General features: G+C 43.1%; 53 protein-coding genes and 5 pseudogenes (1 of these 58 only partly in view). 34 read left to right on the top strand and 24 right to left on the bottom strand.

What is annotated here, in order from left to right:
* The 3 genes in view from RXX31_RS16515 to coxB are tightly spaced (at most 15 nt apart) and all read right to left on the bottom strand, a layout consistent with a single transcriptional unit that may run on beyond the window.
* A protein-coding gene (locus RXX31_RS16515; RefSeq protein WP_317590700.1) for a cytochrome c oxidase assembly protein crosses the window boundary here: on the bottom strand, positions 1–230 show its start. 313 nt of this gene lie to the left of the window's left edge; 230 of the gene's 543 nt are visible here — the first part of the coding sequence; it begins with the start codon at positions 228–230; the stop codon falls past the left edge of the window.
* Positions 231–245: 15 nt separating this feature from the next.
* On the bottom strand, positions 246–1,886 hold the full coding sequence (gene ctaD / locus RXX31_RS16510) for a cytochrome c oxidase subunit I (RefSeq protein ID WP_065298286.1): 1,641 nt from the start codon (positions 1,884–1,886) through the stop codon (positions 246–248).
* Positions 1,883–3,046 (bottom strand): cytochrome c oxidase subunit II, encoded by a 1,164-nt coding sequence (gene coxB, locus RXX31_RS16505; protein ID WP_317590699.1) that lies wholly within the window; start codon positions 3,044–3,046, stop codon positions 1,883–1,885. The genes ctaD and coxB overlap by 4 nt, the downstream gene beginning before the upstream one ends.
* Before the next feature lie 313 nt (positions 3,047–3,359).
* Between coxB and RXX31_RS16500 the strand changes: the two genes are divergently transcribed.
* The 3 genes and pseudogenes from RXX31_RS16500 to RXX31_RS16490 form a co-directional block, all read left to right on the top strand.
* Positions 3,360–5,054, top strand: a complete 1,695-nt coding sequence (locus tag RXX31_RS16500) for a phospho-sugar mutase (RefSeq protein ID WP_317590698.1) — start codon at positions 3,360–3,362, stop codon at positions 5,052–5,054.
* A gap of 273 nt (positions 5,055–5,327) precedes the next feature.
* On the top strand, positions 5,328–5,684 hold the full coding sequence (locus tag RXX31_RS16495) for an IS110 family transposase (protein ID WP_317590697.1): 357 nt from the start codon (positions 5,328–5,330) through the stop codon (positions 5,682–5,684).
* A pseudogene (locus tag RXX31_RS16490) lies at positions 5,663–5,779 on the top strand (site-specific integrase); the annotation flags it as partial. The gene RXX31_RS16495 and the pseudogene RXX31_RS16490, both read left to right, overlap by 22 nt.
* A 110-nt stretch (positions 5,780–5,889) precedes the next feature.
* Here the strand turns inward: RXX31_RS16490 and RXX31_RS16485 are convergent.
* Positions 5,890–6,144 (bottom strand): annotated as a pseudogene (locus RXX31_RS16485) (IMP dehydrogenase); the annotation flags it as partial.
* 401 nt (positions 6,145–6,545) lie between these two features.
* On the opposite strand from RXX31_RS16485, the pseudogene RXX31_RS16480 reads away from it, so the two are divergent.
* A pseudogene (locus tag RXX31_RS16480) lies at positions 6,546–6,668 on the top strand (integrase); the annotation flags it as partial.
* A gap of 250 nt (positions 6,669–6,918) precedes the next feature.
* Positions 6,919–7,284 (top strand): winged helix-turn-helix transcriptional regulator, encoded by a 366-nt coding sequence (locus RXX31_RS16475; protein WP_041155148.1) that lies wholly within the window; start codon positions 6,919–6,921, stop codon positions 7,282–7,284.
* Positions 7,285–7,386: 102 nt separating this feature from the next.
* Here the strand turns inward: RXX31_RS16475 and RXX31_RS16470 are convergent, their stop codons facing one another.
* From RXX31_RS16470 to RXX31_RS16455, 4 genes are all read right to left on the bottom strand, one after another.
* On the bottom strand, positions 7,387–7,926 hold the full coding sequence (locus RXX31_RS16470) for a peroxiredoxin family protein (RefSeq protein ID WP_317590696.1): 540 nt from the start codon (positions 7,924–7,926) through the stop codon (positions 7,387–7,389).
* Between the two features lie 86 nt (positions 7,927–8,012).
* The gene (locus tag RXX31_RS16465; RefSeq protein WP_069522893.1) at positions 8,013–8,669 is read right to left on the bottom strand and encodes a DsbA family oxidoreductase; all 657 of its coding nucleotides are present in this window, start codon (positions 8,667–8,669) and stop codon (positions 8,013–8,015) included.
* Between the two features lie 70 nt (positions 8,670–8,739).
* Positions 8,740–9,306: a carboxymuconolactone decarboxylase family protein gene (locus tag RXX31_RS16460; RefSeq protein ID WP_317590694.1), complete on the bottom strand. Its 567-nt coding sequence runs from the start codon at positions 9,304–9,306 to the stop codon at positions 8,740–8,742.
* A 10-nt stretch (positions 9,307–9,316) separates the two neighbouring features.
* Entirely contained in the window at positions 9,317–9,901 is a 585-nt protein-coding gene (locus RXX31_RS16455) for an NAD(P)H-dependent oxidoreductase (protein ID WP_317590693.1), read from the bottom strand.
* A gap of 1,000 nt (positions 9,902–10,901) precedes the next feature.
* Between RXX31_RS16455 and RXX31_RS16450 the strand changes: the two genes are divergently transcribed.
* The 16 genes and pseudogenes from RXX31_RS16450 to RXX31_RS16375 all read left to right on the top strand — a co-directional run bounded on the left by RXX31_RS16450 (position 10,902) and on the right by RXX31_RS16375 (position 23,395).
* The gene (locus tag RXX31_RS16450; protein ID WP_196769736.1) at positions 10,902–11,063 is read left to right on the top strand and encodes a hypothetical protein; all 162 of its coding nucleotides are present in this window, start codon (positions 10,902–10,904) and stop codon (positions 11,061–11,063) included.
* A gap of 5 nt (positions 11,064–11,068) precedes the next feature.
* Positions 11,069–11,251 (top strand): TraY domain-containing protein, encoded by a 183-nt coding sequence (locus tag RXX31_RS16445; protein WP_065300914.1) that lies wholly within the window; start codon positions 11,069–11,071, stop codon positions 11,249–11,251.
* Between the two features lie 53 nt (positions 11,252–11,304).
* On the top strand, positions 11,305–11,664 hold the full coding sequence (locus RXX31_RS16440) for a TraY domain-containing protein (protein WP_065300913.1): 360 nt from the start codon (positions 11,305–11,307) through the stop codon (positions 11,662–11,664).
* Positions 11,654–12,256: a lytic transglycosylase domain-containing protein gene (locus tag RXX31_RS16435; RefSeq protein ID WP_317590692.1), complete on the top strand. Its 603-nt coding sequence runs from the start codon at positions 11,654–11,656 to the stop codon at positions 12,254–12,256. The genes RXX31_RS16440 and RXX31_RS16435 overlap by 11 nt, the downstream gene beginning before the upstream one ends.
* A 13-nt stretch (positions 12,257–12,269) precedes the next feature.
* On the top strand, positions 12,270–12,587 hold the full coding sequence (locus tag RXX31_RS16430; protein ID WP_317590691.1) for a conjugal transfer protein: 318 nt from the start codon (positions 12,270–12,272) through the stop codon (positions 12,585–12,587).
* A 2-nt stretch (positions 12,588–12,589) separates the two neighbouring features.
* Positions 12,590–12,961 carry a conjugal transfer protein TraD gene (locus RXX31_RS16425; RefSeq protein WP_317590690.1) on the top strand — a complete coding sequence of 124 codons (372 nt, stop codon included), beginning with the start codon at positions 12,590–12,592 and terminating at the stop codon, positions 12,959–12,961.
* A pseudogene (locus tag RXX31_RS16420) lies at positions 12,924–15,256 on the top strand (conjugal transfer protein TraE). Before RXX31_RS16425 ends, RXX31_RS16420 begins: the two are co-directional and overlap by 38 nt.
* 2 nt (positions 15,257–15,258) lie before the next feature.
* A complete protein-coding gene (locus RXX31_RS16415; protein ID WP_317590689.1) occupies positions 15,259–15,927 on the top strand; it encodes a type IV secretion system protein in 669 nt (222 codons plus the stop codon).
* A 4-nt stretch (positions 15,928–15,931) separates the two neighbouring features.
* Positions 15,932–16,165, top strand: coding sequence for an EexN family lipoprotein (locus RXX31_RS16410; RefSeq protein ID WP_317590688.1), 234 nt, complete (start codon positions 15,932–15,934; stop codon positions 16,163–16,165).
* Between the two features lie 16 nt (positions 16,166–16,181).
* Positions 16,182–17,132 carry a type IV secretion system protein gene (locus RXX31_RS16405; RefSeq protein WP_317590687.1) on the top strand — a complete coding sequence of 317 codons (951 nt, stop codon included), beginning with the start codon at positions 16,182–16,184 and terminating at the stop codon, positions 17,130–17,132.
* A 223-nt stretch (positions 17,133–17,355) separates the two neighbouring features.
* Positions 17,356–18,111 carry a virB8 family protein gene (locus RXX31_RS16400; RefSeq protein WP_317590686.1) on the top strand — a complete coding sequence of 252 codons (756 nt, stop codon included), beginning with the start codon at positions 17,356–17,358 and terminating at the stop codon, positions 18,109–18,111.
* On the top strand, positions 18,108–18,872 hold the full coding sequence (locus tag RXX31_RS16395; protein WP_317590685.1) for a TrbG/VirB9 family P-type conjugative transfer protein: 765 nt from the start codon (positions 18,108–18,110) through the stop codon (positions 18,870–18,872). The genes RXX31_RS16400 and RXX31_RS16395 overlap by 4 nt, the downstream gene beginning before the upstream one ends.
* On the top strand, positions 18,869–20,062 hold the full coding sequence (virB10, locus tag RXX31_RS16390; RefSeq protein WP_317590684.1) for a type IV secretion system protein VirB10: 1,194 nt from the start codon (positions 18,869–18,871) through the stop codon (positions 20,060–20,062). Before RXX31_RS16395 ends, virB10 begins: the two co-directional genes overlap by 4 nt.
* A gap of 195 nt (positions 20,063–20,257) precedes the next feature.
* On the top strand, positions 20,258–21,274 hold the full coding sequence (gene virB11, locus RXX31_RS16385; protein WP_317590683.1) for a P-type DNA transfer ATPase VirB11: 1,017 nt from the start codon (positions 20,258–20,260) through the stop codon (positions 21,272–21,274).
* Positions 21,275–21,315: 41 nt separating this feature from the next.
* Positions 21,316–23,055 carry a type IV secretory system conjugative DNA transfer family protein gene (locus RXX31_RS16380; protein WP_317590682.1) on the top strand — a complete coding sequence of 580 codons (1,740 nt, stop codon included), beginning with the start codon at positions 21,316–21,318 and terminating at the stop codon, positions 23,053–23,055.
* Positions 23,056–23,065: 10 nt separating this feature from the next.
* Positions 23,066–23,395, top strand: a complete 330-nt coding sequence (locus tag RXX31_RS16375) for a hypothetical protein (RefSeq protein WP_317590681.1) — start codon at positions 23,066–23,068, stop codon at positions 23,393–23,395.
* 278 nt (positions 23,396–23,673) lie between these two features.
* Here the strand turns inward: RXX31_RS16375 and RXX31_RS16370 are convergent, their stop codons facing one another.
* Positions 23,674–24,453 carry a helix-turn-helix transcriptional regulator gene (locus tag RXX31_RS16370; RefSeq protein ID WP_317590679.1) on the bottom strand — a complete coding sequence of 260 codons (780 nt, stop codon included), beginning with the start codon at positions 24,451–24,453 and terminating at the stop codon, positions 23,674–23,676.
* Positions 24,454–24,562: 109 nt separating this feature from the next.
* Between RXX31_RS16370 and RXX31_RS16365 the strand changes: the two genes are divergently transcribed.
* The 7 genes from RXX31_RS16365 (at position 24,563) to aspA (ending at position 35,417) form a co-directional block, all read left to right on the top strand.
* The gene (locus RXX31_RS16365) at positions 24,563–25,489 is read left to right on the top strand and encodes a DMT family transporter (protein WP_317590678.1); all 927 of its coding nucleotides are present in this window, start codon (positions 24,563–24,565) and stop codon (positions 25,487–25,489) included.
* A 234-nt stretch (positions 25,490–25,723) separates the two neighbouring features.
* Positions 25,724–26,926 carry an MFS transporter gene (locus tag RXX31_RS16360; RefSeq protein ID WP_317590677.1) on the top strand — a complete coding sequence of 401 codons (1,203 nt, stop codon included), beginning with the start codon at positions 25,724–25,726 and terminating at the stop codon, positions 26,924–26,926.
* A 462-nt stretch (positions 26,927–27,388) separates the two neighbouring features.
* Positions 27,389–28,195: an AraC family transcriptional regulator gene (locus tag RXX31_RS16355; RefSeq protein WP_317590676.1), complete on the top strand. Its 807-nt coding sequence runs from the start codon at positions 27,389–27,391 to the stop codon at positions 28,193–28,195.
* A 187-nt stretch (positions 28,196–28,382) separates the two neighbouring features.
* On the top strand, positions 28,383–31,529 hold the full coding sequence (putA, locus tag RXX31_RS16350; RefSeq protein WP_317590675.1) for a bifunctional proline dehydrogenase/L-glutamate gamma-semialdehyde dehydrogenase PutA: 3,147 nt from the start codon (positions 28,383–28,385) through the stop codon (positions 31,527–31,529).
* A 2-nt stretch (positions 31,530–31,531) separates the two neighbouring features.
* Complete coding sequence (locus RXX31_RS16345; RefSeq protein WP_317590674.1) at positions 31,532–32,221, top strand: 1-pyrroline-5-carboxylate dehydrogenase; 690 nt, start codon at positions 31,532–31,534, stop codon at positions 32,219–32,221.
* Between the two features lie 66 nt (positions 32,222–32,287).
* On the top strand, positions 32,288–33,781 hold the full coding sequence (gene putP, locus RXX31_RS16340; RefSeq protein ID WP_317590673.1) for a sodium/proline symporter PutP: 1,494 nt from the start codon (positions 32,288–32,290) through the stop codon (positions 33,779–33,781).
* 202 nt (positions 33,782–33,983) lie between these two features.
* Positions 33,984–35,417 (top strand): aspartate ammonia-lyase, encoded by a 1,434-nt coding sequence (gene aspA / locus RXX31_RS16335; RefSeq protein WP_317590672.1) that lies wholly within the window; start codon positions 33,984–33,986, stop codon positions 35,415–35,417.
* 322 nt (positions 35,418–35,739) lie between these two features.
* On the opposite strand, the gene RXX31_RS16330 is transcribed toward aspA, so the two are convergent.
* Entirely contained in the window at positions 35,740–36,696 is a 957-nt protein-coding gene (locus tag RXX31_RS16330) for a DMT family transporter (RefSeq protein WP_317590671.1), read from the bottom strand.
* A gap of 98 nt (positions 36,697–36,794) precedes the next feature.
* On the opposite strand from RXX31_RS16330, the pseudogene RXX31_RS24845 reads away from it, so the two are divergent.
* The 3 genes and pseudogenes from RXX31_RS24845 to RXX31_RS16320 all read left to right on the top strand — a co-directional run.
* A pseudogene (locus RXX31_RS24845) lies at positions 36,795–36,965 on the top strand (LysR family transcriptional regulator); the annotation flags it as partial.
* 60 nt (positions 36,966–37,025) lie between these two features.
* On the top strand, positions 37,026–37,682 hold the full coding sequence (locus RXX31_RS16325; protein WP_317590670.1) for a LysR family transcriptional regulator substrate-binding protein: 657 nt from the start codon (positions 37,026–37,028) through the stop codon (positions 37,680–37,682).
* Positions 37,683–38,017: 335 nt separating this feature from the next.
* Positions 38,018–38,257, top strand: a complete 240-nt coding sequence (locus RXX31_RS16320; protein WP_317590669.1) for a hypothetical protein — start codon at positions 38,018–38,020, stop codon at positions 38,255–38,257.
* A 152-nt stretch (positions 38,258–38,409) separates the two neighbouring features.
* On the opposite strand, the gene RXX31_RS16315 is transcribed toward RXX31_RS16320, so the two are convergent.
* Both RXX31_RS16315 and RXX31_RS16310 read right to left on the bottom strand, forming a co-directional pair.
* Complete coding sequence (locus tag RXX31_RS16315; protein ID WP_317590668.1) at positions 38,410–39,108, bottom strand: LrgB family protein; 699 nt, start codon at positions 39,106–39,108, stop codon at positions 38,410–38,412.
* Positions 39,109–39,528: a CidA/LrgA family protein gene (locus tag RXX31_RS16310; RefSeq protein ID WP_317590667.1), complete on the bottom strand. Its 420-nt coding sequence runs from the start codon at positions 39,526–39,528 to the stop codon at positions 39,109–39,111.
* 136 nt (positions 39,529–39,664) lie between these two features.
* Between RXX31_RS16310 and RXX31_RS16305 the strand changes: the two genes are divergently transcribed.
* Complete coding sequence (locus tag RXX31_RS16305; protein ID WP_317590666.1) at positions 39,665–40,570, top strand: LysR family transcriptional regulator; 906 nt, start codon at positions 39,665–39,667, stop codon at positions 40,568–40,570.
* 922 nt (positions 40,571–41,492) lie between these two features.
* Positions 41,493–42,314 carry a sugar phosphate isomerase/epimerase family protein gene (locus tag RXX31_RS16300; RefSeq protein WP_317590664.1) on the top strand — a complete coding sequence of 274 codons (822 nt, stop codon included), beginning with the start codon at positions 41,493–41,495 and terminating at the stop codon, positions 42,312–42,314.
* A 95-nt stretch (positions 42,315–42,409) separates the two neighbouring features.
* On the opposite strand, the gene RXX31_RS16295 is transcribed toward RXX31_RS16300, so the two are convergent.
* From RXX31_RS16295 to RXX31_RS16270, 6 genes are all read right to left on the bottom strand, one after another.
* On the bottom strand, positions 42,410–43,450 hold the full coding sequence (locus RXX31_RS16295; RefSeq protein WP_317590662.1) for a LacI family DNA-binding transcriptional regulator: 1,041 nt from the start codon (positions 43,448–43,450) through the stop codon (positions 42,410–42,412).
* A gap of 219 nt (positions 43,451–43,669) precedes the next feature.
* Positions 43,670–45,124: a sugar porter family MFS transporter gene (locus RXX31_RS16290; protein WP_317590661.1), complete on the bottom strand. Its 1,455-nt coding sequence runs from the start codon at positions 45,122–45,124 to the stop codon at positions 43,670–43,672.
* Between the two features lie 1,063 nt (positions 45,125–46,187).
* The gene (locus RXX31_RS16285; protein ID WP_317590659.1) at positions 46,188–47,093 is read right to left on the bottom strand and encodes a sugar phosphate isomerase/epimerase; all 906 of its coding nucleotides are present in this window, start codon (positions 47,091–47,093) and stop codon (positions 46,188–46,190) included.
* A gap of 837 nt (positions 47,094–47,930) precedes the next feature.
* Positions 47,931–48,941 (bottom strand): Gfo/Idh/MocA family oxidoreductase, encoded by a 1,011-nt coding sequence (locus tag RXX31_RS16280; protein ID WP_317590658.1) that lies wholly within the window; start codon positions 48,939–48,941, stop codon positions 47,931–47,933.
* A gap of 209 nt (positions 48,942–49,150) precedes the next feature.
* Complete coding sequence (gene iolE / locus RXX31_RS16275) at positions 49,151–50,047, bottom strand: myo-inosose-2 dehydratase (RefSeq protein ID WP_317590657.1); 897 nt, start codon at positions 50,045–50,047, stop codon at positions 49,151–49,153.
* 47 nt (positions 50,048–50,094) lie between these two features.
* The gene (locus RXX31_RS16270) at positions 50,095–50,898 is read right to left on the bottom strand and encodes a TIM barrel protein (protein WP_317590656.1); all 804 of its coding nucleotides are present in this window, start codon (positions 50,896–50,898) and stop codon (positions 50,095–50,097) included.
* A 426-nt stretch (positions 50,899–51,324) separates the two neighbouring features.
* On the opposite strand from RXX31_RS16270, the gene RXX31_RS16265 reads away from it, so the two are divergent.
* Positions 51,325–52,335 (top strand): LacI family DNA-binding transcriptional regulator, encoded by a 1,011-nt coding sequence (locus RXX31_RS16265; protein ID WP_317590654.1) that lies wholly within the window; start codon positions 51,325–51,327, stop codon positions 52,333–52,335.
* Positions 52,336–52,578: 243 nt separating this feature from the next.
* On the opposite strand, the gene RXX31_RS16260 is transcribed toward RXX31_RS16265, so the two are convergent.
* The 6 genes from RXX31_RS16260 to RXX31_RS16235 form a co-directional block, all read right to left on the bottom strand.
* Entirely contained in the window at positions 52,579–54,093 is a 1,515-nt protein-coding gene (locus RXX31_RS16260) for a CoA-acylating methylmalonate-semialdehyde dehydrogenase (RefSeq protein WP_317590652.1), read from the bottom strand.
* Positions 54,094–54,963: 870 nt separating this feature from the next.
* Positions 54,964–55,182 carry a hypothetical protein gene (locus RXX31_RS16255; RefSeq protein WP_317590650.1) on the bottom strand — a complete coding sequence of 73 codons (219 nt, stop codon included), beginning with the start codon at positions 55,180–55,182 and terminating at the stop codon, positions 54,964–54,966.
* Between the two features lie 10 nt (positions 55,183–55,192).
* Positions 55,193–55,357, bottom strand: a complete 165-nt coding sequence (locus RXX31_RS16250) for a hypothetical protein (RefSeq protein ID WP_317590648.1) — start codon at positions 55,355–55,357, stop codon at positions 55,193–55,195.
* A 10-nt stretch (positions 55,358–55,367) separates the two neighbouring features.
* On the bottom strand, positions 55,368–55,529 hold the full coding sequence (locus RXX31_RS16245; RefSeq protein WP_317590647.1) for a hypothetical protein: 162 nt from the start codon (positions 55,527–55,529) through the stop codon (positions 55,368–55,370).
* An 11-nt stretch (positions 55,530–55,540) separates the two neighbouring features.
* A complete protein-coding gene (locus RXX31_RS16240; RefSeq protein ID WP_317590645.1) occupies positions 55,541–55,702 on the bottom strand; it encodes a hypothetical protein in 162 nt (53 codons plus the stop codon).
* A 564-nt stretch (positions 55,703–56,266) separates the two neighbouring features.
* The gene (locus RXX31_RS16235; RefSeq protein ID WP_317590644.1) at positions 56,267–57,436 is read right to left on the bottom strand and encodes an iron-containing alcohol dehydrogenase; all 1,170 of its coding nucleotides are present in this window, start codon (positions 57,434–57,436) and stop codon (positions 56,267–56,269) included.
* Positions 57,437–57,671 lie beyond the last annotated feature (235 nt).

Genomic DNA, 57,671 nt, shown 5'->3' with positions numbered 1-57,671 from the left:
ATATCCGGATTGACGTGCGCCATAAACTCCACTCGGATGGTACGGCTTATGTCTGGTTGCATACCTACAGGCTGAATCGCCGCCACTTCGCTGGTTTTACCGTTGATCCCCAATGCATCGCACATCACGTCATACAAAGGGACTAAGGCAAAGCCAAAACCGAACATCAACACCGTAGCAAGCAGTAGCTTGATGGTCAGTTTTCTGTTTGATGGATTAGATTGAGTCACGCTCGTCACCTACATCTAATCGACTTTAGGCGGAGTAGTGAAAGTATGATGTGGAGCTGGACTTGGCACTGTCCATTCCAACCCCTCCGCTCGCTCCCAAGGCTTCGCCGTCGCTTTCTCGCCACCACGAATGCATTTGATGACCACCCACAAGAAAATCAATTGAGACAGACCGAAGGCAAAACCACCGATAGATACAATTTGGTTGACGTCCGCAAACTGGATCGCGTAATCCGGAATTCTTCGTGGCATACCTGCCAACCCTAAAAAGTGCATTGGGAAGAAAAGCACGTTGACTGAAATCAGCGAACACCAGAAATGCCACAAACTCAGCTTGTGGTCATACATATTGCCGGTCCATTTCGGAAGCCAGTAATAAGCCGCCGCCATAATGGAGAATACCGCCCCGGAAACCAGTACGTAATGGAAGTGCGCAACCACAAAATAGGTATCGTGATACTGGAAATCGGCTGGCACGATAGCCAGCATCAGTCCGGAGAAACCACCAATGGTAAACAACACGATAAACGCGATGGCAAATAACATCGGCGTTTCGAACGTCAACGCACCACGCCACATGGTCGCGACCCAGTTAAACACTTTTACTCCGGTTGGTACTGCAATCAACATGGTGCAATACATAAAAAAGATTTCGGCAAATACGGGCATACCAGTGGTGAACATATGGTGTGCCCACACAAGGAAAGAAAGCAGCGCGATACTGCACGTCGCATACACCATAGAGTGATAACCAAAGAGCTTTTTACCACTGAAAGCAGGAATAATCGCTGAGACAATACCAAAGGATGGCAGGATCATAATGTAAACTTCTGGGTGACCAAAGAACCAGAAAATGTGTTGGAACATGACCGGGTCGCCCCCACCTGCCGCATCAAAGAAGCTGGTGCCAAAGTACTTATCGGTAAGAACCATGGTTACCGCGCCAGCCAAAACAGGCATAACGGCGATGAGCAAAAATGCAGTAATCAGCCAAGTCCAGACAAACATCGGCATCTTAAACCAAGTCATGCCCGGCGCGCGCATATTCACGATGGTCACAATGACATTGATCGCGCCCATGATCGAGCTTATACCCATGATGTGTACAGAGAATACAAACAACGCCGTACTGTCCGGGCCATACGTGGTTGAAAGCGGCGCATAGAATGTCCAGCCAAAGTTAGGCCCACCGCCAGGTAAAAACAGTGAGCTTAGTAGAATGAGAAATGCAAAAGGCAAGATCCAAAAACTCAAGTTATTCATGCGCGGTAATGCCATGTCTGGCGCACCAATCATCATGGGGATCATCCAGTTTGCCAAGCCAGTAAAGGCGGGCATCACCGCACCAAATACCATGACTAAGCCATGAACGGTCGTCATCTGGTTAAAGAATTCAGGATCGACCAATTGTAATCCCGGCTGAAACAGCTCGGCGCGAATGACCATCGCCATTGCCCCACCAGTGAGGAACATCGCAAAACTGAACCAGAGGTATAAGGTGCCTATGTCTTTATGGTTGGTCGAATACAACCAGCGAGCAAGACCTTTAGGCGCGTGATGAACATCATGGTCATCATCAAGAGCGATGGTTGAATTCGCCGAAGTTTGTGCTTCAATCGGTGCTGACTTTACGGCTTTTTCTGCTGGCTTGCTCATATTTCCTCCTTAGCACTCTTTTGTGCCTTAAAGGCATTAACATCAGATGCTTGAACGGTGTCGCCAGTATCATTCCCCCACGCATTTCGTTGGTAGGTAATGACGGCAGCGATTTCCTGGTCACTCAGTTGGTTGGCAAAAGCTTGCATGGCGGTTCCGGCACGACCATTGACTATCACATTGATGTGCTCAGTCACATCCCCCGTCGCCACAGGGCTGCCTTTGATTGCTGGAAATGCGCCTGGGATACCTTCGCCACTGGCTTGATGACAGACGGCACATCGAGCGGTGTAAATCGCTTCACCTTGAGCCATCAGCTCGTCCATGGATAAATCTTGTGTTAATGCTTCTTGAGCAGCCGCTTTCTGAAGCGCAATTTCTTCTTTCTTACCAGCCAGCCATTGATCAAACTCGTCTTCTGCCATCGCATGCACCACGACTGGCATGAACCCATGTGCGCGACCACAAAGCTCGGCACATTGGCCGCGATACACGCCAGGCTCATCAATTCGAGTCCACGCTTCATTGATAAACCCTGGTACGGTGTCTTTCTTCACAGCAAAATCAGGCACCCACCACGAGTGAATCACATCGTCTGACGTAAGAAGAAAACGGACTTTGCGATTAACAGGCAGGACAAGCGGGTTATCCACTTCAAGTAAGTAATGAGCACCTTTTGTTTCGATTCCATCAATCTGTTTTTGACTGGTGGCGAGAAGACTAAAAAACTCGACGTCTTGACCAAAGTAGTTGTAATGCCACTTCCACTGGGAGCCAGTGATTTTGATGGTGAGCTCCGATTGGCTGGTATCTTCCATTGCAACTAAAGTTTTTGTTGCGGGAATCGCCATCGCCACAAGAATGATAATAGGGATAACCGTCCAAATAATTTCCACTTTGGTGCTTTCATGGAAATGAGCGGCAACTGCTCCTTTTGACTTGCGATGACGAATGATGGAATAGAACATGACACCAAAGACCACAAGGGCAATCGCACAGCAAATATAGAAGATCAGCATATGCAATTCATACACTTGCTCACTGATCGCTGTGACCCCTTTGGTCATATTGTAGTCGTTGTCTTTTGACCATCCATAAGAAGAGAATGTGATTAAAGTCACATTCAGTGTTAAGGCAAGAGTAGTCGCTAATCTTTTCAAAAGATCTCTCCTCTGCTCAGCCGCTACGCTTACGCGAGCTTCCTTGCGTCCCGATGCAAATATCGAACAAATTTACGAAAAATCGCAAAAACTGCGATTTCAACACGGTTTGTTATATTTATGTTAAAAGGCTAGTTATAGTTCTAAAGTTCTTCAAGAAATAAAATGCGAATAAATTTTGTTCGATAATTAAAAAAATAAGTTCGGTTTATCGATTGCCCTGTTTGAATTGGAATTGAGAACCATTTACATTAATTGCAATCTATGACGAAGAGTCAAAACAGGTAGGCTCCCCACCTAAGGAAAGACAGACATGACAGCAATAATTGATCAATGGCTAGCACGAGACCCCGACCCAAAGACTCGTGAAGAGCTGCAACACCTCGTGGACACAAATGATCAGCAAGAGATCAACGACCGATTTGGTTCACGCCTTGCTTTTGGTACCGCAGGATTACGAGGAAAAGTCGGCGCGGGTCCAAACCGTATGAACCGCCTCGTTATTAAGGAAACCGCAACCGGACTTGGCCACTACTTAATTGACCAGGTTGAAGACGCAGCATCACGCGGCGTTGTTATTGGATACGATGGTCGACCAGACTCAAAGCAGTTTGCGCACGATACTGCGTCTGTACTGACCGCACTTGGCATAAAGGTTTATTTGACTCATAAAGTGGCTGCAACGCCAATCGTTGCCTTTGGTGTACGTACACTGAACGCTGCCGCAGCCGTTGTCGTAACAGCAAGTCACAACCCGCCGGAATATAATGGCTTTAAAGTCTACTGGGAGAATGGTGCGCAAATTATTCCACCGCATGACTCAGGGATTGCCGCTGAAATCGACCTGGCAACGACCAAACCTCTACCGCTGATGTCGTTAGACGATGCGAAACAACAGGGATTACTGGTTTGGCTGGAAGATGACTACTACCAGAGTTATCGCCAAACCATGAACGAAAATGCGTTGCTCACACCAGATTCCAACACCGATATTTCTATCGCTTACACAGCCATGCATGGTGTCGGTGCCGATATGGCAGAGACGCTTTTGGCAGATGCCGGATTTAAGAAAGTGGCGAGTGTAACAGAGCAGCGTGAGCCGGATGGTACCTTCCCAACGGTTAACTTCCCTAACCCCGAAGAAGCCGGGGCAATGGACATGGTGATGGCACTGGGTAAATCGGTAGACGCTGATATCGCGTGTGCCAACGATCCGGATGCAGACCGTTTTGCGGTCGCGGTAAAACGCGCTGATGGTGAATACCAAATGCTGACAGGAGACCAAGTCGGCTCGCTCTTCGGTGATTACTTGCTAGAACAGCAACCAAACGCTCTGGTTGGTAATACCATTGTATCTTCTCGTCTGCTGAGCAGCATTGCTAAAGCACATGGAGCCGAGTACTACCAAACGCTGACTGGCTTCAAATGGCTGACCAACATCGCCATGGAGAAAGAAACAGAGCAACACCCATTCTTATTCGCTTACGAAGAAGCTCTGGGTTACACAGTTGGTAATAAAGTCTGGGATAAAGATGGGCTCTCCGCGATCGTTGCCTTCGCTCAGCTGACAGGAAAGCTGAAAGCTCAAGGCCAAACGCTATGGGACAAACTGGAAGCGCTTTACCGTCAGCACGGATTTTACTTCAACGCACAACGCAGTATTGCTTTGGATCCAAAATCGCCACCTATCGGTGACAAGCTACGTGCAACGCCACCAAAAGATATCGCAGGGAAAAAAGTAGCAATAACAGAAGATTTAAAAACATCCGTGAAAACGTATGACGACGGCTCTGAAGAAGCGATCGATTTACCTTCCAGTGATGTATTGATCTACCACCTCGAAGACCAATCACGCGTGATCGTTCGTCCTTCAGGCACTGAGCCTAAATTGAAATGTTACTACGAAGTCATCTCTGATTTTCCGGACAACATGAGCTATGAACAAGCCCAGCAAGCGGCAGAAGCGAAGATGAACGAGCTTATCGACGCTCACCAGAAAAGCTTGTAGAGCGTTACACCCAAAACAAAGTAAAGCCAGCAATAACGGTTTAATGCGAGTCACTCAGCAACTCATATAGGGTCATTCCAGCGAGCCTTAGCGAGACTAGGAATCTAATATCTGAGTGCTTAGAAGATAGAGAAATACCTCTGATAGAAAAGTACTCGGATAGAAGATCCTGAATCACGCTCCTTCGTCGCTGTCCGATGTATGGACTCCCTCCCCTCTGGGGAGGAGCTAAAATTTTAGTGCAAACAAAAAATTTTAATTAGGGAGCCATACATGAAAAAGTCTACAACTATTGCCATTGATTTAGAAAAAAATTCATTCCAAATTTGTAAACTAGTTAAGAATCAAGCTGTTTCTGAAAAAGCGCTGACCCGTCAGAGCTTGAAATCATGGTTACAAAAACAACCTTCATCTCATGTTGTGATGGAAGCTTGTGGCTCCGCGCATCACTGGGGGCGTTTCTGCCAAAATTTAGGGCATGACGTCAGCATCATTGCACCCAAAAACGTTACTCCTTTTAGAGCAAACCAAAAAACAGACAAAAATGATGCCCTTGCAATCGCAATTGCGTCACAGCAACCCAATGTTCATTCTGTTGGTGCGGATCACTGGTTCTGCGCGACATATTAGGCCATGCTGATATCTCGATGACAATGCGCTACGCGCACTTCGCTCCCGATCATTTATCTGAAGCGATTACCCGTAACCCTCTTAGCAATTTATAGCCTGTCGCCACAAAATTTTTAGAGCTCTGTCGCCACTAGGCAAATTTAGGGCAAAAAAGAGCCGCTATTAGCGGCTCTTAATTATTCGATTTTTCCGATATTCAGTCGATTTACTCTTTACCGAATACGTTATTCTCTTGTTCTTGTACGCGGATGAACGTCGTGCGCTTCGTTAGCTCTTTAAGCTTTGCTGCACCTACGTATGTACAGGTTGAACGCACACCTCCAAGGATGTCCTGGATAGTGCCGTGAACACTCCCGCGGTAAGGCAATAGTACGGTTTTTCCTTCAGCTGCGCGGTACTTAGCCACACCACCTGAGTGCTTATTCATAGCAGACTGAGAAGACATGCCGTAGAATTTCACTCAAAAAATACAAAAACCTTAAAAATCAAAATATTAAATAAATTTCACTGTTTATATAAACAGTACAAATCGATGAAAATAACCGACTAAAACCGACCTAAAATGACAAGTGCTGCCACAAATGCTGCCACTTTATTTGAATGAAGTTTGCTTTGTTAAATATTGATGTGGGAGAGTGATTGAGTCTCATACCAAGTATAAAACTAAATACTAAAACGACAGCGATCTTATCGCTAAGCTTCCAGCCTGCGCCGCTCATGGCAAACACACCTTTGCCCCATTCCTTCTTAGAGTATTTGCCCCAAACAAAGTGACGGCCCCCATATCACATTAGGAAATGTTATCCAAAATTGTCATTTCCAAAATTATCTAGTTACTCAAACAACCTATGGAGGTGGAGCATGGTAACTACTAATAAACAGAGAAGACACTTAGGACAAAAGAAGCCATTTAAACTTGAAGATATCTGGCGTATCCGCACACGCCTTGAGCTTGAGATAGAAGGCAACTTGATCAGTGCCGCTTGTTAAGGCCAACTAAACTGATTAATGCAACCTTCTTTTGGCTGCTGTTATTTTTCGGGGGGGAATGGCAGGTTACTAGAAGCATACTGGTTGCATTCAATCTCTAGGTAACTAAAATATACCTCAAGACTCTCGCCATTAGGTGCTCACTCTTACACCTAATTCGCTGAGCGTATTCAATAACTCTGAGTGACGTTTTTATTGTCAGTGCTGATAAGTTACGTTACTTCTCAAAATGACGCGGGGCTGTATGAAAGCACAAGTTAAAGTTGACCCAAAAGGGCGTAAGAGCGTTGTTGATGCTTGTACCGAGCCTTGTGCGATCGAAAAAGGCATGAGGATTTTGGGCTCCAAATGGAAGGGCTCCATCATCTACCATCTGAAAGATGGCCCTGTGAGATTCAATGATCTTTCAAGAATGTTGGGTGGTGCAAGTAAGAAGATGGTCGACCAGCGTCTAAAAGAACTAGAAAGTGAGAACATGGTAATACGTCGTGTGCTCAATGAAAAACCGCTGGCAGTCAGTTACGAACTCACCGAGTTTGGGCGCAGTGCGTTAACGATTCTCGATGCATTGAGAAAATGGTCAGAAAGCAACAATGTGCAACTCAAATAATGAATGTTCCGCTTAAATAGCGTGAGTGACCTTCATCACTTCCCTTTTATAACGTAGCAAGGCAACCTAAACGGTTGCCTTGTCGTATTTCAAACTGGAGGTTCAGTAGTCTAGTGTGCCACGGATAGGGTAGTGGTTTTCTGGGTTACGAATCCATGCCAAACCTCGGGTCAGTGCACCGAGCTCTGGTCTTACAAACGGGTTATTAGATAGGTCAACCACGTGTAGGTTGCCGTGCTCATTGACCACAAACAACCCCGGCTCTGCAAAGTTATGGTCGGTTTCAGCTTCGGAGCGTGGTAGCGATATGTAGAGCCCTAAAATCTTCATTTGTTGCTCAGTAAGACCATAGGCGATTGGAAAACTGATATCGAGCTTTTCTAGGTGTTGCTCCAATTGTTGCTTCGAGTCACCAGAGACAGCCAGAATATCAACGCCCGCCTCAATAAAGGCCTGTTTATAGGTCTCAATTTCATTGAGGTACTTGGTGCAAAGTGGACAGTGTTTACCACGATAGACAAAAACTGCTTGCCATGTTGCATTACCTTGAGGCTGGCCTAGCTTGACTTTGGTTCCATCCAGCTTTGTTGCCTCTAATGTAGGAAAAGCGTCACCCGCTTTGAGTTTTTGTGAGTATGTCATCTCGGCTCCTGGGGTTGAAGTCATCACTAACTAGAAAAACGATAAGATACTAAGAGACCAGTTGCAACCAGTATACTTTTAGTAACCTAGCTTTGATTCGTCTGAGCCATTAACTCAGTTAAGATCTGTTTGTAACCTTCCACTGGATGCGCACCAGAAACAGCATGTTCTCTGTTGAAAATCACTGTTGGCACACTCGATATGCCCATATTTTGCCATTGTTTCTCTGTACTACGGACTGAGCTTCGTCGCTGCACATCATCTAGCCAGCGCATTCCTTCTTCAGGGTCTAGGCCTACAGAGATGAGCTCTTGCTTTAGAATCTCACGGTCAGAGACGTCTTTCTGTTCACTGAAAAATGCGGTAAATAAACGTATCTTTAGCTCAGTCTGCTTGCCCAAGCTCTTGGCGTAATCGAGCAAAAGGTGTGCGTCAAACGTATTCACCATCTTCATGTCATCAAAGTAGTTAAACTTGAAGCCATGTTCAGTGCCAATGCTGGCGATACGAATGCGCGCGTTTTTACTTTCCTCTGCGGTACTGCCATATTTACGAGCAACGTGATCTCGAAGGTTTTCACCTTCAGCAGGCATATCCGGATTCAATTCAAAAGGCTGCCACTCGATCTCGACCCGATCTTCAATGCCAAGCTGTTTGATTGCTGCATTTAAATGGTTATATCCAATGATGCACCACGGGCAGACAACATCACTAATAATGTCGAGCTTAATTGTATTATTCATATGAGTTTCCTACTCAAAGCACTGTGCTCACGCGTCAAACAGTGCTTTGCTTTGCTATCTTTGACTAAGTTTAACGTTCGCTAGGATGCGTCCACGCAAACTTCTGGAATGGTGCATCGGGTTCAGTATGTGCCAATGCATTAGTGAAGTTTGAGATAAGCTTAGCAGCCAGACCAGTCAGCACTTCCAGCGCTTGACGTTTAGTAAATCCAGCGTCGAAGAATGCTTGCAGTTTTTCATCACCGATATGACCACGGTTATCAAGCAGTGCCTTGGTAAAATCATGCAGTACTTGTAGCTTGGCATCAGGAATGACGGTGCCTTCACGCAATGCTTCAATCACGTCATCTGGCATTTTGCCCGCCTTCATCATCCATGTATGACCAGGAACACAGTAGTGACAGTTATTTTCAAAGTTTGCGGTCATAAAGACCACCTGCTGCTCCAATGGACTGAACGTTGTGTTTTTCATAAACAGGTCGAAGGCTGTGTTGTATGCCTCGTAGGTTGCCGGCGCTTCGGCGAGAACGGCGTGCAGGTTTGGCAGCATACCGAAGCCTTTTATTGACTGAGCGACCAGTTCTTTAGACTCGTCATGGGCCGTTTCTGCATTGTAGTAAGTAAATTCAGTGCTCATGACTACCTCCTTAGAAGTGTGCGTCTAGATGGGCTTCAAAGCGAGCAAAGTCGTTCTCAATGTCTGCGTTTTTCATCACGTCGTAGCAAGCAAAGGTTGGCAGTGCCGTCATGCCAAAGAAGCGGAAGTTTGCGTGCATGTGGAACATCAAGTCATCCACACTGCGACCTTGGAATAAGTATTCGCTATCATTATTAAATGACTCTTCTGGCGCATTGAATGTGAAAGAAAGCATGTATTTGATATTGGTACAAGTGCCGCCTGTTCCATAATTTTTCTTTGGTTCTTCTGGCGTTCTGCCATCAAAGGCACAGAGCGCACCTCCCATCCCCGCAGTGAATACTTCATCCATGTATTTCTTAAAAGACCATGGGATGGTCATCCAATTGACAGGTGACTGTAGGATCACTCGATCTGCCCATTTAAAGTTCGCCAGTTGCTCGTCAACGACGATGTCATCTTGCATTGTGACAACGCGAACTTCGTGACCCTTTGATTCCAACTGGGTACGAGCTTTTTCAACTAAAGCCGCATTGAGTTTGCCTTCAGAAAATGGAGATGGTTCGTGTGCGTTAATGATTAGGACGTTACTCATGATATTAACCCTTCAATATTTGGATGTTTACAAAGCGAATAATGATTTCGCTGTCTTGCGGTTTATTATGGTTACCTGCATCTCTAGTGCAATTAGTTAACTTTTAGTAACCACCATGAAGGTCGATTAAAACAACATTAAGTCATTGTTTAATATCAGGCATTTAAAATGGAAGTAGTTCAGACATTGTGGCCGTCAGTACCTCGTTCATTGCCTTATGCCCGATGAAGTTCTGCCATATTCACCGAAACTGTAAGATCTGATATGAGCTACTACAAACACAACCAAACGGATGTTACTAAGGACCGACTGGACTAGTTTTTGGGGAGCAGGTCATTTATCTGAAGTTATCCGAACAGTGTTGTCTGAAACGCAATCCCGAACTCGAAATTGTCCAAATGTTACTTACGAATGTGATCACCGGTGTTGTGATCACCAAGCGATTCTGTCGTAACTGGTATGAAACTTTATTCCTTCACTACACTTTACCGCCATTTATCTTAAATGAATTTCATTGTGTTAAATATTGGTCTCATCTAAAGATTGGACATATAAATAGCAGCGCCAAAAAACACCACTACTCCCCTTCATAGTCATACAGACGACAGCAACCGATAAAGACCGATCCTAAACAAGAATATAAAAATACTCATTAAATACAATTACTTAGAACAATTCATTTAGTTTTTAGAGAATGCCAAAACTGTGGATTACCGCGCATAAAATTCGGTCCCCTAACTTTGACAGAGACCCTAAGACATATGTATATATATACATATGAACATCGCTCTTTATCAATTTGTGCCTAGGCAGATAAGACGCCGCAACAGAACGTTGGAAACGTGCTCCACTGCATCAGTTTTATCGACGGGGAAGCCCCACTAAAACTTAGTGGAGTGAAATATTCCCCAAACACACCCGACGTCTTGCAAACGGGCAGGGTTCGGTTTTGCTCTGAGCCGATGAAAGTGAAAGAGCAATCACGCAAGGAGAAATAACTATGACCAACAAACTCAAACGGTTTCGTTCTTATCGCTATTTGAGAACTCAATCAAAGGTAGATAAGGCAACAAAAGAACGAACACCACAAGGCATCGAACTAGAGCGAACTCGCAATCACTTCCGACGATTTCATGCACGCGAGTTCTTAACGCTGAGGTAATCGAAATGCCAGAAAACACAAATAAAGACCCAACTGGAATTTGGTTCGAAATGGACGCGGAAACCAACCGACTTCTTGAAGAATCAGCCGAAATGAACGACAGGTCGAAACGCAAAGAAGCTCGATTCCGTCTTAAAGATCACTTATCTAAGTTCGACAAACATATGAAACCTCGCGCTAAACCTTAGCGCTTTTTTTATCCAAAAAGATCCAACCTTGGGACAATAAAAGGAGAATCAACATGGATAAAGAAGATCTCATTGAGGGACAATTGACCCTCGACCAACAAACTTACGACCTTCTGAGCCAAGCGTCCAAGCGCTCTTTTCGCTCCTTAAAAAAAGAGGCTTGCCTTCGCTTAATTGACCACGTACAGCGTTTTCATCACAGCCCTCAAGATAGGCTTGATGAGGTAGTTTTCAGAACGTCCATTAAGCTCCCCATTAGGGTAAGAAAAAGCGTTGTACCGTGTCTGTATCGAGGCAGGTATAAGGTAAAAACCTTAGTTGATGAATACTCGATTCGACTAAAAGACCACTTACAGCGATATCCAACCATCTCAGCGGTTGGTGTCGTACAGGAGGAAGACCATGCTCCTTGAGTTGAGCGCGTTAATCCCTCTACTCAATACCTGCCAAAGCCAAGTTGACGCAAGCATCCTCAAACGCCTCATCGATAACGAAAGCTCTCGAAATCCCTACGCTATCGCCGTAGTCGGAGCCAAATCGGTTAACCAACCCAAAACCAAACTTGAAGCTATCCAAATCGCAACTGATTTGAAAGAAAACGGCTTTAAGTACAGTTTGGGCCTGATGCAAATCTTTAAAGAGAACTTTCCTGCCTATGGCATGACTATCGAAACCGCATTTGACGCGTGCAAAAACATTGAGGTTGGAGCGGATGTTTACGCCAAATGTTACCACCGAGCAAAAGCGCGAGCACCAAACAGGGCACACCAACAACTACTTGATGATGCCGCCTCTTGTTACTACTCCAATAACTTCCTACGAGGCTATCAGAGAGACGGAGAAAAAGGACTGAGCTACGTTGAAAAATTCAACCGAGCTAAGAAACTCCCCTCCACCATCATTTCTGAATCTTACGACTCAGCCTCTGGGTCTTCTCAACCTTCAAAACCGAACCCACTAAAGCAAGCCCATACCTGGGATGTGTTTGGTGACTTCTCTTATTAATAAGGAAACTTTAATGAAAACTCTTAATTCAAACTCGCACGTACACAGCAACCTAAAAGCAGTATTCATCGCAATGATGCTGGTTCTTTTCTGTTATCCGGCACTCGCCGCAGGTGGACTGGATGAAGCCACTAACTGGGTCGATGAAATTGCATCATGGGCATACAAACTTCTTGGTTCAGCAGTGGTGCTATACAGCATCGTCATGGTGATATTGGCTCTGATGGATAAAAAAACATGGGGCGATGTTGGCATCAGTATCACCAAAGCTGCAGGCGCTGGCGGTATCGTTGCCGCTGTCACTTACGCCTGGTCTATTTGGGGAAGCTAATCATGTATAGCGAAGAACGAGAACAATATGCCAGTTATAACTCACTGGCTCGTAAGCCCTTAATGCTTGGCATTCCTATTATCCCCCTAATAATGGGCGCTTTGCTCATGCTGATTATCGGTTGGGTTGGTCTGAGTTTCTTCGGCGTAAAAGGGCTGGTATTTCCAGCCTTTATTGCTTTAGGGCTGCTTTACATCCGCATTCGCAGCATGGAAGACAGCCGAGCCATTGATGATATGAAATGGGAGGCAAAAGGTTTCTTAACTCGCCTTCGTTGTCAATCCAACACCATTTCATTCACTTCTATCGATAACCACCCATTCAGGAGAAAACAACATGTCAGTGAATGGTTTAAAAACAATACCCATGACTGATCGACTTCCTGCTTATGGTTACCCTATCAATCGTTCAATGATCTCTTTGGACGAGTCAAAAATCATGACAACCATAAGCCTTAATGGCATTCCCTTCGAGTCAGAGTCATACAACACGCTCAAATCCTCTTTTGAGCTAGTAAAAAACATCCTCAGTACCCTTGCCAGGAAGTACGGCAGTCAGCTTGCAACGTGGACACACATCATTAAGTGCAAAGAACACTTTGAAGCAAACTACCGCTTCGAAAGTGACTTTATGCAGCGCTTTTCTGATCGCTACCTGCAAAACTTTTCCGGTGAGGATTTTTTCAGTGTTCGTTACTACATCACCTTTGTACTTAATTACAAAGGCACCTTAGCGGAAGGAGAATATGAGATCAGTGATATTATCAAGACCGTCTCAGCAGCATTGAAGCGCTTTGATTGTAAGGTGCTAGAAGTGAGTAATAACCACCGTTGTGAACATATGAGTTCCTTTCTTACTTACTCAACTACAACGACCAACCAAAACCCCTAACCTCGGAGAAAGTACGAGACTATATCGGTCATAGTGACTGGCATTTCGGTCACGATCTTCTCGAAGTTCGCAACGCCAATAACGAGGCAACGAAGTTCGCCACCTTCTTCGAGCTCGATGCGCTCCCTACAGCAACTGAAATGGGCATGTGGGACTTCATCTTGAGCCAACCAACAGAGTTTGTTCTGACTCAATCGATGATTTTCATGCAATCACTCAAAGCTCAGAAAATGATTGATAAGCAAACCAACCTTATCGAATCCAGTGACAATGCTGAACATGAGTTAGAGGAACTGAAAACAGCGCGAGATTATGTTGCCTCTGGCGTAGTCAGTTTTGGTGACTATCACGCCTCACTGGCTGTCATTGGTGATTCACCAGATAAAGTGTTAATGGATAGCGCTGACTTAAATGGTCAGTTCTTAGCAAAAGGAACGGTACTTAAACGCTCAAATCTCAAGTCGCAGTTTTCGTTTCTTAGCGCCCTTCCAGCATCGAAAGAGCGAATTAAACCCTCGCCTCGTACTATCGCTAACCTTGCTTCTACGTGGTCACTACACAACTACTCTACAGGCAAAGCATCTGGCAATCCGGTTGGTGATGGTAGTGCCATCATTCCCTTAAAAACCTTATCGAACTCCTTGTTCTATTTTAACTGTCATGCCTCTGAGGTGGGCAAGGACAATACAGGAGAGAAAAGCGCAGGACACACCTTGATCCTTGGTGCGTCTGGTTCAGGGAAAACTACGCTGGAAGCCACCCTTACTGGCTTTTTTACTCGCTTTAATCAGCAAATATTTTGTATCGATTATAAGCGCTCAACCGAGCTGTTTATCCGTGCGTTTAATGATGAATACTTCTCGATTAAGGAAGGAGAAGATACAGGTATCAACCCTTTCCAATTGGAGCATACGCCGAAACTGGTTAGCTTTTTGAACCGTCTTGTATGCCGGCTGGCACAAGATTCACAAGGTCATATCAGCGCCCATGATGAAAAAGAAATCAAAGACGCGATAGACAGCGTAATGCACTTTGACGCGCCAATGCGCGGCCTCAGTATGATGCTGCAATCCATTCAAGATCCGGACTTGCGCATGAGACTCAGTAAATGGTGTCGCAGCGAAAACGGCAAGCTCGCCTGGTGCTTAGACTCACCTCACAATCAGTTCAATCCGAAAGCAATGGAGCGCATTGGCTTTGATTCAACCTTGCTACTGGAGAAAGATTCCAGCGGCAATGTCCACCCAGCTAGTGAGCCAGTTCTTGCCTGTTTGTTCTTTTTAAAAGAGCTGATGCAAGAGTCTGGCAAGCTATTGCAAACCATCGTTGAAGAGTTCTGGATGCCAGCGAACTTCCCTCTCACCCAGGCGGTGATGAAACGGACGTTAAAAACAGGGCGTTTGATGAATGAGTTTATGGTGCTGTCGTCACAGTCACCAGAAGATGCCATTCAGTGTGAAATTTTTCCGGCCATCATCCAACAAACCGCAACCAAAGTGTATTTGCCTAACCCTGATGCAGAGTATGACGCTTACAAGCAATGTAACCTGACAAAAGGCGAGTTCACTAAACTCAAAGCGCTCGATAAACAAAGCCGAATCATGCTCATTAAGCAATCTAACACCAGTTGTTTTGCGAAACTGGATTTAGGTGGCTTTGATGAGTTTCTACCGATTATTTCAGGCTCTACCGATGACATTGTGTTGTGCGAGACCATTCGTGCAGAGGTGGGTAATGAACCTGATTTGTGGATACCTGAACTGCTAAAAAGGAGATAGCTATGCTCAAACGAACCTCGCTCGCCCTATGTATTGCACTGACACTGAACGCGTCAACACAAGCATCGGGTATCCCTGTAGTTGATGTTGCGGGTATCACTCAGATGGTGGTTGATAGTGCGCAGCGAGCACAAGAGTTTACGCAGTCGATAAACGAAGCTCGCAACCGTCTTAATCAACTTAAAAACCAGGCAGATCACTATAAGTCGATGGTGGAAGGTCACTATGGATTTGAAGAAATTCTCAGTGACCCTAACTTAAACGATGTGATCGACCTCAGCACCTACAACAATTTGTATGACGCGATTGACGATATATCCGACCTACGTTCTGAATTAGAACTTTATTCAGACGATCCAGTAATACAAAGACGCTACGATATGCAACTGAAACAATTTCGTTTTCAGGAGATGCTGTATAAACGCAGCACTGAACGCAACCAACGAATGGGTCGGCTACTCAGTCAGTTCGGAACAGCAACAACGCCAGCGGCCAAAGAAGACTTAGCTAACAGCATTAACTTTGAAACCATGCAGATGCAAAACGAGCAACGCATGATGGATTCAATATCAGACATGTTAGAGCGCCAAAAAACACTAGAAGCACAGCAGCGAAGTTTGAAACTAAAGCAGCAAGTTTTTGGCGAGGGTATCCCAATAAAAAGAGGTTAACGACATGCAATCAATCATAAAAACACTACCACTAACTTTAATCCTACTAACAGCTTGTTCTGAAGAAGCCAAAACCGTCGATTATTACTCGCAGCATTTAGATGAGGCGAAGCAAGTGCTTTCCGATTGCGAAAATGACGCACGAAATAAAGATGCCGATTGCGAAAATGCAGCTTCAGCCGTTAGCAAGGACTTGAAGAGCAATGTTTTTGGCGGAGGAATCAAGCTAAAAGAGTAATCTCTGAGGATTAGCTATGTTTGAAGATCTATTTAACTTCGTAACAACCATCGTAACTGACAACATAGGGGCGATGGTTGTTCTTTTTGCTGATGTGATAACACCTCTGATAGGTTCATTTGTGACCTTATATGCTATCCATCTTGCATATCAAATGCTCTTTGACTCAGAAAAAATAATGATCATGGAGTCTTTGAAATTCATTAGCTCACTGGCTCTTTGTACAACCGTTGCTTTTAATACTTCTTGGTACATGTCCTCTATAGTTCCAATGGTATTGCTTTCTGGAGATACGATAGCCAGTTATTTAACTGCATCCACAGGAGGAAGCGGAAGTGCGCTTCAAGAAATGTTCGAAACCATGCTTCTTCAAATAGAAAGCCTATGGGAGAACGTATCTTTTGGTGTAACCGCCTCTTGGGGAGATTCATTTCTTATGATCATCTTATTGGTACTTGTTATATTGGGATATGTACCGTTTCTGCTAATTGCTACCGCCTACTTACTGGTAGCAAAAGTGATGGTGGGATTCCTTCTTATTCTCGGGTCACTGTTTATCATGTTTGCGTTTTTTCCATCTACACGAAGCATGTTCCAGTCATGGACAGGCCAGTGTTTTAATTACGTTCTACTTACTATCGTCTATCCGCTTGCTTTCAACATTTTCAATCTGACGATCAACTATGTTGTTGGCGGCAACGAAGAGATATCTTTTGCTTCATGCTTGATGACTTTAATCCTTTTTGGTTGCTGTATTTTGATTTCCGTTCAGATCCCAGTACTAACGTCCTCTCTTTCAGGTGGTGTTGGTATCAACGGCTTAGTCAGCAATATGGGAATGGGTATGCGAAGCCTTAGTGATCTAGCAAAAGGTGGAGCGGGAGCAACCAAACGAGCAGGACAAAGCACGTATAACACAGGTAAATCCTTGTATGACCAAACCAAAAACCGAATTAGACCAGGCTAACACCACCCTCATTCTCTCACCCTATACACCACGCCGCTTTACGCGGTTTTTTTGTATCTGAAAAAGGACAGTTTATGAAGACGCTTACCCTCTTGTTGGTGGCGTGTTTGACTGTGGGTTGCTCTAGCACCCCACCGCCGCCACCGGAGCCAAAAGGCGATATCACTCCCGTTAATCCTTCCAAAGTAAACCTTGCTGATTTGTACACCCAAGGAGAAATGTCATGAGCACAACCATCGATTCTGCCTTGGAACATAATTATGCCAAGGCCGAGCAGAAACCAACCGCCAAACATCAAAAGCAAGCCGATGAATATCTCAATGAGATCAAGTTATTTGAGCAAGATCGTGTCGAGCTCGCCAAAACATCCGCTAAGACCGCATGGAAAGTCGCGACGGGCTCAGGCATTCTAGCGTTGATACTTGGTATTGCGATTGTGGTGATGATGCCGCTCAAAACTGTGGACTATCGATTGCTCTACATCGACCCACAAACAGGCATGACACAAATCGTCCAACCGCTCGCTGACGCAAGACAAATCACCTACGGCGAAGCGTTAGATAAACATTGGCTAAATCGTTATGTCATCACTCGTGGCTCTTACCAATGGCAGACGGTGCAAGATGCGTTTGATTACATCAAGCTCACCAGTCGCCATGATGTATTTAGCGCCTACAGCACACAACTGCGTGCGAAGAACTCGCCTGTTGAAGTATTCAAGGACTATAAAAAAATCCGCTTAGAAGACGTCGCGGTTTCGTTCTTGCCGACACGCCAGGACCAAATGCTCGCGCAAGTGTTTTTCACTAAAGTGGTGCTCAATAGTGACGATACCCCTGACACCAGTTTCCTGCCGACCAAATGGAGCGCAACCATCACCTTTGATTACCTCAAGGAAATCACAAAGGAATCGGAGCGCCAACTTAATCCACTTGGTTTCCGAGTCACCAGTTATCAAGAAAACAGGGTGATCCAATGATAAAACGACTTATTGTCTCTTTAGTTTGTTTGATGCCGTTCTCCAGCAGCGGCTTAACGCTGCCAAAGCACCAAGGCAAAGACCGCCGCATTGTGTATGCCGACTATGATCCTAGCGATGTGATTGCGATACGCACCAAAGTGGGAGTCGCAACACTCATTCAGCTCGATAGAAATGAAACCATCGTTGGGGAACATGCTGGTTTAGGGATGGGTGACGCCGCCGCGTGGGGGTTTAATGTTCGCGGTAATAATGTCTTTTTTAAACCGCAAGCCAAGCAGCCCAATACCAACTTAACCATCGTAAGCGATTTAGGACGCACCTACTCATTCGAACTGTTCACCAACCAACAGCCGTTCTACGTGGTGAAAATGCGTTATCCAAAACCGAAGAAAGCCAACACCTCCCCTCTCAAAGCACCTTGTACCGATGGTAATTACAACTTCCGTTACGTTAAGTGGGGTGATGAAGAATTGGCTCCTGCCTATGCGTGGGACGATGGGCGATTCACCTGCATGAAGTTTTCTAAAAATGCAGAACTGCCTGTGATTTACCAAATCAACCCCGATGGCAAAGAGTCTTTAGTGAACTACCACATTGAGCAAGACACCATCGTGATCCACTCGGTTGCCAACGAATACCGTTTGCGCCTTGGCGAACGTGTCTTGGGGATCCTTTCCCACTTTGTCGAGTTTGCTGGCCATAACCCAAAAGCGAGCTCGATTAAAGCGACTCGTGTGATCAAGGAGGATGAGTCATGAGTGATAACAACACCATCCCAAGCGCTTATGAGAGTGCAGACCTTGACCGTGGCGATCTCACGGTCAGCGGTCGCAAGAAGAAAAACAAAGCGACCATTGTCATCGCTTTGGTGATCTTAGCCTTAGTGGTCGTCGCTGTTGGTGTTCTTTTTGCTATAAATCGATTCCGTGCAGCGGAATTAGAAGAGCAACCAATGCAGCCAGATGCCAGTGCCGAAGTGGTTGGCGTTGAAAAAGGCACTGTTGGTAACGACAGCGCTTGGTTTGAGAAAGCGAAACGTGAACACGAAAAGGTCAAGGCGCAGCAGGAACGAGCCAAAAAATGGAAACGAGAGCAAGAGCTCAAGCAAGCCAAGTCTGAAGCTGAGCAACACAAACCTGTCACTGTCACTAAAACGGGCGTTCCTGAGCCCACCGTAGCGCCAAAACCTTCCACAACTTCGAAGCAAGACAAAAACGCGCCACCGACACCACAAGAGCGCCGTTTGATGGGTGGTCTCATGGTCAATGTAGACAGTGGCAACGCTGCAAGCTACCAAAGCAGTGCCGACTCTGCCACTTATGACAATAGCTATGACGCCCCTACCTTTGCGATGGGTCGTGCCTCTAAACGTAAGCAAGGGAGTTTAGACTTTCTGTTGAAACACGGCTCTATCATTCCTTGTGCGCTATACAGTCAGATTATTTCTGACTATCAAGGCATCGTAACCTGCCGCGTCACTCAGGATGTATACAGTGCCAATGGTAAAGCGTTACTGGTCGAACGAGGTTCACTACTGACGGGGTCGCAAAACGTTCAGTTAGAAGCTGGGAAAAATCGTTTATTCACCACATGGGCTGATATCGAGACACCCAACGGGATCTCTATTCGCATCGATTCACTTGGCGCGGATCGTCTTGGCGCCAGTGGTAATGAGGCTTGGATAGACAATCACTTTAAAGAGCGCTTTGGGGGAGCGATCTTACTTTCCTTCCTCGATGATGCATTTGGCGCCCTGGCAGATAAAGCTGCATCCTCTAATGGTGACATTACCTTTGACAGCTCTACCGAGAATGCCAGTAACATGGCTGAAAAAGCGCTAGAAAGCTCCATCAATATCTCGCCAACGGGCTACACCAAGATAGGTCAACGCATCAACATCATTGTCGCCCGTGACATTGATATGTCGAGTGTGTACACATTCGAATAGCCGCCCATCTGGTTGGTCTGATAGATAACATTAATGATCTATAAGTAAAAATTTAGACCCGACAGGCCAACCACCTTCCTATCCAACTTCACCCCAACGCCCTTGCTCATGCCTCCCTGCACTTCGTCAGTTATTGGCTAGAGGTACAAAAAGAAATTGAGCAGCGGAGGACATTCAACATCGAAGAGGATCATCATGAACACCATCGATAAGGCCGCAACCGTCAATCAACTATTAAGCATGACCGGGCTGCGCTACTACCTAGACTTAGAAGGGCTTACCGAGATCGCCATTAATCGCCCTAATGAGGTGTGGTTTGACCGTGGCAACGGTTGGGAGAGTGACGCGATCCCAAACTTATCATTGAGTATGTGCAGCAATCTCGCGAAAGCCTTAGCCACCTTCGCGGGGCTGACCATTCCCCTTGGTGAAGCAAACCCGGTCGTTTCAGTCATTTTTCCCGATGGCGAACGAGGTCAGATTGCAATCCCACCTGCGACTGAAAACGGCATTGTCAGCATGACCATCCGAAAACCCTCCCTGACGCGATTCTCCCTTTCGAGCTATCAACAAAGTGGGCGGTTCGCAGGCTTTAGAGAAATGGATGTGAGCCATGTTGAATTAACACTGGTTCAAGAACAGCTTCTCACGCTCAAGCAAGCTGGCGATATAGCGAAGTTTTTTAGCCTGGCAGTAAAGAGCAGGCTCAATATTTTATTGGTTGGCGGTACTGGTTCAGGCAAAACCACAGTGATGAAGGCCATGGTGGATGAATACCCAACCGATAAGCGACTCTTCACGATTGAGGATGTGCACGAGCTGGATTTACCTCACCACCCGAATCACCTTCATTTGTTTTACAAACAAGGCGGGTTAACACCCAAACTAATCATCGAGTCTTGTATGCGAATGAAGCCCGATCATGTTTTGTTGGCCGAGTTGCGCGGTGATGAGGCATGGACATACCTTGAAATGCTCAATACCGGACACGAAGGCTCGATCACCACCATTCACGCCAACGACTGTTACTCAACACCCGCACGCCTGGCGGGGTTGGTCAAACAATCTGAGGTCGGCCAGACATTGGATTATGAACACATCATGCGAACCATTCGAACCAGCATTGATGTGATTGCCTTTTTCAAACACACTCACCTTGTCGAGCTCTACTACGACCCCGTCGAGAAGAATCGACTGTTAAGCGAGGGCTAATTATGGCGCTATCCAAAATGAAAAAGGGAGCATTGTTCGCAATGTTCCTTTTTTTTACCCTACTGTGCTTTTTTGGTGGTTTGTATGGCGGCGGCGCTGCCTATTACAAGCTTACCAGTATCTCGTTAGATCACCTGACTTATCACAGCCTCTTTGACCAGTGGCAAGCCTACAGCCACAACCCTGAAATCAAGAAATTCCTGGTGATGGGTGTGACAGTCAGTATTGCCATTACTTTACTCCCGACACTGATAGCTATCGTGATCGCCATTGCGAGCCAAAAGAGAGAAGAGATCCACGGTAGTGCGAAATTTGCGACCGATATGGATTTGGTGAACTCCGGCCTTTTCCCTAACCCCAAAGCAAAAAAAAGGAAGCCAAGCATCCTATTAGGCAAGATGCCAAAGGGACGCTTCAAAGGGCGCTTCATCGAGCTTGCGAGCTCACAGTTTGTTGAAGTACCAGCCCCAACACGAAGCGGTAAAGGCGTCGGCATCGTTATCCCTAACTGTGTGACTTACCCTGACTCATTGGTTTGCGTGGACATTAAGTTCGAGAACTTAGTGAAAAGTGGTGGGTTTCGCCAACAGTGCGGCCAGGACGTTTTCATGTTTGCGCCAGATGGTTTTGCAGTAGATGAACAAGCTCGAGAGCGCGAAGAGCTGCGTACCCACCGTTGGAACCCCTACGACTATGTTCGCCGAAGTCAAATATTTCGGGTGGGCGATGTGCTGAACATTGCTAACAGCTTATACCCAGTTTCTGGGGATAAGAGTGATATTTGGAATGAACTGGCAGGTAAATTGTTTAAGGGGATCAGTTGTTGGATGCTCGATACGGAGTCCATCACAGGTATCGCGCCCTCTTTACCTTACGTGCTGAGTCTTGGCGGTATCGATGGAGGCCTCAGAGCTTGGATGCGCCGAGAGCTAAAAAACGACTACATCTCGGACGATGCGCGTTTTGAATTCAATAATTGCTTATCGATGGCCGAAGAGACGTATTCGAGCGTCGAAAGTAATCTGCTCAGTCCACTAGCTATATTCAGCGACCGCGTCACAGCGGCAGCGGTTAGCGGCTCTGATTTTGATTTTCGTGAGCTTCGCAAGCAGCGAATGACCATCTATGTCGGTTGCCAACCTGCCAACCTCAAAAACTTTGGCAAGCTGTTCAACTTATTCTTCGAACAGCTAATTTCAGAAAATACCCGCACCCTACCTGAGCATGACGACACTCTGAAATATCAATGTTTGGGACTGCTCGATGAGTTCACTGCCCTTGGCCGAGTGAAACAAATCGAAAAAGCGATCAGCTATACCGCTGGTTATAACCTGCGATTTTTAACCATCTACCAAGACGAAGGCCAGCTCGAAGAAGTGTATGGCCGAGAGAACGCGAAGAACATTCGTAAGAACCACGGCGTCAAGGTGGTCTACCCACCGAAAGAAGTGGACGACAACGTTCGTCTACTCTCTGATACCTTGGGCACTAAAACAGTGAAAAAGCGTAAAGTCAGCCGCAGTACGGGCAAGAGCTCAAGCCGAACGACCAGTGAAGATGAGCTTAAACGCCCGTTGATGATGCCGCATGAAATCGTTGAGCTTGGTTTCGAAAAGCACCCCAAAGCAAAAAACATCGGTATCAAGACACTGATTTTGAAAGAGAACCAACGCCCCTTCATCGCAGAGAAAATCATTTACTTTGAAGAGCCTGTGTTCGCTGAGCGAGTGAAATATTCCGAAGCGAATATCCCTGAAATCCCTCTCCTTAACTTACATTGAGGAACTTCCCATGAAACATAAACTCTTTATGGCCGCTATCACAGCGGCTTTTTTATTACCTGTTCAACCCACTTACGCCGCAAGCGACGATGAATGTGCGATTTGGCTCTGCCTGCCTACAGGCTTTCCAGGTGGTTGCAGTGGCGCTAAGAAAGCGTTCGTTAAGCGGATCAAAAAGTTTAAGCCACCATTACCTAACTTCACATCCTGCTTGTTTTCCGGTGATGTACCTCATGGCAGCCCTAGCGGTTCAGACATAAGCGCAAAAGATGGTCTTGCGGCTTACATCCCTCCACAAAAAGTCTGTGTTCGGTGGCACGAGCGAAATGATTGGCGTTAATGCACAAATTACGACATTGAACCAAGCAAAATCATTGAAAGAACAAGTTGCCGCATCAGTGGTAAAGAAGGCACAAGAAGCCCCAAAAACTGCTCTCGCACCATTCGTTATGTCACAACCTATATCGATGGCCAACCATATGGTGAAACGCACTATTTTGATACCTCCGGAAACTCCTATTTCGAAGGATTAACGGCGCTCTAGAAGGCATAGCCTCCCTTAAAAGGGCCGAGAGTGTATTAAGACCCTGTCTGAATGTAGGAATGATTGCTCAAACATTACACGTTCATCTTAACGTATTCTTTTGGAGTTACTCCCATGATTCTTTTAAACATAGATATAAACGCCGACGAACTGGAATAACCAAGCTCGAGGGCAATGGTTTCGATGCTACCCCCCAGTTCTAATCGATCCATGGCTTTAAGCACTTTAAGTTTTTGCTTCCACTCTGTTAGCGACATTCCCAACTCTTTGTTGCTCTTACGCATTAAAGTACGCTCAGTAACGTAAACATGGGCTGCCAGCGATTTAATGGGGATGTCTTGATCTAGATTATTTTCGATGTAGGTGAGGACTCTAGATAACATTGCATCTTCAGTCGAAGGTAAAAAGCTCTCAATGGAATTAGACTGCTTAAGTTGATCGTAGATAACTCGGATTAATCGGGTTTGCTCTTCTGAGTAGGGCGATGAAGGTACAAATTTTTTTAAATGCTCAAGTGCCGAACGAACCAATGGTGTGACTTGCAGAGCACATACTCTGTTTGGTAATGCGCAGGCGAAACTCTTCTCGATATATAACGAGCAGTGAGTTGCCTCATATTGATTGGAACCTTGGTGCTCGATTCCAGGCGGAAGCCAAATCCCATACTGCGATGGCGCTAAGTAGGTCCGTCGACCAATTCTCACTTCCATAACGCCATTGTAAGAATAGACAAACTCCCCCCAAGGATGGCTGTGGTTTGGATAACTTGAGTTAGCAGGCACTTGTGCAACACGAAAATACATCGGCTCTGGGGTATGGCTTTTAAAAGGAGCCAAACTGCAATTTTTTATCATAGACCAAAGTGTCACTTCTGCGCGGTTACATGTCAGTTTTGAACTATATGTTTTGAATGCGTCATGGGCAATATAAATATTAACAACTATCGGGAGAAGACAAACAATCATGCAACAACGAAAACCTATCGATGCCACCTCTTTCTCACTTATGGTCATCTTTTGTATGATCATGGGAGGCCAGCAAGTCGCAATTAAAACCGTAAGTTCAGATATGGCACCCATCGTCCAACTTGCCTTGCGCTCTTTGTTCGCAGCCGTTTTGATCCTAACGTACATGCGTCTTAAGAAAGAACGTTTTGCCTCTGAATCGGGCGCAAAAAAATATGGAGTTCTGGCGGGGGTGTTTTTCGCGTTGGAGTTTTTCTTATTGGGGGAAGCACTGACTCGAACAACCGCAGCACACGCCGTAGTGTTTTTATATAGCTCACCCATTTTCACCGCTTTAATTCTTCATCTATTTATTCCATCAGAAAGAATGTCTTTGGCTCAGTGGGTGGGGATTCTGATTGCTTTTTCCGGTATAGGTGTCATTTTCTGGGTACCGAGCTCAACGGTTACCTCAAGTACTTTCATCGGAGATATTCTTGCTTTTATTGCTGCCTTAGCTTGGTCGTTGACGACAGTGATTGTTCGATGCACTTCACTCGCAAAAGTACCTGCGAAGCAAGTGGTCTTTTATCAGCTCATCGTTGGTTTCGTTCTATTAGCAGTGGCTGCTACCGTAACCCAACAGTGGCATTTCAATTCGACACCTATGGTGTGGAGTAACTTGTTGTTCCAATCGGTGGCCGTGTCATTTGTTGCCTTTTTAATGTGGTTTTGGCTACTAAGTCGCTATCAAGCATCACAAATTGGGATTCTCTCATTTATAACCCCTTTGTTTGGTGTGGTCTTTGGCTACATATTGCTTGGAGAGCACTTAGATAGACAATTCCTGGTAGGCTCGACATTAATTCTTTCTGGTATCTTTGTTGTCAATAGCACTAGCTGGGCATTAAGAAGAATTCATCATTTGCAACAAGCTAAAGGATGAAACTTCTTCGATAGTTCTAGGTAAGTTCGCTAGTATGCTTGAATTTATTTAGATGTCGGAGAGTAATTAAGAGCTTTTCACAAATACATAATAGATTTTCACAACTTTTTATCATTCCCGTAAATAAACTTTAAGGGTGAAGTTTGGAATGGATAATCAACAGTTCTTAGCAATCTTTCTACAGAATTCTGATAACACATTCTTTTTTGATTATTAACTATATTGTGGAAAACAGTGAAAAAATTACCCTACCCTAGCAGATTTATAATTTCAGTATGCCTTTGTTCTATAGTGACTTTTTCTAACATTTACTGGTTGCAGCCGTTATTACCAGTATTACAGCAGGAGTTTCAGATCAGTTCATTATCTGCAAACCTAGCAATGTCAGCACCTCTGTTTGGTATGGGGTTGGGGTTACTTATTTTTGCCAGTTGGTCTGATTCTGTTGGTCGCTGTAAAATTTTACTCGGGGGAACCGCTATCGGGTTAATCATGTCTTTGGCCTTACCTCTCGTCCACAATTACCCATTGTTTTTATCTTTCCGTTTTCTACAGGGAATGTTTTTATCGGTATGCCCGGCATTAGCAGTGCCTTTACTAGGCGAAGAGTTAAGAAAAAGCTGGTTACCTAGTGCTGTTGGTTACTATGTAGCATCCAATACTATTGGTGGAATAAGCAGTCGTTTACTCGGAGGCATAAGCTCTGAATACCTTAATGGATGGGCTAACGCTGGTTACGTTATCGCTGGTATTAGTCTGATCCTCTTTGTCATTATTTATTTACTGCTGCCTCCACAAAAGCATTTTAAAGCTCAGCCTTTCAAACTTGGGCAATGTATTAAAGCTTATGGACAACATCTGAAAAAACCTCAGTTAGTAATGCTCTATTTATTAATTGGCTTAGCATTCGGTACTTTTGTTAACCTCTCCAGCTATTTAATGATTGTTCTGGGTGACCTCCCGTACAACCTTCCAAGTGATATTCGTAGCTTGATGTTTTTAACATTGTTAGGAGGAACAACAAGTTCATTACTTGCCGGTAAGTTTGCAAAAAAACACAGTCAAATATCCGGGGTTGTAATGGGTATTAGTATTATGCTCGTGGCTAACTTCATAATGAGTTGGTCAAATATGTACACGATGATAGTTGGTATGATCATGGTATCGATTGGCTTCTTTTTCGTTCACGCTCAGGCCAGTACATTAATTGGGAAAAGTGTTACCAAAGCTAAAGGCAGTGCACAAGGTCTATACAGTCTCTTTTATTATTCCGGAGCCAGTCTGGGAGTTTTCTATCTCGAACCTTTTTATCAGTACTGGGGATGGCAAGGTATATTAGGAGCAACAAGAGTAGCATTAGGTGCCTGCATTCTTCTTACAGTCCTTTATCAGTGGATTGGTTCTTATTCAAACCACCGCTCACATGCCCTTTCATAAGGGCTTTGTGAGAGTTGTACATTCTAATGGGATAGGACGTGCAACTCTCTCATATTGCTCGATAGAATTGCGGTAACATTGACTCCGCGTTTCACAAATTGGATTCTGTTATAAGTCATTATAATTAACCGACCCAGTTAGCCATAAGTAAAGCACCAAGCATCGTCGAGAGCATTAATAATGTTCTTCTGCTCTTGTTCCAATAAGTCGTATAGAACATATATATGGCTTTTAACTCCCGCACTAAAACAACTTTAGGTACTTTTCTTGTTGCACCTTAATTGTGCAATGCACCTATTTAAAAATAGGCCTTTGATTTCTTCAAGCTACTGCACTGTTCAAATAACCCCCTAATAATTCGAATAAACAATAAGTTAAATTATTTTCATATTTAAGCCAATATTGGCATGAATATAGCTTCCCTGTTTCACGATTGTTATGTACTACATAAGGTGAATAGATATGTTGTCGGAAATGCTAAAGAGTGATTATTCTGTCTGCAAACCTAAGCCGGCCGAGTTAATCACCCTAACTACCGATATCGACGACCACGCGCACGATCATCTGCAAATTGTGATTGGAATACACGGGACAGTAGAGTTTGATATCAGTGGCAGCGGTAACCGTATATTGCCTGGACAGGGCTGTATCATCACAGAAAGCTCTGACCATGCGTTTGGAGGAGTTAAGTCACCTTCAGATATATTTGTGCTCAATTTAATCGCACAAACTGAAACGAATAAGGCTGTCCTGCAAGAAATAAACGAACTAGCAGACAATAATTACTACTTTCAGATAGACAGCCAGCTACGCCAGTTAATCAAACTACTCACCACAGAAATCGCGTCCCACCCTGACGACTACCTGCTTGGTCAGAGCTGCAACAACACTATCATTGCGCTATTAAATAGACACATTCAGATTTTTCAGTCACAGAAGCGCTCACGTCGATTAGATATTGAGGCGATTGATCGCTATATCGAGCAACATATAAATAACATGATATCGGTAAGCCAATTGGCAGGCAGCGTATTTCTGAGTGAAAGCCAGTTCCATCACCAGTTTAAAGAAAGCATCGGCTTAACGCCCCATCAGTATGTACTGCAGAAACGAATCGAATATGCTAAAAGCTTAATGGAACACGGCTCTTTTAGTCTCAGTCACGTCGCCCACCTCGCTGGGTTTTCAGGCCACAGTACCTTTACGCACGCTTTCTCTAAGCAAGTTGGTGTTTCCCCGTCACAATACAGAAAAAGCTACTTATCATAGTGAATCATACCTCCATAAGTGGTTGCTAAAATCGCAGCCACTTTTGGATAAGTCCCCTTCTAATCCTTCGTTCACAACACTTTTTCGCTAGCTTTCTACAAACCTTCAAGAGTTTTCAGCAAGTTTTTATCGCTATCATTCATACACTGGTTACTAAGTTCAAAAGAACATGGATGAGGTAACTAAAATGTTAAAAGCAAACGAACTGCTGGGCGCAGGGATGACAGAAAAGCCCCTTGATGAATTGGAAGCGATTATTTCATCGCTTTATATGCCTGATGAAACTAAAGTTTTGCAGGAGCTCATTCCTCTGGCGACCCCGTCAAAATCAGAAAAGACTGAAATGGAGCAACAAGCGAATCAGCTGATTCGCGCAATTCGTGCCGATAAAACATCAATTCAAATGATTGATGCACTGCTACTGGAATACAGCTTAGATACACACGAAGGTATCTTACTGATGTGCCTCGCCGAAGCTTTGATGCGAATCCCAGATGCAGAAACAGCCGATGCACTAATCCGTGATAAGTTAGCCATTGCAGACTGGAAGTCCCACCTTAAAGGCAACAATTCTGCTTTCGTCAACGCTTCTACATGGGGCCTGATGCTGACAGGAAAAATCTGTAACTTAGAACAGGTAGAGTCGACCACACCGGTTAAAGCGATTTCAAAACTTGTCAATAAACTGTCTGAACCGATGATTCGTCTGGCGATGAACCAAGCGATGGCGATTCTTGGCCGACAGTTTGTTCTGGGTCGCACTATCCCGGAAGCACAGAAAAATGGGAAACCACAGCAAGAAATAGGCTTTGATTTTTCGTTTGATATGCTCGGTGAAGCCGCACTGACAAGTAACGATGCCAAAAAATACTTTCAGGATTACATGTCGGCGATCGAAACGATTGGTAAGCAGGAAAAGCATGAAGGCCACCTTCCTTCCATCTCAATGAAGTTGTCTGCGCTACACCCACGTTACGAGGTAGCAAACGAAGAGCGAGTTATGGACGAACTCTTCTCCACCCTGCTTACGTTGGCAAAAAGAGCCCGAGAGCTTGAAGTTCCTCTGACTATTGACGCAGAAGAGATGGACCGTCTTGAACTGTCGTTACGACTTTTCAAAAAACTCTACCAACACCCGGTAATAAAAGGCTGGGGACAGTTCGGCCTTGTTGTACAAACATACGCTAAACGTGCGCTTCCGGTATTCGCCTGGTTGAACCGACTGGCTGAAGATCAGGGCGATATGATTCCTGTAAGGTTAGTGAAAGGCGCGTATTGGGACAGTGAGATCAAATTGGCCCAGCAAGGTGGCTATGACAATTATTCAGTGTTTACCCATAAGGAAGGGACAGATGTCTCTTATCTGGCTTGCGCTCGATTTGTTCTGAGTAAAGAAGTTAACCGCAATCTTTACCCTCAGTTTGCCAGTCACAATGCTCAAACCGTTACCGCAATTGCAGTTATGGGTAAAGAGAGCCAGTATGAATTCCAGCGCCTGCATGGTATGGGTGAAGCGCTGTATAACCACGTGATGAAAAAATACGGCTCTAATGTACGTATTTACGCTCCGGTAGGAAGCCACAAAGATCTCCTTCCTTATTTGGTACGCCGCCTGCTAGAAAACGGAGCAAACAGTTCTTTTGTGCACCGTCTTGTTGACCCAAGCTGCCCACCAGAGCTGCTAACTCAACACCCTGTTGAACAATTACTTAAAAAGCCGTCTTTTGACAATAAAGCGATACCTTTACCCCCTGATATTTTCCCTGATAGAAAGAACTCGACCGGAATCAATATCGATATTGATAGCGAACGCGAGCCTTTTGAAACCGATGTCGCGGTACATATGGAAAAAGAGTGGACGGCCGCCCCGATTATCGGTGGCAAATCCTTGTATGAAAATTTAGTTGCATCAGGTTCAGACGAAGTTACTGTTACCGCGCCCTATGACCGAACAATTAAAGCAGGCAGTGTCATCTATGCGAGCAAAGCGCATGTTGAACAAGCGATTGAGTCAGCATCAGCGGCATTTCCAGCCTGGCAGCGTACCCCGGTAGAGGAAAGAGCAAGTCACTTAAACTTATTGGCGGATTTACTTGAGCTAAATATGGCTGAACTGGTAGCTATCTGTCATAAAGAAGCAGGTAAAACTATCCATGATGCAATAGATGAAGTTCGTGAAGCCGTCGATTTTTGCCGCTTTTATGCGAATCAAAAGCACGTATTTTTGACGTCAAATACTGCCGGTTTCAACGGCGAGGTTCAAACCGTGAGCCGTCATGGTCGCGGCGTATTCGCGTGTATTAGTCCATGGAACTTCCCTCTGGCTATTTTCCTGGGGCAAGTAACTGCTGCGCTAATGGCAGGTAATACCGTCATTGCGAAACCCGCAGAGCAAACATCGCTTATCGCCGCGAAAGCGACTGAATTGATCAAACAGGCAGGCTTCCCGGATGGTGTTTTCCAGCTGTTACCCGGAACAGGAGCAGAAGTAGGCAACACCCTGACTTCTGATACAAGAATCGCAGGCGTGGCCTTTACGGGATCAACACAGACTGCGATGCGAATAAATCAGTCACTGTGCAAAAGATCTGTGGAACCCGTACCTCTGATTGCTGAGACGGGCGGACAAAATGCCATGATCGTCGACAGTACTGCCCTGCCCGAACAGGTTGTAAGAGACGTACTTCGCTCGGCATTTGCATCCGCAGGTCAACGCTGCTCTGCATTGCGTGTTTTATGTATTCAGGAAGATATCGCGGACCACATCATCGAAGTGATATCAGGTGCGATGGATGAACTGTCGGTTGGGCTACCCTACCTACACGAAACAGACGTGGGCCCTGTAATTGATAGCCAAGCCAAAAATAAACTACTGAGCCACATCGACCAGATGAACAAAACACAACGCCTGGTTAAACAGCTTCCACTGAATGCTCAATGTGAAAAAGGCGATTTCGTCACTCCAACCGCGTTCGAAATCTCCAACTTATCGATTCTGAAAGAGGAGAACTTCGGCCCTATTCTGCATATCGTTCGCTTCAAAGCGAATCAACTTCCGCAACTGGTGGCAGAGATTAACGCGATGGGCTATGGGCTAACACTTGGCATACACAGCCGAAATGAGACCACTTACAGATGGATTGAGAAACATGCCAGGGTTGGCAACTGTTATATCAACCGAGACCAAGTGGGTGCGGTAGTCGGCGTTCAGCCATTTGGTGGTCAAGGTTTGTCCGGTACAGGGCCTAAAGCTGGAGGCCCGAACTATCTGTATAGATTCACACAAGTGAAGTATGACCCTATTAGCTCATCATCAAACAAACAAGGAGAGTGAAGATGAAACCTCTATTAGATATTTATAGCGCCTCTTCTTCTGCATTTGGGCAATGGAGTTTAACGGATTTTACGCTAAGAAAAGAGAAACTGGTTGGTTTAGGAAGTCAGTTGCCAAAAGCACTACAAAACGTATTGCAGTACCACCTCACTCACGCCGAATTATCCATTGCTTCGACGCAGTCATTGGTGAGTCCAACTGGAGAGACGAATGAACTCTATACCCAAGGCCGGGGAGTAAGCGTTTTACTAATCGATTCGGATGAAGCAAATAGCCAAATGGCCTTTATGGCAATGGTGACAGCCCTTCTGGCGACAGGTAACAGCGTGATCATCTGCAGTAATAATCTATGGGTAAAAGATGCCTTGCAAGAATATCAATATCAGCAGCTCTTGCCTGAAGGCCTAGTGAGCCTCATCCCTAAGGATGGCTATCATGAGTTAATTACCCACGACATACGAAGCTTCGTTTTCATCGGTAACGCTTCTGAGACGGTTGAAATAAATGAAGCGCTATCAATGCGTCCAAATGCAATTACTAGTCTAGTCGCAGAAACCGACCTTGAAGCGCTTCTTCATTCAAAAGATCCAATGCTTGCATTGCGTTTTATCACTGAAAAAGTACGTTCCATTAATATCACTGCCATTGGTGGTAACGCGACTTTACTCGAACTTGGCAACACGACCCATTAATCATTTCAGCGCTTTCAGAAAAACTAACAAAGAGAGCGCTTACCCACTATCATGGAGGATAGTATTATGACAGACGACGCCTTCGCCATAACGTCAACGTTTATTAGTTATCTAATTGTAATGCTTGCCATTGGTTTCATGGCTTACTTACGTACATCAAATTCCAGTGATTACTTCTTGGGCGGGCGCACATTAGGTCCCTGGCCTGCTGCTCTTTCTGCCGGAGCCTCTGACATGAGTGGTTGGTTGCTTCTAGGTCTACCTGGTTATGCCTACGCTGCAGGGATTGAATCTATCTGGCTCGCTGCAGGTCTGCTGGGAGGCACATGGATAAACTGGCTAATTAGCTCGAAACGGTTAAGAACATACAGTATTACAACGGAATCACTAACCATCCCCGACTACCTCTCCCGCCGTTTTCACGATAAATCTAAATTGATTCAGACCATTTCTGCGTTTTTTATCCTACTGTTCTTCCTCTTTTACACCAGTTCTGGCCTTGTCGCAGGAGGAAAATTGTTCGAAACGGTCTTTGGACTAGACTATACATACGCTGTCACACTTGGCGCGATTTGCGTCATTTCATACACGCTTTTTGGTGGTTTTCTTGCTGTTTCATGGACAGACTTGGTACAGGGACTTCTTATGGCTGCAGCGTTGATGGTTGTGCCAATTGCAGCGATGAACGGCAGCTTTTCACAAATGGAATACGATCTTGCCTCTATCAACCCTGAACTACTCACTTTGTGGAACAACACGTCTGGGGAGCCTTTAAGTGCAATTACCATTGTTTCACTTATGGCCTGGGGATTAGGTTACTTTGGCCAGCCGCATATTCTGGCTCGCTTTAAAGCAGCACGTTCAAATAAGGATCTGACTACCGCGCGCCGCATTGCGGTAACCTGGACCTTTTTCTCAATGATAGGTGCAATCCTTGTAGGCCTGGTGGGCCTGCTTTATCAGGCGAATACCGTTGGCACACCTTTAGCCGACAGTGAAAAAATATTCATGGTACTGGTCAACGTAACCTTCCATCCGGTGATGGCGGGTATCCTTCTGGCTGCAATTTTAGCCGCAGTGATGAGTACTGCCGACTCTCAGCTCTTGGTGTCATCGTCGGCATTGGCAGAGGACTTCTACAAACAGATATTTAAGCCAGATGCCACATCAGAAGACGTTGTGAAAATTGGTCGGCTTGCTGTGGTTGCGATTTCAATATTGGCGCTATTATTGGCGCTTAGTCCAGACAGCTCTGTTCTTGGTCTCGTTTCTTACGCGTGGGCAGGTTTTGGCGCGGCATTTGGTCCTGTTATTGTGCTCAGTTTGTATTGGCCACGAATGAACAGAAACGGCGCACTCGCAGGCATTATTGTCGGCGGCGTCACTGTCGTCATTTGGAAACAGCTAACTGGCGGTTGGTTTGACGTCTATGAAATTGTGCCAGGATTTATCTTATCTACGTTAGCCTGCGTATCTATGAGCATACTAACAAAACAACCGCATGAAGCCGTCGTCGAGCAGCATGAAACCTATAAGCGACTACTCGTAGAACTAGATTAATATCGCGCAAAAACATCCAAATAATGTTCATTATTTTTAATACCGCTTGTATTTAAACAAGCGGCATTTTTTATTTCCTAATCCCCATATTTCTACAAATACACAAGAGTTTTCTGCAAGTTTTTATCCCCGCTATCCATAAAATTAAGGCTCAGCTCAACAGTAAATTCTAACGACACAATTACATTTTTAGGTAAAGAATATGATGAAAGGAAGCAGTGCAGTTCGACAAGAAGAAGACTTGCTCGGAGTCAGGGACATTCCCAATGACGCTTATTATGGTATTCACACATTAAGAGCATCTGAAAACTTCAAAATATCAGCCGAAAAAATATCAGACATGCCTGATCTTATCTATGGCCTTGTTTGTACGAAAAAAGCGGCGGCAATCGCGAATATGGAACTTGGCTCCTTACCAACCGCTATAGGTGAACATATCGTCAAAGCCTGCGACGAGATCTTAGGCAATGACAGTTGGCTAGATCAATTCATCACCGATGCGTACCAAGGCGGGGCGGGAACGTCGATTAATATGAATGTCAATGAAGTCGTCGCCAACGTTGCACTTGAGCTGATGGGGAACAAAAAAGGCGATTATCATAAACTAAGCCCTAACGATCATGTGAATATGGGCCAGTCGACCAATTGTGCTTACCCTACCGGATTAAGAATTGCTCTTTATAAACGCGTAGAAACACTCATTCGATCTGTCGAATATTTAAAGCTCGAATTGAAAGAAAAAAGTCTTAGATACTATGACGTAATAAAAATGGGGCGAACTCAGCTTCAGGATGCGGTTCCTATGACTGTTGGCCAGGAGTTTATGGCCTTTAGCACCTTATTAAATGAAGAGATTAAAAACCTTCGTTACTCAACCAAGCTGCTTCTTGAAGTTAACTTAGGTGGTACTGCGATTGGTACGGGTTTAAATACAGCCGACGGGTTTCAGGAGCTCGCAGTAAAACACTTGGCTGATCTTACCGGCTATGACTGTACACTTGCAGAAAACTTAATTGAAGCGACCTCAGACTGCGGTGCATACGTCACTGTCCATAGCGCATTAAAACGCTTAGCGATAAAGCTATCTAAAATATGTAATGACCTTAGGCTGCTCTCTTCTGGCCCAAGAGCGGGATTAAACGAAATCAATTTGCCTCAAGTTCAGGCTGGCTCATCGATTATGCCCGCCAAAGTCAATCCCGTAATTCCAGAAGTGGTGAATCAAGTTTGCTTTAAGGTCATAGGTAACGATACGACCGTCACTCTAGCGGCCGAAGCAGGACAGCTTCAATTGAATGTAATGGAACCTGTGATCTGCCAGTCGTTATTTGAATCTATCAACCTGCTCGATAACTCGTGTATTTCTCTTGCAAACAAATGCGTGAAAGGCATTACGGTCAATAAAGAAGTTTGTGAAAACTATGTACTAAACTCCGTCGGCTTAGTGACCTACTTAAATCCATATATTGGCCATCATTTAGGTGATGCTGTAGGTAAAGCCTGTATTGAAACCGGACGTAACGTAAAAGAGGTGGTCATAGAGAAAAACTTATTAACTGAAGCGCAAATCAATGAAATATTTTCCATGAATAACCTCATTTACCCGAAATATAAGGCAACCATTACTCAAGCATAATCAGTATAAATAAATTTCTTTAATTCTGATTAATTGCTTTTCGGTATTATACCCTTCGTCATCGCTGCCAATTTTTCTAGTTTCAGTGAAGTATTCGAAAAAGCTGGGTATCACAAAGTCTGCATAGGGAAAGCATTGCCAGATTGAAGGAGCATTAGACACCAAACTATAGGATCGTACTATGTCAATTAAGCCTGATAGTTGGTGCTGTTTCTTACCTCTAAAGCAATTAATATTCATTTTTCAGGGAGCACAAGCTCCCTTTCTATTTAACAGTATATGAAATAGCTATTGGTTGAAATTAGTCACCAAACCTATATCTTCAAACCTTCTCAGGTATGTTACACAATGTGACTCCTACCACAGATAGTCCTCCCGCGAAAATCAAAACATTTGTCATTTCTTCGCCAAGAAACAAGCTTCCAGTCAATACTCCTGTGACGGGTGTTAGCGCTAAAAAGACGCTGGCTCTGGTAGCACCAATAGATTCAACTCCCATGTAATACCAAGCGTACGCTATTGCTGAACCAAAAATACCTAAATAGCCGAGACTAAGGAGATCATTCACGCTTAACTCTTGAATAAATTCTGAGTTAAATTGTCCAGTTAGCAAAGTAACCGTCAATAGTATCACTGCACCTGTTATAACAGAGTAAACAATAGTAAAAAACGAGCCGATACTTTGTATCAGACTTCTACCTAGTAAGGTGAATGCTACCCAACTCAAAACACACCCTAGAATATACAAGTCTCCGATATTTGTGGTCATGATCTCATTTAATGAGGATGATTTAGTTACAATAACGAGCATTGCGCCACTCAAGCTTAACGCTATACCTACCGTTTTATTTTTAGTGAGCCTTTCTTTATAGAGGCACACCGATGCTATTGCGATAATTGCGGGGCTTAGCGTCATAATTAACGAAGCTCGCGATGCGCTTACCGTTTGCAGGCCTGAAAAGAAAAACAGGTTATAGGCGAACACACCACAAGTACCAAGGATGATCAACATGCACCCTTGCTTCAACGTTACCTTAATAAACCCTTTGCCGCTCACTATCAAAAACAAGCATAACGTCAGGCTTGCAAGAGCGAACCGAATTGAAGATGACATCAAAGGTGTAATTTCTGGATTAAGCATTCTCCCCGCAACGAGTGTTCCCCCCCAAACCATTGCGACAAACGCTAATTGTAAACAACTAACCAGTGGCGACCGTGTTTGTACTGCAAGTAAGTCGTCATTAGGAGCGAACTCATAACTTTCCGTACGATTATTCATAATATCCATCCACATTAATCAGCTAAACATCGTTCATTTTTGATATGATAATTTATATGTATCCTCACAAGGAAATGAGTATTTACTCATAGCTATTTATGACTTTTTCCCAACTCAAAATCTTTTCAATTCTTGCTAACTGTTCAAGTTTTACTAGCGCATCACAACAACTTAGCATTTCACAGTCTGGGGTCTCTCATGCGATTAAAACATTGGAAGATGAGTTAGGAGTTAAGCTGTTTTTACGAAATCAGAGTCGCATTGAGCTTACCTACGTTGGAATGCGATTATTAGAGAGAGCACGCACTATCTTGAGCCTGGAGGCAACGATGCGCCAAGAAGCGACGGGCGTGAAACAGATGAAACAAGGAACGGTCAAAATCGGCGCTTTTGACCCTGGTTCAACCATTCATATTTTGCCAAGTATTTTAGAAGCGTATCGTGAAAAGTACCCAAACATTGATGTTTTTGTTGAAGAAGGGTCGAACAAGCAAATTCACCAATGGCTCATTGAACGCCGTATCGATATCGGTATTCTGCAGCTACCTCAACCCGAGCACGATGCATTCCATTTATTGACCGACAGATTAGTAGCCCTTGTTCCCAAACATCATGCATTAGCCAAAGAGCCAAAGGTGTGTCTTAAAGCACTATGTAAAGAGCCGATGGTATTAGCTGAAGTAGGCTCTCCCGAGCTTGTCACTCAATTATTGAGTTCTCAGAACCTCAAACCTCAAATTCAATATCGCACCTCTCAACTGATTAGCACGCTTGATATTGTTGCTAGAGGCGAAGCCGTATCTATTGTTGCCGCTTCAGATTTACCCAAGTCAGTGATGATGGATGTCGTACAGAAACCGCTAACACCAACACTAGAACGACAGATTGGTATGGTCGTAATTAATGAACAGCAGACCAGTCCTGCTGTAAAAGCATTTCTAACTCTGGCTAAAAAGAAAGTTACGAGTGACGTTATGAATAGCTAGTGAGTAAGCAGACACCGTTTAGTTGCATAGTCACAGATATTAGTAATATTAGGGCAAATGTCGATATTCAGTAACGTCATGATTAATAAGTCTAAATTGAAATGGGAATTTCTGTATTACATGCCCCATCAACGCGCCTCTGGACAAAAGTGAGCCAGTGGCTTTACTAATTGAGAAACTCATGAATAACTGTAGGTATTGAAAAGAGAGTTGTGGACAGCTAGTGCTATCAGTAGACTTACGCTAGCTAGAACGCCTAACTTTGGTTGCGCATTAAACATGAACCTTAGATTATGCTAACGCAAAATCGATATTTAATTTGATGGAGATAGATAATGAAAGGTAGTTGGGCTTACTTTTTTCCGTACTTTGCTGGAGCTTTTAAGCTTATTATATTAGGTATTGGAGGCTATTTAGCAATTAAATGGCATTTTGATGAAGAGGCGAGGGTCAGGGAAGAAGAAGGCATTGTATTTGATAGGTCAAGCTACATGAAAAAGATGGCAATGATACTAGTCTTTATCGTCACTCTAGTAATTCTAGTGATTTATGCTACCAACTGGTTTCTCGACTGACGGGCTTTATTAGTAAGATTAATGTTTAGTGTATTCAAATAGTGTGCTCACACTGTTAAGAAGCTTGACCGATAAAATAGGTCAATCAAGAAACAAAATGTTGTCACAACTTTTAAGCTTTGAATTGGTAAGTGCAATAGTGCCAACCACACTTACCAAAAAATATAGCCAAGTAATGGGGCAATCAATACAGTAACCATTCCTGCTATCATCATTGCTATGCTAGCAATGACTCCCTCAGTGTTGCCAAACTGAAATGCTTTCGCAGTGCCAGCTCCATGAGCTGATGCTCCCAAACTCACCCCTTTACCCAGTCGAGAACGAATAGACAATACCGTCAATATAGACTCCCCCACTACCATACCTATGACTCCACTCATTACCACGAATAATGCGGTTAAGTCGATTTGCCCACCAATTAATTTGGATGCTTCAACAGCAAAAGGGGTTGTTATTGAACGCATAGCTAAACTTCGTTGAAGCATTTCAGATAAATCAAATAACCGAGCTAGCATCACTGTACTTGTGACAGCCACGATGACTGAGATGGATACGCCAACCACCATAGATAACCAATGTCGTCGGATCAGCTCACGGTTATCATACACCGGTATAGAAAATGCCACCGTTGCCGGGCCTAGCATCCACATTAGCCAATGAGAATCTTCCATGTATGAGTTATAAGGAATTTTGAACACCACCACCATAATGATTAATAAAACCGGAGCGAGAAATAATGGCATTAACAAAATATTTTGCTTGCGTCGGTAAAAATACTTGCTGAAATAATAAAATATTAGTGTCATAACCAAACAAAAAAGACCGACTCCGTATTGCCCCCATACCTCCATTTAAGACTCCATATCTTTTGCTAAAAGGCTCTGATTACAACTTCGTTTGCGGCGCGCAAGCTTTAGCTCAAATCGATAAACTCGGTCAATGACTAACGCCGTAGCTGCAATAACAATAATGGTACTACTCAGCAACACCGCAAAAATTTTCAGCCCCTGATGTACGACTAAAGATTGGTAATTCACAATGGCCACCACTGCAGGTACAAAAAAAAGTAACATTTCCGCCAGCAGCCAAGTTGCCCCATCACGCAACCAATTAACATTAACGACTCGAGCCGACAAAAGCAGCAAAAGCAATAACATCCCCGTTACATTAGCAGGTATGGGTAAATGAAACTGTCTGACTAAATAATCTCCTGCCAGCCATATCAGTGACAAACCAACTATCTGTAAAACAGTAAGAAAGCACCTTACCATGACCCACCTCGCATCATATCTTTGAACGTCATCACATTATAGAGACCACTACGACCTTCATAAAATGAATTATAATTATTAAAAGTATGCCAATATGGAATGATAGGGTTTTAGTTAGGATTTTTGAGGTTCCCAAATGGATATAAAAGCTTTACGTTACTTTGTAACATTGATTCAACATCAAAGCTTCACGCGTGCTTCAGAAGCTCTATTTGTTACTCAACCAACCATCAGCAAGATGATTAGAAACTTAGAACAATCGTTAAACCAGCCACTGATTCAGCGGGATGGAAGAAGATTTTGGTTAACCGATGCAGGGGAAATCGTTTACGCAAGAGCATTACAAGTAATTGATACGATGGAACAACTTAATGCTGAGCTGGATGATTTGAATCATCTAGAGAGAGGTCATCTTCGCTTGGGAATTCCACCTATGGTTGGGCATCTCTATGCGGGAATAATACGTCGCTATAAACAACTGTATCCTAAAGTAGAATTAACCATCTTAGAGTATGGGGGAAGAAAGATAGAGCAAGCTTTAATAAATGGCGAAATGGATGTTGCGATCACTATGTTACCGACGCATACCGATCATGCAATTACATTTCTACCTTTGGATAGGTACCAAATACAAGCGATTGTACCAAATAATGCCAAGTGGCAGAACAACGACTTGGTTTCTTGGCATGATATAAGAGATGAACCCTTCTATATGTATACTAAAGACTTCACTCTCAGCGAATATATCCTTCAGCGTTGCCACCAAGCCGGATATACCCCTCAGATTTCAGCACGAAGTAGTCAATGGGACTTTTTAGTTGCACTAGTCAAAAATGGCAGTGGCATTACCTTTCTTCCACAGCCACTATGCCACCGAATCCTCGACACGGAAGTTTTGGTAAAAACCATTTCAACCTCAATGGACTGGCGGCTAGGCCTCATTTGGCATTCAGAGCGGTATATCCCAAAAACAGCGACAGCTTGGATCGAGCTATGTAAACAAGAAAAAGCGATCCAAACAAATAAAACACCTATCCTTTAAACTAAAGAAATGAATATTATATACCCAAATGACTTCAAGATGCAGATTTCGGAGCCCTATCACTGATACTAGTTCAAGGGATATAATGCATCGGAATAGTAAGCTCTTTTCAAGTTATTTGACGCAGAAATTGTGTAAGTGTCACGCTCCCGAAGGACGAATTGTCTTGACTCACAGCCTTTGTTAACGCTTTTTGATTTATAACCACTAGATCTGCATATCATTGCCGCGCCTGAGAGCCAAGTCATTCTCGCTAAACCAAGCATCTCGAGGTTATATTCGTATAGTAGATAAGGCGTTGAGAACTCTACCCAGTAAATTAGAACAACTCGATATCAAGCACACATCCACTAGTTAAATTATCTATATGTAATCAAATGGTAATTCAAGCCACCAGAGAATTGACAATAGTTGGAATGACCTGTTCGTGAAACCTCAAGCAACCTAATACTTGCTGTCTATTTCAAGGACTTTTATCTTTTTATCCTTAGATCTAGCACCTAGCTCACACTACAAGAATGAAATTTAAGTTTCACAAACAATATCAATTGAAATAAAAAATCCAAAATATATACTAACGATAGGCTCTAGTATAAACAACTCTACACTTTTGTTTGTATCCGAACATATAACAACTTAGTTGTATGTATCACAACGTTTAAAGGCATAATCACTGTAACAGTATAGTCTGTATCTAAAATACTATGTTTTTTAAACAGTTACCCTTGAAGTTAAAAATATAAAGCCTAATAACACTCTTTGGCTTAAGTAAGACAATGTTGAACTACGTGTTTGACTTTAGGACCGGTATACATTGAGAGGTATCCGCGTTGTTCATGAAAGCACTAAAAGTCTAAATTTATCAATTCTTAGGATATGCAAATACACTAGTTAAACTTCCACCTAATACAAGGACTTCCTTATGTTAAAAGCTCTACATGGCATTTCCACTAAAAGCTGTAATGTTATTACTGACGCCCGCATTGCGCATGACATTGGTTATGATTGCTTAGAAATCCTAGGCGATAAGCTTATTAGCTACCAAGATAACGGCGGTACAAACAAAAAATTGAAGGACGTCATTGATGGCTATGGTTTAAGTGCTGGTTGTATCAATGCCCTTCTTTCTATAGAACGGCATCAAGACGTAGAACGTAAGCAAATGCTCGAAGAAGCAAGACGACTAACACAAGCGGCCGCCGAACTTGACTGTCCAACGGTACAAATACTTGCGTTAAATGGCATTGACCATCTTCCTGATGATCAAATCATGGATATTATGACAGAGAACATCGGTTCAATTGCTGACATCGGAAAAGAATATGGCGTCCGCTACCAAATAGAAGTCATTGCTTTTACTAAGTTCCGCACTCTAGAACAGGGGCTTGAAGTGATTCGTCGCTTAGGTCGTGACAACGTTGGTATGGTCATTGATTTTTGGCATTTATGGGCAACAGGGTCTAAACCAGAAGACATCGCAAAATTAGATAAAAACCTCATCTATGGTGTTCACTTCTGTGACGGTCGATTACCATATGAAGGCGAAGGTTGGGATCAACTCGTTCAGCGTGGTTATATGCCGGGAGAAGGTGATATCGATATTCAAGCTTGGGTCGATGCAGTTAAGGCTACGGGTTATGATGGCATGTGGTCAGCAGAACTACTGAGTCCGAAGCACTGGGAATATGACTTATACGATATTGCCCAACAGTGTTTTGATAATATGAAAAAGTATATCGGTTAATGTTCTAGCTTAATCGTATTTAAAACAATCTTGCCGTGAAAACTAAGTGCCCAGTTTTCACGGTTTTTTATACATTGTATTTAACTCAGTTTTCTTTATATATTTTCTCGACAATAACTATCGATAAATATAGATTCAGAACTTAATGTAGAGCCATCATCCACTGTTGACTTATATACGACTTTAAATAGTTGCTCAACCAGTTGTTCTTTTCTCGTTGATAATACAGTGTGAACGAAACCTTCGTTCAAAGCGTTTCTTGTTACATCAGTCAGTTCATGACAAACCGTAAAGATTTCTTTTTCACTTCGATGGTTTTTTAACGCTTCAATCACACCTTCACTCCCTCCTCCCGCACAATAAATAGCTGAAAGATCCGGGTTACAAACAAGAAGCTCTTCTACTGACTCTATAGCAAGAGAGTAATTTTCAAGACTCATTGTTGACTCGATCACTTGAGTATCAGGAGCATATTCGTCAAAATAAGAATGGAAGCCGATCATATACCTAGATTGACACTGGAACCGTTTACTTCCAGATATAATGCCAACCGAGCCATTATCATTAGCCATATGATGAATATACCAGGCAGCAAGCCTCCCCATTACATTAGGGTTTATACCAAGATGATATATCTGTTCATTAGTATTTAACTGACTAAGTAACGACACGATATTTACACCACTGCTAGCGAGTTTATCTATGGCTTCTATAATTAGGGGGTGTTCAGGAGCAACAACTGCAATAGTGTCATACGAACCTGATATTCGATAGAGTAGCGTCGTATAAGTTAAATGGTTTAAGTCGTCCAAATAAAATATCTTCACCTTACAACGTGGAAACTTATCGTACGCCTCATTTTGAATGCTTTCACCCAACACTTTATAAAAATGCTGTTTTTGGGAAAGAAGTATTACCGCAAGATTTTTCTCTAGATAGGTGTCATTTAAGGCCGTTTCGACCAACCGAGTTGCTCTAAACCCAAGCTCCTCCGCAGAGGCTAATACTTTTTCTATTGTTTGACGTCTAACCGTAGAACGTCTATTGAGTACCCTATCAACCGTTGCGGTACTGACACCTGCATGCATAGCAAGATCAGCTATTGTGACTCTTTTATTGGGTGCATTCTTCTTCATTAAATATCTTTATTAAGAGTGGTTATAAGGGTAACTCTTCACTACCGTTGAAATGATATTGAGTCAAACATCCACTTTTATGCAACTAGCTTCATCATGCAGAGAGGTAGCAGGAAATATTGCCCAAACCATACTAAAAATCCACTGGATAATCATGAAAAAAATAGCGCTAAGGTTTCAATAATTTTAGCGCTAAATATCGATAATTGTTAGTTATGTTTATGCATTATTCGTTAATATGTGCTCTTCCATTTTTTCTAACGAAACGCCCTTAGTTTCTGGCAGGAAGCGAACAATAAAGAAATAAGACATCGCCATACTCAAAGCAAAGAACCACATAGGGAACGCACCATTGAAATGCTCATTTAACCAAGCGTTATCGTTCATAATTGGGAACAAAAGTCCGACAAAGAAGTTACTAATCCATAAACTTCCTATAGCAAATGACATGCCTAACGAACGCATTCTATTTGGAAAAACTTCCGAAACTACAATCCACGCGCCCAAGCTCCAAGAAAAAGCGAAACAAATCATAAAGACCATCATCCCGAACAACGTCCAGTAGCCCATTTGAATTGCAGCTTCGCCCACTAGACCATTTGATTGATAGATGAAGTACGATGTGAGTAATAGGCCAATTGTCGCGCCAATAGAACCAGCCTTAAGAAGAGGAACACGACCCACTTTATCCATCAATAAAGAACCAATTGATGTACCGATAAGTTGAATAACACCAACCCAGATGGTTAGGAATAAAGAAATTTCTGCATTTCCTGTTACTTTTTCTAAAACAACAGGTGCAAAGTACATCATGACGTTTACACCACTGGCTTGCTGAAAAATCGCAATGGCTGATGCAAGAAAGACAAAAAACCAAAAATGTTTCTCACGTACTACGGACTGCTTGCTGTCGGCTTGCTTGCTGACGCGTTCATCAACGATTGATTCTTGAATAGTAACAAGCTTTTCTTTCGCTTTTTCCGCGTTAAATATACGAGTAAGAATTTTCTCAGCTTTCGCCATCTCTCCTTTCATAACTAACCAACGAGGAGATTCAGGAATAATCAAGGAAGCAACAAGAAATAACATACAAGGAATAACTTCTGAACCGAGCATCACCCTCCAGCCAGTATCAACTAACCATGTTTCAGCCATACCTTTAGCGATTAAGTAGTTGACAATAAATATTACCACTTGACCACCAACAATGGCGAAATTTTGCATGCTTAGCGCTCGACCACGAACGATTTTTGGCGAAACTTCCGATATATACATAGGAGAGATGGAAGAAGCTAACCCGACAGCGAGTCCTCCGATCATACGAAATACAATGAACCAAAAGAAGGTGTCAGCAAGTGCAGATCCAACAGCAGAAACTGTGAACAAAATTGCCGCAAAAATTAGTGATCGCTTACGACCGTATTTAGCGCCAATTCTACCCGATGCTAACGCACCGATAATACAGCCAATAGCGACATTAGATACTGCCCATCCGACACCGAATGAGTCGAGTTGAAAGTATTGTTTTATCGGTCCGATAGCCCCAGAAATAACGGCAGTATCATAACCAAATAATAAGCCGCCCAGTGCAGCAATACTACAAATTAATAATACGTACCTAACGTTGTACTCTTGTGATATAACAGGCTTTGATACATCGCTTATTGCAGACATACATCCTCCTTGAAAGATCAAGCTTTTTAATTTTTAAAATTGGATTCGGTTAGCTCCACTCACTTTATTTAGGTGATAAGTGCAACTCGTTCTATATTGTATTCAGCTCAATTGACAACCTTATATGTCAGAGTCAATGCGTGGTATTACCGATAACTGGTTGGCTGTTCAGCTATCGATAGCGATTACTTCTGACTAGGTTGCTTTGTCCTTACACATTCTTACATCATAGTGAAACATTAATTTTACTCAATAAACATAATGAAAACATCTGTTCACAAAACAAATCTAAGCGATAAACCATAATGAGACCGTGACATGGGTCTCATAACAATTCATTAACAACCTTTCACATCAATACCATCAACAATTACATCTTAAAAATGATGTAGGCCATCATTTTTAATTAAAACTTTAACTATCAGATAATTAAGAAATTTTTATTGAGGGGCATAGACCTAAAAAGTACTAAATACCGTCATTTTTACGCTATAGATGCTAAGGTTTTGTTAAACATCAAATCAGAGACAAGTGAACAACTTCGCTCTCAAATGGAAGCAATCTGGCAGATAAAATGATACTACACATTGTAGTTAACAATGTGCTTTATTACGGTATAAGTCACTAGTTGGTATAATTGTGAAATTTATGTTTCAAATTAAATTATATGTAGAATATATATCATCAAAAGTGATGTTGTGCACTCTAACGTTACCTTTGGTTTCCCAAACTAATAAAAATAAAGACTTCGCCGCCAAGTTCATCACCATTTGAGTAGAGATAAAATACGAGTTAATTACTGCTTCCTCATAGGAAGAAAGCTAAAATTACCTAGACGCAAAACGTAGTGCTCGGACAAAATATTCCGTACTAAATCAGCAAGCGCTATAGAAACTAAAACGAGGTGAGTTTGGATTTAGACAATCGCTTAGAGGGAGATAGTTATATAGAATAACCAGGCAAAATCTGGCCTATGATTGATTCAGGGAAAAAAGATGCTCAATGAAACCCTCGCCATGTCATGGGGTTCCAAAGAGCATCTTAAATTTTTTAATTATTTGCTTTATCTAACTAGTAACTCACGTTCTAATCTTTCTCTTGCTTCCACCGCTTGTACATCCATTTTCTCTGGAAAACCAAAGTAAGAAACACAAGCGATGGTGTCACCACCAACTGCTGGCTTTTTGTTTGCGAAATCCATGTCTCTCATGGTTTGGAAAAGTGTTGGGAAATCCACGTCCCCTTCGCCCATGGCTAAGTGCTGATGAATTGCGACATCTGCACGGCCTTGATTATTCAACCAAGGCGGGTTTGCGATATATCGACAGTCCAAAGTTTGATTAAACGTATCGGCAAACAAAACATGAGTCATGTCGTCGCCGGCGTATTCCATCATTGAACGAACATCACCCTTACCTTGATCATAGAAGAAACCGTGAGGTGCCGAATAAACGTATTTTAAATTGTCTGAACGATAGGATTTAACCATATCGCAGGTTTCGTTGTTCAGTTCACAAAAATCCCATGGGTGAGATTGCACTTCAACACGGATCCCTTCTCTCTCAAACAATGGCAAGAGCTCATCCATTGAACGGAACCACATGCCGTTACAAATTTCTTGCTGGTTAGGATCACCTGACAACTCAGTATTAATTACCTCAACACCCATGTTGACAGCGATTTCTACCATTCTTCGCCAGTTAGCGACTGCGTGTTTACGTTGCTCTTCCGTAGGGCCAGACCAACGGTATACGGTAATGAAAGAAGAAATTTCTACGCCGGCTTGAGCCAATGCTTTTCTATATTCAGTTTCACACTCACGAGACATAAGCGGGTGTTTATAAAAAGGATTGATTCGGGGATGAGGTGACTGCTCGATATACTTATAGCCCCAATCAGCGACTTTATGAACCATATCGGGAATACTCATTTGTTTTGCTAGCACATCAACATCAAACGCTATTTTCATTTTATAAACTCCATTCTTTTGGAACAAAAATTTCAATCATACCTGACTTACACTCTACGGTACATTTACTTCATTACTGCTCGACTTTTTTGTTTGGGCAATACTGTAAATCCTTCGTTTTTAGTGTTCTAAATCGGATTCGGTTGCCCTATGTTGTTAGGTTTAGGGTAGTACTATATTCACATTTACTTGGAACTCTATGAGTACAGAATTATCGTTTCTGATTCAGCAATACAATTATTATAGATAATATAAATTTCATTTAAACAATTAATTGAAATTTATATTTCACTATGAGATATGGATCATACTCATATCAATTTAAACAGAGTTCGAGCAAATCAAACTTCCATCCACAAACAGTATGAGCCCCAAGCTAGTCCCAAAATCCACATCTTTTTTAGTTTGTCCGATTGACCTTAGAGTTATTCTATAGTTTAAGCTTTGCTCAAGATTGGCGTTCAATCTTAAATAGTCTTGTATAGCACTACACAGACGAACTCACGTTGGCAAAAATAATCGTGATACCTCTTAGCGATTTCAGCCATACTCACGACACGTCTCAAAACTCAAGCTATAACGTCATTACCAATTAGCTTAGGATATACCACCGAGTGGGGATTATATCCTAAGCAACCAGCTTTCATTAATTGAGACAGTATTAGTCATCCTTAACACTTTCGAATAACCCAAGATACTTCCTATAAACAAAAAATCCCTCAAATAAAATTGAGGGATTGCGACTAAAGTAAGTTCAATACTATCGGGAAAATAACGATAGAATCGTATTAAAACCGACTACTTACCATTCTATGCAATAGTAAATTTAACTGAGTGTTACTTGTAAAATTCTGGAGTTTCCGGCATATCGATGTCAACAACTTTGCCTGAAACGCGTGCTTCAGCACATGCATCGGAAGTAACAGCTGCAAAGTAACCATCCCATGCAGTTGGACCATTGACTTCTCCGGCGTTTGTAGAATCGATCCAATCTTGAAGCTCTACATCATATGCTTCGAAGAAGCGGACTTTCCAATCAGTAAGAATACTAGTGGAAAGTTTTGCATCTTTACGAGTCGATAGGCTCATTGGTTCTGGTAGATTAGCAATCCCCTCTTCCCCTACTACCTGACATTGGATATCGTAGCCGTATTGACAGTTCACAAAAATTTCTGCATCAATATGAATGCCACCACGAGTTTCTACGATGACCATAAGTGGATCTTGTAGCTTCGAATGCGTGTATTTAGTTCGTTTCGGATTGATAACCTGAACAGATTTATAATCGTCACCAACTAGCCAGCGTAATACGTCGATTTCATGGATGAATGTATCCGAGAAAGGCATATCGCCGTAATAAGCTTCTGGGACCTCAGGGTTTCTGTGAGCACAGTGTACTAGCAACGGCTCACCTAGATCACCATTTTCAATAGCAGCTTTAAGCAGTTTGTAGCCCGCATCATAACGACGCATGAAACCAACCTGCACTAGTTTTTTGCCTGCAGCCATTTCAGCTTCAACAATACGCTTACAACCTGCTGCAGTATCAGCGAGTGGTTTTTCACAGAATACCGGTTTACCTGCTTTGATCGACTCTAGAACAAACTCTTCGTGCGTTGGTCCCCAAGAGGTGACAACAACAGCATCGACGTCTGTTGAGTTAATCAGATCCTGACCATTAGCGTAAACTTCAGCTGGAATATTCTCTTCGGTCAAAAATGCTTTTACTGCTTCCGGATCCACATCAGTAGCCGCAACAACTTCTGCACCTTGTAGAAGATTATGAATTCTTTTCGCATGTTCTTTGCCGATTGCACCTAAACCAATCACACCTACTTTTAAAGTCATGATATTCGTCCTTTAAATTTCATTTAAAATAGAGATACTAAAAAGTTGTCTGAATAATGAAACTTATTACTTAAATTAATAAAAATAAGTTTTCCATATAAATAATATAATTTACCCAGACACTGATTAATAAGATAAATAGTTAATAATTACCTTTATACGAAATAAGTTATAGTGACTTATCCCATATGGAAAGAAGCAAGTTATTTTTAAATTCCAGCAACGTCTCGGATATATTTTCGCGCTTTTTGTGCATACTCTAGTGGATCTGCAACGCTAGGGTCCTGTTCTGCTTCTATAACCATCCAGCCTTCATATCCAGCTTTATCTAACGCATCAAATATTGGTTTAAAATCAATGACACCATCACCAGGAACGGTGAAAGCACCTAAACGAACGCCATCAAGAAAACAGCGATGTTCTTCTATCACTTGCTGACGTTTTTCATCACGAATATCTTTTAAATGAACGTGTGGAATACGCGCAACATATTTATCCAGAACTTCAAGGATGGCTTCTTGCTTACCTTCTGAGTAGTAAATATGACCCGTATCTAAGAGCAAGCCAACATTATCGTTAGTCATCTCCATAAATCTGTCTATCTCAGAAGGGGTTTGCACACCCGTCCCCATGTGATGGTGCAGACAAACTTTCATGCCTTTTTCTGCTGCAAGCTCAGCAATTTTATTGTAGCCATCAGCGACACGTTGCCACGCTTCATCAGTCCAGTGCGGCTTCTCTTCAAATACTGCTTTTTCCGTACCCTGAATACTGCCACTTTGCTCTGAACAACCAATAACTTTTGCACCCATTTCATGTAAGAAATTCATATGCGCAACAAATTCAGCGATAGATTGTTCTTCTTTGCCATCGGCAAAGAAAGTACTAAACCAAGCATTACAAATTTGGATGCCACGAAGCGCGAGCTTCTCTTTTAGTACTTTAGTATCTTTAGGGAACTTACAACCTACTTCACTGCCGGTGAATCCAGCCAAAGCCATTTCACTTACGCACTGTGCAAATGTATTTTCTGCTCCTAAACTTGGTAGGTCGTCATTCGTCCATGCAATAGGCGCTGCACCAAGTTTTACTTTATTTTTGTCCATTAAAGGCCTCCCAATATAGAGTCCACCATTAACAAGTTAATAATGGGTTAAATGCGATCAAGGATGAATTCGATACTTTCTTTTGCTGCTGCAACGTGGTCTGGTAGATCCCAAACAGGCGCAGAGAATGGTTCAAATGAGAAATAGCCCGTGTAACCTGCTTCAAGCAACTGTTTGATCTGGCCAACATTATCCAAACGGTCTTGAGCATTAATCATAAGACGGTGTGCATCTAGCATTTCTTCAAATGTGATGTCTTCATCTTCAACACCGGAGATATGAACTAGACCTGTGTGTTGTGGGAAGAGTTCAGTTTCAGAAGCCCCTTTGTGATGGAACGTGTCGTGTACGATTTTGAACGTATCTTCGAAGCCAAGCTCTTTAATTGCTTCAACCGCTTCAGCTTTGGTGCGAAGGGATGAGATAGGGAAGCCTAGTGGCTCGACATAGCCTTTAATTCCATGTTTATCAAAGATGGTTTTAAGGTGAGTTAATGACTCTTTAACTTGTTCCTTCGTACGTTGATTTCCATCATTCAAAGGACATAGTACAAGCGCTTCAGCGCCACAAGCTTCAGCCAATTCAGCCAACTTTTCTGCCTTCTCTTTTAATTCGTTATCCCACACATTGAATGGGTATACCGCATTAATAGTTAGAACTCGAACACCTGCAGATTTTGCTTTAGCGCCAACCGCTTGAGCTTGCTCAACAGAAACCAGGCTATTCTCGTTTACGTCATTACGTAATTCGATAGCATCCAGCCCGAGTTGTACCGCATAATCAATAAGAGCTTCTGCCGATACTTTTGGACATAGCATGTGATTTAAAGCAAATTTAATTTGGGTGGTCATGTTCACTACCTCGTTATAATTTCACGTTTGTATTAAAATTAAATATTATATGCGGCTAACTAAGTAAGAATCTTAGTAAATGTCGACAAAGAAATAGTAGCGAGATCATATCGTTTTTGATACTTATGTTTTGATGGGTTTTCATCAATGAAATGTGATCCAGTTTCAAGTCAATTAGCCATCTTTCGTAAATGTGACTTGTGTTCGCCATGTATTTGTTGACTTGTTATAAACCTGTATTCCAGAGCTTTTTATGAACGAGTAGGCTAAGCTATATGTTGTTTAATTATTCAATTGAGTTGTGACGGAGAGTAAATTCTAGAAATTTAAGGAGAGCTAGCGTATTGTCAGCGCTAGGCACACTGGATATTCATCTAGTAGTACACTTGAACCACTAAACCACTGCTGTGTATGTATTAAAGAGTTATGAAGAAATCAACTTTTGCTGTGATTGCAGAAAAAGCGCAGGTAGGAATTGCTACCGTAGATAGAGTTCTAAACGAACGAGGAGGAGTATCTCCAAAAACTGTCCAGAAAGTCATTACAGCAGCCAAGGAGTTGGGGATTAAACGTACACTGCCGGAAATATACCAAGCCCCCTGGAGGATAGAACTAATCCTCAGTCAGAATCCTTCACAATTTTTCAAATCTTTAATGCAAGGTTTTAGTAAAGTCGCTCAAGGGCATCAGTATCGCAATGTTCGGTTGCGTTGCAGCTTAGTACCTGAAAGCCAGCCTGAAAAGCTTGCCAACCACCTAGAGAATAGCGCTGATAAGTATGACGGTATAATCGTATTTGCAAATGACAATGACTCCATTTATCAAGCGTTAGAAAAGTGCCACTCTAATGGAACCCCTGTTATCACCCTTGCTACCGACTTGCCTGAAAGTAAAAGGCTCTGTCATGTCGGGATCGATCAGTATCAGATTGGCAGGACGGCCGCTTCCCTAATGTCTAAAATGATTCCGAATCAAGGCGAAATCATACTGCTCAGTGGACGATTTGACTACCAGGCTCATATTCAAAGAATGAAAGGTTTCCAGGACGCGATAAGTAAACGGGACACCATTACATTAAGTGATATTTTATATGGCGATGACGACAAGGAAACGATACTGCGCCTTTTAAGTCAACAAAATAAAAGAGAAGTTATTGGTATATATAATTCAGGAGCAGGAAACCAAACGATAGGTAATTGGCTATCGAATGCAGGGAAAGTAGGTTCTTGTGCCTTCATAACGCATGAGCTTTACAATACCACGGAAGAACTATTAAAAAATAACACACTTTCTTTTGCTCTAGACCAAAATGCTCAGCAGCATGCAGAGCTATCGCTCGATATTATGTTTAACCACTTACAAAATGGCTACTCTCCCGACATTTACAATGATGGCAAAGTCGCGTTCAGAATTATAACGGAAGAAAACCTGACTTAATGAGTATTAGACGTAATCAACCTAACTAACTCATCTGGCTAGTAAAAATAAACACTGTAAAACTGTAATTCTTATCTATCACAAGACAGTGGATAAAACTATCCGCTCATATTTGAGGGAATCTTTTAATAAAAAAAGCTGGCGATTCGCCAGCAAAAATATAGAAAAAAGGCAGCGCGCTCTGCCACGCGCTTACCCATCAGGGCCCCTACCATGCCCTGCCAAAACGGTTAAAAAGTTTGATTAGCCTAATGTTGGCATATTAAATGAGCTTGAGTGCTGTTCCAGGCGCACATCGCTTGCAGGCCAACGGCTAGATACAGTTTTCATTCTTGTGTAGAAACGAACGCCGTCATTGCCGTGCACATTTAATGGACCGAAAACAGATCGTTTCCAACCACCAAAGCTGTGGAATGCCATTGGTACTGGGATTGGGATGTTGATACCTACCATACCAGCCTGCACATTTTCACTAAACTGACGTGCTGTTTCGCCATCACGAGTGAAGATTGCCGTACCATTGCCATATTCATGACGATTAACCAGTTGAATAGCGGTTTCGAAATCTGGTACGCGAACAATCGCAAGAACAGGGCCAAAGATCTCTTCTTTATAGATAGTCATGTCAGGTGATACGTTATCGAATAGCGTTGGTCCTACAAAGTATCCACTTTCATAACCTTCAACACTTAGTGAACGACCATCGATAAGAAGATCAGCACCTTGCTCTACGCCAGAGTCGATGTAACCAATGATTTTCTCTTTATGAATTTGAGAAATTACCGGCCCCATATCATTTTCTTTGCCTTCGACAATGCCAGGGCCAATGGTCATTTTGTCAACGCCGGTACGCAGTTTATCGATAAGGTGATCCGCAGTTTCGTCACCAACGACTACTGCCACTGAAAGAGCCATACAACGCTCACCAGCCGCACCAAATGCTGCACCGATAATTGCATTCGTTGCCATATCCAAATCTGCATCTGGCATTAAGATACAGTGGTTTTTAGCGCCGCCTAAAGCCTGACAACGTTTACCATGTGCTGATGCCGTTGAGTAAATGTACTCAGCAATTGGTGTTGAGCCAACAAAGCTAACCGCTTGAACACGTGGATCCGTTAGTAGTACATCTACCGACTCTTTATCGCCATTCACTACATTAAACACGCCGTCAGGAAGACCCGCTTCAGAAAGCAGCTCTGCCAGAACCAAAGAGGTTGTTGGATCCTTTTCTGACGGTTTTAGAACAAATGTGTTACCAGTCGCAAGTGCAATAGGGAACATCCACATTGAAACCATCGCCGGGAAGTTAAATGGGGTAATACCCGCACAAACGCCTAGTGGCTGCATTAGAGAATGGCTGTCGACACCCGTACCCACATTAGCAGAATGCTCACCTTTCTGAAGGTGCGGAATACCACAAGCAAACTCAACAACTTCCAGGCCTCGAGTTAGTTCACCCATGGCATCTGAGTAAACCTTACCGTGCTCAGTAGAAATCGTTTTGGCAAGCTTGTCCATGTTAGCTTCCATTAACTCTTTGAACTTAAATAGGATTCGAGCACGTTTTAGTGGTGACTTTTTCGACCATGCAGGAAATGCCTTTGAAGCAGATTCAATTGCCAGTTCCGTTTCACTCTTTGAGCTAAGAACGACCTGGCGAATTTGTTCACCAGTAGCAGGGTTAAATACTGGAGCAAATTTGCCGCTTTGGCTTTCCTGAATGCTTCCACCGATATAGTTATGAATAGTCTCCATGACCAACTCCTATTTTAGACTGACTGAGCGACTTGTTTCGCACGTAGTTATGGCGATTTCTGTTATAAAAAGCAGTTCCTAGCGTCAATTTGATCTTCACTTATTGATGACAAGTTTGCTTTTCGTTATCGAACGAAATCATTGTATGAAATTAATATTTCATTTTCAATGATAATGAAAAATATAATTTACAATTTTGAAAATCCAGATCACAAAAAGCAACATCGGTTACCAAGAAACAGCATATTTAAGTCTCTGGTCCTTCTGAGCAGAGACGAAGGAGTGAGAGTCAGGCGCTACTTTACGTGCACTTTATAGTCAAAGTTATTTCTGTTCCTGCTCAGTGCGCAGCGAGCAGATTCCTAGTCTCGGTAAGGATCGTGGAGTGACGCGGACAAAATCGTTAAGTAATTGGAGTTTAGAAATTAAGAATAATGATGTTGTGTCTGAAAGGTTGATGTTCTCTGCAACAACTGACAGCAGGAACGTCCTTGATTAAATTTGGAATGAACAGACTCTGGCGAGTCATGTTTTGGGATGAGAGAGGCTAAAGGCAATCTCGAAGTACATCCAGTTTTCATAGTGGACTCTGCCACTATTCTACCCTGCTGCTTTCACGTGGTGGTAATTTAGGTTAATCATCAACACGAATATTGGTGTCTTAATTTACCTGCCTGTCAATGTTATCTCTCGGTCATAGTGCCACCAGCTTTGAGGCTCGTCTTAACACCCTAGTCGGGTAGACTACTCAACTTTTCACTATTCCCACGTAGTATTACGGCTTATGTTTAAACTGCTGAAATCATATGAGGTATGTTTGTTCATGACCTCTGGATTAAAAATTACTTAATCAGCTGTTTTCAAAGCCTTTTATACATGAAGTACTGTAAATGATGTCAATAGAAGTAGCAGTAAATAGAAATCACTACTGTTACTATTAGCCAATACAGGCACTTTGTTTTGTATAAACTCGTTGATGATAAGCTTTAAAGGCTTTTGGTTTGCTTTCGCCTTAATGGTATTTGTTTCTGGGTTTTCTTCCGCGTCTTTTACCATGTAATACGCGTTATAAGCGATTGCTCCGTACATTTCATTATCCTTATAGAGGTTGGGTTGTTTGTGGTTCTGGTACTGCTTTGTTCAAAAGTGCTTTAAGTGAAAAACGCTTCTTCTCTGTCTTCACGACTTCTACGCCTGCAACGACTTGATTTTCGCGAGCGTCTTTAACCATGTAATAAGTGTTATATGCGAGTGCTGCGTACATATCGTTATCCTTATACTGTTTGAGTTGTTTGTGGTTCTAATACTGTTTTGTTGAAAAGTGCTTTAAATGAAAAACGCTTTTTCTCTTTCATGGCTTCTACTTCTGCTGCGACTTGATTCTCGCGAGCGTCTTTAACCATGTAGTAAGTGTTGTATGCGATTGATCCGTACATATCGGTCTCCTTTATACCGTTTGAGTTGTTTGAGATTTTGGTGCTGCGTTGTTGAAAAATGCTTTCAGTGAAAAACGCTTTGTTTCTTTCATTGTTTCTACTTCTGCTGCGACTTGATTCTCGCGTGCGTCTTTAACCATGTAGTAAGTGTTATATGCGATTGCTGCGTACATAATTTATTCTCCAAATGTTTGTAAGTTTCCTACATCAACGGGTGTAAATATAGATCTAGGTCACACAAAATGCAATAGATATTTTAATATTTAAACAAAATAAAATGAATATTTCTCTCATGCCTCGTAATCGATTGAAATTGTTTGATTATCCTGAATGAAACCTTCGCACACTATGTGTCATGGTGCTAAAGACAAGGGAAGTAATGCGTTATTTCAGACAGAACAATGACCACTATAGGCGACAGATAAGAAAAAACCTGCGGGAAAAACCTTTCTGTAATAAAAGAACATTGAGTAATTCAGAGAACTGAGCTAAAAAGTTTGTCAATAAATGAACAAGGAGGGATACGGGCATCATCTGCCCACAGATAGAAACACCGTTGAGTGAATGGTCAATTTTCAGTGTCCAAGCAACATTAGGTTGAGCCATGAAATTCCAGCCAACCTCAAATAAAAAAAACGCTCTTCGAACCGGGAAGCCGATAAAGAAGAGCGCAGTAAATAATACAAAGAAAAAGCGTGGCTTAATGAGGGGGGATGTAATAAGCCACTACAGGAGCGTTATTCGCCTTCGTTCCAAACTGTTTTGTAAAGCTCGATAGTTTCTTCTAAAGAAGGAACACGAGGGTTATTGCCAGGAGAACCAGAATCCAGTGCTTGTTGTGCCATGGTCGATAGAAGCTCAAAGAAACGCTCTTTATCAATACCATATTGAGACGGCGTAGGAACGGATAGTTCCGTATTTAATGCACGCAGTTCACTGACTAACTTCTTACATGCAATCGCATTAGTGTCAGAGAGAGAGGCAACACCAATAGCGCGAGCACACTCCGCATAACGTTTTTCAGCGCTAGGGATAGAAAACTCGGTAATAGCGGGTAGCAACATCGCGTTGGATAGGCCATGAGGCACATGGAAAAATGCACCAATAGGTCGGCTCATGCCGTGTACCAATGCAACCGATGCGTTAGAAAATGCCACACCAGCCAAGGTTGCGCCAAACATCATATCAGAGCGAGCGCCCTCATCTTTCGGATTGTGATAAGCCTGACGAATACTCTTGCCAATTTTTTCCATCGCAATCAGCGCTTGAGTGTCAGAGAACTGATTCGCTTTTTGACTAACATAAGCTTCAATAGCGTGTGTCAACGCATCCAGACCACAGTCAGCTGTGACACGTGGCGGAAGTGACATGGTCAGTTCGTAATCCACTAATGCGGCGATAGGCATAAACCCAAGGCCAGAACACAGCATTTTTTCGTCGTGCAGATCATCTGTAATTACCGTAAAGCGAGTGACCTCTGAACCAGTACCGGCAGTCGTTGGAATGGCAATAATAGGAAGACCAGCTTCGCTAACATCACGCGGGAATTTGTAATCGCGTACTTGTCCACCAAATTTACCAACTATCGAGATAGCTTTAGCACTATCGATTGGGCTACCCCCACCGATAGCAATAATGGAGTCAAATCCGCCTTCACGCACCATTTTTACACCAGCGTCGATTGAACTCACTGTAGGCTCTGGGATCGTATCAGAAAATACGGAAGCCTCGATGCCCTCGGCCATCAGCGCTTCTGAAACTTTTTCTACATAACCTAGCTGAACCATCATTTTATCGGTGACAATTAACGGTCGTGATGCACCTAAGCTTGCCATTACGTCCGAAGCTTGAAGTGATGCCCCTTTGCCTACATGCATAATCCTTGGTAATACGATTCGTGCGCTCATTCTATTTCCTTAATCATTACATTGATCGTGAAGTCTAAGAGTATATGAAATACTTGTCCTTAAACGTACCACTCGAAATGGACATAGTGAAATGAATTTTTCATTTTATGTGAGGAATGAACGTTTGAAATTCACCCAACCTACCATTTTACTGTCTTTGATCAATATATATGCTGATTTACCTTCTTAGAAGCCATCTTTCTCTTTATTTGTAATGAAATGAGTGTTTCAATTT

The sequence above is a fragment of the Vibrio sp. EA2 genome (assembly GCF_033042495.1).
Taxonomy (GTDB): Bacteria; Pseudomonadota; Gammaproteobacteria; order Enterobacterales; family Vibrionaceae; genus Vibrio.
This window is presented reverse-complemented; position numbering and strand designations above follow the sequence as displayed.

Bases quoted from the DNA above. Each gene is read 5' to 3' on its own strand.
- RXX31_RS16300 (WP_317590664.1), top strand. From the start codon at position 41,493: ATGTTAAAAGCTCTACATGGCATTTCCACTAAAAGCTGTAATGTTATT.
- RXX31_RS16365 (WP_317590678.1), top strand. From the start codon at position 24,563: ATGCAACAACGAAAACCTATCGATGCCACCTCTTTCTCACTTATGGTC.
- RXX31_RS16475 (WP_041155148.1), top strand. From the start codon at position 6,919: ATGAAAGCACAAGTTAAAGTTGACCCAAAAGGGCGTAAGAGCGTTGTT.
- RXX31_RS16305 (WP_317590666.1), top strand. From the start codon at position 39,665: ATGGATATAAAAGCTTTACGTTACTTTGTAACATTGATTCAACATCAA.
- RXX31_RS16265 (WP_317590654.1), top strand. From the start codon at position 51,325: ATGAAGAAATCAACTTTTGCTGTGATTGCAGAAAAAGCGCAGGTAGGA.
- RXX31_RS16295 (WP_317590662.1), bottom strand. From the start codon at position 43,450: ATGAAGAAGAATGCACCCAATAAAAGAGTCACAATAGCTGATCTTGCT.
- RXX31_RS16410 (WP_317590688.1), top strand. From the start codon at position 15,932: ATGCAATCAATCATAAAAACACTACCACTAACTTTAATCCTACTAACA.
- RXX31_RS16330 (WP_317590671.1), bottom strand. From the start codon at position 36,696: ATGAATAATCGTACGGAAAGTTATGAGTTCGCTCCTAATGACGACTTA.
- RXX31_RS16440 (WP_065300913.1), top strand. From the start codon at position 11,305: ATGGATAAAGAAGATCTCATTGAGGGACAATTGACCCTCGACCAACAA.
- RXX31_RS16395 (WP_317590685.1), top strand. From the start codon at position 18,108: ATGATAAAACGACTTATTGTCTCTTTAGTTTGTTTGATGCCGTTCTCC.
- RXX31_RS16290 (WP_317590661.1), bottom strand. From the start codon at position 45,124: ATGTCTGCAATAAGCGATGTATCAAAGCCTGTTATATCACAAGAGTAC.
- RXX31_RS16345 (WP_317590674.1), top strand. From the start codon at position 31,532: ATGAAACCTCTATTAGATATTTATAGCGCCTCTTCTTCTGCATTTGGG.
- virB10 (WP_317590684.1), top strand. From the start codon at position 18,869: ATGAGTGATAACAACACCATCCCAAGCGCTTATGAGAGTGCAGACCTT.
- RXX31_RS16400 (WP_317590686.1), top strand. From the start codon at position 17,356: ATGAGCACAACCATCGATTCTGCCTTGGAACATAATTATGCCAAGGCC.
- RXX31_RS16465 (WP_069522893.1), bottom strand. From the start codon at position 8,669: ATGAATAATACAATTAAGCTCGACATTATTAGTGATGTTGTCTGCCCG.
- RXX31_RS16450 (WP_196769736.1), top strand. From the start codon at position 10,902: ATGACCAACAAACTCAAACGGTTTCGTTCTTATCGCTATTTGAGAACT.
- ctaD (WP_065298286.1), bottom strand. From the start codon at position 1,886: ATGAGCAAGCCAGCAGAAAAAGCCGTAAAGTCAGCACCGATTGAAGCA.
- RXX31_RS16460 (WP_317590694.1), bottom strand. From the start codon at position 9,306: ATGAGCACTGAATTTACTTACTACAATGCAGAAACGGCCCATGACGAG.
- RXX31_RS16470 (WP_317590696.1), bottom strand. From the start codon at position 7,926: ATGACATACTCACAAAAACTCAAAGCGGGTGACGCTTTTCCTACATTA.
- RXX31_RS16435 (WP_317590692.1), top strand. From the start codon at position 11,654: ATGCTCCTTGAGTTGAGCGCGTTAATCCCTCTACTCAATACCTGCCAA.
- RXX31_RS16370 (WP_317590679.1), bottom strand. From the start codon at position 24,453: ATGATAAAAAATTGCAGTTTGGCTCCTTTTAAAAGCCATACCCCAGAG.
- RXX31_RS16245 (WP_317590647.1), bottom strand. From the start codon at position 55,529: ATGTACGGATCAATCGCATACAACACTTACTACATGGTTAAAGACGCT.
- RXX31_RS16320 (WP_317590669.1), top strand. From the start codon at position 38,018: ATGAAAGGTAGTTGGGCTTACTTTTTTCCGTACTTTGCTGGAGCTTTT.
- RXX31_RS16430 (WP_317590691.1), top strand. From the start codon at position 12,270: ATGAAAACTCTTAATTCAAACTCGCACGTACACAGCAACCTAAAAGCA.
- RXX31_RS16310 (WP_317590667.1), bottom strand. From the start codon at position 39,528: ATGGTAAGGTGCTTTCTTACTGTTTTACAGATAGTTGGTTTGTCACTG.
- RXX31_RS16285 (WP_317590659.1), bottom strand. From the start codon at position 47,093: ATGAAAATAGCGTTTGATGTTGATGTGCTAGCAAAACAAATGAGTATT.
- RXX31_RS16270 (WP_317590656.1), bottom strand. From the start codon at position 50,898: ATGACCACCCAAATTAAATTTGCTTTAAATCACATGCTATGTCCAAAA.
- RXX31_RS16495 (WP_317590697.1), top strand. From the start codon at position 5,328: ATGAAAAAGTCTACAACTATTGCCATTGATTTAGAAAAAAATTCATTC.
- RXX31_RS16280 (WP_317590658.1), bottom strand. From the start codon at position 48,941: ATGACTTTAAAAGTAGGTGTGATTGGTTTAGGTGCAATCGGCAAAGAA.
- RXX31_RS16415 (WP_317590689.1), top strand. From the start codon at position 15,259: ATGCTCAAACGAACCTCGCTCGCCCTATGTATTGCACTGACACTGAAC.
- RXX31_RS16355 (WP_317590676.1), top strand. From the start codon at position 27,389: ATGTTGTCGGAAATGCTAAAGAGTGATTATTCTGTCTGCAAACCTAAG.
- virB11 (WP_317590683.1), top strand. From the start codon at position 20,258: ATGAACACCATCGATAAGGCCGCAACCGTCAATCAACTATTAAGCATG.
- RXX31_RS16315 (WP_317590668.1), bottom strand. From the start codon at position 39,108: ATGGAGGTATGGGGGCAATACGGAGTCGGTCTTTTTTGTTTGGTTATG.
- RXX31_RS16260 (WP_317590652.1), bottom strand. From the start codon at position 54,093: ATGGAGACTATTCATAACTATATCGGTGGAAGCATTCAGGAAAGCCAA.
- iolE (WP_317590657.1), bottom strand. From the start codon at position 50,047: ATGGACAAAAATAAAGTAAAACTTGGTGCAGCGCCTATTGCATGGACG.
- RXX31_RS16250 (WP_317590648.1), bottom strand. From the start codon at position 55,357: ATGTACGCAGCACTCGCATATAACACTTATTACATGGTTAAAGACGCT.
- RXX31_RS16380 (WP_317590682.1), top strand. From the start codon at position 21,316: ATGTTCCTTTTTTTTACCCTACTGTGCTTTTTTGGTGGTTTGTATGGC.
- RXX31_RS16240 (WP_317590645.1), bottom strand. From the start codon at position 55,702: ATGTACGCAGCAATCGCATATAACACTTACTACATGGTTAAAGACGCA.
- RXX31_RS16255 (WP_317590650.1), bottom strand. From the start codon at position 55,182: ATGTACGGAGCAATCGCTTATAACGCGTATTACATGGTAAAAGACGCG.
- putP (WP_317590673.1), top strand. From the start codon at position 32,288: ATGACAGACGACGCCTTCGCCATAACGTCAACGTTTATTAGTTATCTA.
- putA (WP_317590675.1), top strand. From the start codon at position 28,383: ATGTTAAAAGCAAACGAACTGCTGGGCGCAGGGATGACAGAAAAGCCC.
- RXX31_RS16455 (WP_317590693.1), bottom strand. From the start codon at position 9,901: ATGAGTAACGTCCTAATCATTAACGCACACGAACCATCTCCATTTTCT.
- RXX31_RS16325 (WP_317590670.1), top strand. From the start codon at position 37,026: ATGCGCCAAGAAGCGACGGGCGTGAAACAGATGAAACAAGGAACGGTC.
- RXX31_RS16425 (WP_317590690.1), top strand. From the start codon at position 12,590: ATGTATAGCGAAGAACGAGAACAATATGCCAGTTATAACTCACTGGCT.
- RXX31_RS16445 (WP_065300914.1), top strand. From the start codon at position 11,069: ATGCCAGAAAACACAAATAAAGACCCAACTGGAATTTGGTTCGAAATG.
- RXX31_RS16500 (WP_317590698.1), top strand. From the start codon at position 3,360: ATGACAGCAATAATTGATCAATGGCTAGCACGAGACCCCGACCCAAAG.
- aspA (WP_317590672.1), top strand. From the start codon at position 33,984: ATGATGAAAGGAAGCAGTGCAGTTCGACAAGAAGAAGACTTGCTCGGA.
- RXX31_RS16405 (WP_317590687.1), top strand. From the start codon at position 16,182: ATGTTTGAAGATCTATTTAACTTCGTAACAACCATCGTAACTGACAAC.
- RXX31_RS16375 (WP_317590681.1), top strand. From the start codon at position 23,066: ATGAAACATAAACTCTTTATGGCCGCTATCACAGCGGCTTTTTTATTA.
- RXX31_RS16235 (WP_317590644.1), bottom strand. From the start codon at position 57,436: ATGAGCGCACGAATCGTATTACCAAGGATTATGCATGTAGGCAAAGGG.